We start from the raw sequence: 57,671 nt of genomic DNA, 5'->3' as shown, positions 1-57,671 counted from the left end.
GTTTTAATAGTTCAATCGCCTTGTCAATCAACGAAATAGGAGTAACACAAACCGGACAACCCGGGCCGTGAATCATTCTCACTTCTTTGGGAAGTAAATCTAACAGTCCATTTTTTACCAAAGAATGGGTTTGGCCGCCACAAATTTCCATTATATTCCAAGGCTTAGTAACTATTTTGCTAATCTCAGATAAATAGTGCTTTACGAGTTCTGGATTTCGGTATTCGGTTAGGTATTTCATATATAATCAATTTCTCAAAAGAATATTATTAACCCGTTGGGTGCAATTATTAAAAACGTCAGCGTGAGTGTTTTTTGTGCAGTAAAACGGAACAAAAAATGTATCGAGAACCGTTTTTAATAATAATTTTCTAGTTCTCGATACGATCCCGCCCAAAAGCGGGATCACTCGAACTGACGAAAATTATCATCAAAAACTAATTACACCCAACGGGTTATTATTAAACTATCTCCATCAATTCGATGATAAAAATCAATGTAGTATTGGGCTGAATCATTGGTTGTGCACCATATTCTCCATAAGCCAAATGATGCGGAATGTATAATTTCCAACGTGAACCAACTGGCATCAATAGCAAAGCTTCTTGCCAAGCCAAAATGGTTTGCGCTACATTCATTTCTATTGCACCGCTATCTTTGGTCGAATCAAAAACGTCTTTGTTTAATAAAGTGCCTTCGTAAATGACTTTTACGGTATCGTTAATAGTTGGAATTTCTCCAGTTCCTTGTTCCAAAATTTCGAATTGTAAACCACTTTCGAGTGTGATAACGCCTTCTTTTTTAGCGTTTTCCTCCAAGAATTTTTTGCCTAATTCAGCGTTTTTATCTTTCAAATCTTCCTGAAGTAGCACCACATAATTTTGAAATATATCGATGGCTCTTTTTTGGGTTATTTTTGGATAAGAATCATTAAAAACCGATTTCATACCTTCGATATAATCATCATATTTTATCTCGTCAAAACCAATGTCTTTCAGGCTTTGCGCCATAATCACTCCGGCAGAATAGGATATTTTATCAGATTCATCTGTTTTTCCTATAGTTCCCAACAATTCGTTTATGTTCATATTTTCTAAAATTAATTTTTAATATTAAGATAATAATTCAATTGCCCGAAAGAAATGTTTTCGTCGTTTGGAGATAAGTTTTCGTGTAAATGTACCTCAAAATCGTTCGATAGAAATTCGATAATCATATCTACAAGAAGCGAGTTTTGAAATACGCCACCGCTGAATGCTAATGTATGAATTTTATTGTTTGCGGCAATTTTTTCAATACTCTTAATTAGTGTGTAATGAAAATTCACGGCAATTTCTCCAACTGAAATTCCATTAATTTTATCCGAAATTATTGTGTCAAAAAGTAATTTAGTTGGAATGATATTATTGCTTATTTTTTCATTTTCGAGATAATCGATAAGTTCACTTTTTGATGCTGAATACTGTTTTTGGGCTATTTTTTCCAAGTAAATTGCCGCTTCGCCTTCAAAATAAATTTGTTGGTGAAATCCTAATACAAAACCCACCGCATCAAATAATCGTCCCATTGACGAGGTTTGAATCGTTGAGTTTTGAATTGCTTTCGAATAAATATTCCATTCATTAGCATCGAAATAGTCTTTAAAATATAAATTTGAATCGCTGATGGACAAAGCCGAAATTTTTGGATTTTTAGACATTTTGTCTCCAAGAATCCAAGGGAAATTAGCCAAGTGGCCAATTCTATTGATGGTGTTTTTATGATATTCGAAAAATTCTCCGCCCCATATTTCGTTTTTATTCCCATAACCGATTCCATCCCATACAATTCCCATAATTTTGTCTTTGGATTGCCACAAATTCTTCTCCCCAAGAATCGCCGCAAAATGGGCTTCGTGGTGCTGGATTTTTTGAAAATGAATATCATCTTCCTCACTAAAGAAGCTTTCTTCAATATTTGAACTTATATATTTTGGATGGGAGTCAGATAATAGGACTTCTGGTTCAAAACTGAATATTTTCCTGTAGTTTTCTATTGTTTTTTCAAATCGTAAATAAGTGTCATAATTTGCCAAATCGCCAATGTATTCACTTATATAACAATTATTGTTGGGCAAAATGGTAATCGTGTTTTTCAAGTCGCTGCCGAGACAGAGTATTTTTTGGTTGTATTTCGGTTTATCGAATTGCAAAAAATTGGGAGCAAAACCACGTGAACGTCTCAAGATTATTTTTTTGGAATGTTTTTCCGTGAATTTTATAACCGAATCATCCTGTGGATGGAGCACATTCAAGGAATTGTGGATAAAATAATCGGCGATTTCTTTTAATGTTTTCGTGGCTTCTTTTTCATTGGAACATATCGGAGAACCGTGAAAATTAGCACTTGTGGCAATAATTGGTTTTCCGAAATTTTCCATTACCAATTTCAATGTTCCTGAATTTGGAATCATTGCTCCGATAGTTTCAAGATTGGGCGAAATTTGATTGACGGCTAAATCCAACACGTTTTTTATTGGTAAAATTACTATTGGAGTTTCGGTAGAATTCAGCAAATCCTTTTCGATAGGATTCATTTTTAGATAGTTTTCTATTGACTCCGTGTTTTTGAATAAAACAGCAAATGGTTTCGTGGGTCTTTTTTTTCTAATCCTTAATTCTTTTACGGCTTCTTCATTGGTGGCATCACAAATTAATACATAACCTGCAGTATTTTTTAAGGCGATTATTTTCCCTAAGGCTAGTTTTTCGGCTATGATTTTGAATATTTCAGTGTTTGTTTCTGAAAGTATTTCTCCTGAATTGGTTGTTAATTTTAAAGTAATTCCACAATTGGGACAAGAGTTTGTTTGAGAATGAAATCGAATAGTATCGCTATTTTTATATTCCTGCAAACAATTTTCGCACATAATGAATTCATCAATGCTTGTGTTTGTTCTTTCAAATGGGAATTTTTTGGTTATAGTATATCTTGGTCCGCATTGCGTGCAAGTTATGAATGGATAATAATATCTTGGATTTTTAGGATCTAGCATTTCCGCTGAACAGCTTTCACAAATGGCAAAATCCGGAGTTAATGGAATGTCAATAAGTAGGTTAGGAGCTGTGGGTTTTATGCAAAAACCATCCAATTTTTCTATTGAAGGAATTTTTTTTATTTGAGAAGAAGTAATCTCGGAACTTACCGGTTTTTGAATAAATATTTGGTTGTAAAAAGCGTCAATATTGTTGTCATCCGACACGGCATTGATTAAAACGCCTTTTTCGTTATTGGTTACAAAACCTTTTATATTATATTTTGTTGCCAAATTATAAATAAAAGGTCTGAATCCGACTCCCTGAACTCTTCCGGAAATTACTATTTCAAAAGTATCAGGACTCAAGTAGAATGCTATTTTTTGTTTTTAATTCTTCTAGTAAATCCAGTATTTTACTTTTTACATTGGACAATGAAGCTTGTACTTTGGGAGATAACTCGGTAACCATAGGATCCATATTGTCTATTGAAACGGTGTAAAGGTAGATGTCTGGCATTCGACCGAACATAGTTAGTATTTCGACCATATCTTTTAATCCAAAATTATGTCCGCTCAATGATAGAGGGAAATCATTCGAAAATTTTGGTTTCAAAAGAGTGACAGTTCCAGCTTCTTTTCCGTCCATTGTTGCATCAATAATAATGGCAACAGAATGACTTTCAAGATAGGGGATAAGTAGGAATCCGCCTGTTCCACCATCCATAAAAGTGATGTTTTTAGGAAATTCAGATTCGTCAATAGTGTTGACAAAATGAACTCCAACTCCTTCATCTCCCATTAAATAATTGCCAATTCCCAATAGTAATATTTTATTGCCATTATTGTGAAATCCATCGGATACGTGTGGGAATAATTCTTCAGCCATTTGTATATTTTTTAAACTATTAAAAAAATTCCCTGTTATTTTTAGGGAATTTTTATAAATCAATTTATTCATTTATTTTTTTTCTGCCTCTTTCTTGATTCTTTCTGCTCTTACAAATTTATAACCACTTATCATCGCTGATGCTTCGCCCCGTCCTTCTAACCAATCATGATAAAGAACAAGGTACACATGAATTAACACAAACAAAATGAATCCCCACATTGTTAAATGGTGCAAAACTCTAGTATTCATATCACCACCTAGAAACTCGGGTACCCAAGCAAACATTTTTGGTAAAAACCAAGTTGAGTTAGCTGAATACAAACCAAAACCAGTAATAATCATAACAATTGCCAGAATAAACATAACTAAATAGGAAACAGCGGCTATATTATTATGTCCCACGTGTATGCTTTTTTTATAGTTATATCTTTTTTCATTTTGGAGGAAAATATCATATTTTAATGTATACCAACCATTTGAAAGTCCTTCTTTATTGAATGGAACAAATACTTTCCGGTTAGCATATTTATTGCCTTTAAAAGCCCAATACACTCTCATAATTAAAACCGCCACCATTAAATAAGCACTCATAAAATGAATTTCACGAATATACCCAAACCAAAACTGGGAGGAAGCTTCATTTCCGGAAATTATTCCTGGAGGATGGGATATCATTAATCCAGTGATGATTAAGACTGTTATTGCTAATGCATTAACCCAATGAAATATCCTGACCGGCAATTGCCAAACATAGGCTCTTTTAAAATCTTGTATTGACATAAAATATTTATTAAGGGGTTATTTAGACATTACAAATAGAAAGATCATTCATTTCTTTAATGATTTCGCCTTTCTCGTCATACAAATGCACTGCACAAGCAATACAAGGATCGTAAGAATGGATGGTTCTAATAATTTCTAATGGTAATTCTGAATTAGCAACCGGAGTGCCCATCAAAGCACTTTCGTAAGGAGATCTTTGTCCTTTTGGATCTCTCGGTGAAGCATTCCATGTAGACGGCACCACTTGTTGGTAGTTTTCGGTTTTGCCATCTTTGATAATAATCCAGTGGCTCAATGAGCCTCTAGGAGCTTCAACTAAACCAACACCTTTAGCTTCTGAAGGCCAAGATGAGATTTCCCATTTTTCCATATTGGACATTCTGGTATCACCATTTTTGATGTTGCTGATTAGGGTGTCAAAAAATTCAAGATTCCAGCCTGCAACTAATTGTGTTTCTAAAGCTCTTGCTGCTGTTCTTCCCAAAGTAGAGAAAAGTGCCCCGGCAGGAACCTGCAGTTTAGAAAGTGTTGCATCAACTATTTCTTTGTACTCGGGTCTTCCCGAAGCATAACCAATCAAGGTTCTTGCCAAAGGACCCACTTCCATCGCATGACCTTTCCATCTTGGAGTTTTGATAAAACTGTATTTTTTATCCACATCAAGATGGGTGTAAGGAGGTTTTGGCCCTGTATAATTGATGTTGGTTTCACCAACCCAAGGGTGTTTACCCGCGTTTCCGTCTCCTGAATAATCATACCAAGAATTATTTACATATTCTTCAACTGTTTTAAGATTTCTCAAGTCAAGATCGTGAACTTTTGATAAATCCTTGTCAAGTATTACTCCCGACGGGAATTTGAAAGTATTGATATTCGTATTATTGTAGCCTTGCATTGGAAAATCTCCAAAACTCATAAAATTATTAAAACTGCCTATTGCCGCCCAGTCTTTGTAGAAGCCTGCAATTGCCAATACGTCAGGCAAATATACCTGTTCTATGAACTCTTTACCCTGGATCAACAATTTTTGAACCATTGCCAATCTTTCGGCATTGAGTCCGCTGGCATCATCAAGATTGATGGCACAAGCCATACCGCCAACCAAGAAATTAGGATGTGGATTTTTTCCACCAAAGATGGCGTGTACTTTCACTATTTCTTTTTGCCATTCCAATGCTTCCAAATAATGTGCAGTGGCCATTAAATTGGCTTCTGGCGGCAATTTCATTGCTGGGTGACCCCAATAACCATTGGCAAAAATACCTAACTGGCCGCTTTCAACAAATTTTTTCAATCTTTTTTGTAAATCAGAGAAATAACCGGGCGAGCTTTTTGGCCATTTTGAAATGCTTTGTGCCAATTGTGAAGTTTTCACTGGATCAGCGCTTAACCCGCTTACAACATCAACCCAATCAAAGGCGTGAAGATGATAAAAGTGGATCACGTGATCATGAATATATAACGATCCGGTCATTATGTTTCTAACCATTTCGGCATTTGGCGGAACCACAATTCCCAAGGCATCTTCTACGGTTCTAACGGATGCCGTCGCGTGAACAGCGGTACAAACTCCGCAAGATCTTTGAACAAAGGCCCAAACATCCTTAGGATTTCTACCTTTAACAATATTTTCTAGACCTCTAACCATTGTAGCGGACAAAAAAGCTTCTTTTATCGTTCCGTCAGAAATTTCGACTTCGGCTCTTAAATGTCCTTCTATTCTTGTAATTGGGTCAACTACGATTCTTTCTGCCATTTTATTTTATTTATTGGTTTATTAATCTTTTATTTTTGATTCCACTTTTTCGCCTTCTGCAATTCTTCTGTCTAATTCTTTTCTTTTAGAAACATTAGATAAAATGGCATGAGCACCAATTCCGGCAGCAACTGCCCCAAGAGCCACTTTTCCTAAAGTATCTGAATCACTTTCGATTCCGCCTCCAGTTGCGAGGTCACGAGAATAGAAACTTCCTGCATCCCAGAAACCTTTGGCACTGCAACCTAAGCAACCATGTCCTGACTGAATTGGATAGCTAACGCCACCGTTCCATTTGATATTACCACAGGCATTGTAAGTGGTTGGTCCTTTACATCCTACTTTGTACAGACAATATCCTTTTTTGGCATTTTCGTCATCAAAGTGTTCTACAAAAAGACCCGCATCAAAATAGGCTCTTCTGTAGCAGCTGTCATGTACTCTTTTGGAGTAGAAAGCTTTGGGTCTTCCGGCTCCATCAAGTTCAGGAAGTCTTTCAAAAGCGACAACGTGAACAATAATTCCTGCCATAACTTCACCAATTGGTGGACAGCCGGGAACATTTATGATGGGTTTGTCGGTAATTATTTGGTCAATTGGCACAGCCCCAGTTGGATTTGGTTTTGCAGCTTGAACGCAACCTGATGTTGCGCAGCTTCCCCAAGCAATTATGGCTTTGGCGCCAGCAGCAGATTCTTTTAATATATCGATTGCGCTTCTACCCGCAATGCAACAATAATTTCCATCGTCGCCTAAAGGAACAGAGCCTTCAACACAAAGGATATATTCACCTTTATATTTATCCATTGTGGCTTTCTTGGCTGCCTCAGCTTGATGTCCGGAAGCGGCCATTAAAGTTAGTGTGTAATCAAGGGAAATTTTATCCAAAATAATGTCGGCAACAATAGGGTGATCAGAACGAATAAATGATTCGCTACAACACGTACATTCTTGGAAATGTTCCCAAATTACCGGTAATCGTGGTTTTGTTGATAATGATTTTGCGATTTGAGCTAATGTAGATGATTCTACACCCATGTAGGCTCCAATAAATGCAACAAACTTTAGAAAGTCTCTTCGATTGTATCCTTGTCTGATGATACTTTCATAATAAGTTTCATTTGTTTTGATTTCTTGTCCCATAATACATTTTTTTTAAATATCCTATAAATTTACATATTATTATTATAACTTTTACTACATAATAATATTTAGAATGAGACTCAATAAAAGGCAATTTATTTTGTGAATTTAATAATTATTTAACAATATAGATGTCGTAATAATTTTACTATATTTGTCTAGATAGAATTTTTTAGTATCGAAAAAATAGTTTTATTGTCTTTATGAATTGAAATGGTATGCATGAATTATCTATTGTAACTTCTATTATTAAAACTGCCGAAAAGGAGGTGGAAAATGGTGGTGGAGTAAAGGTTTTGGAGATATATTTAGAAATTGGCAAACTTTCGGGAGTAGAGATACAATCTTTAAATTTTGTTTGGGAACTTAGCGCCAATGGCACTGTTTTGCAAGATTCAAAAGTAATAATTACTGAACCTGAAGGAAGGGCAAAATGTGCCGAGTGTGATATGGAATATAGATTGGGAAAAATTTACGATTCCTGCCCAAAGTGCAATAGCCCGTTCAAAAACATTATTTCCGGTAAAGAATTAAAAATCAAGAAATTAATAATAAACTAATAATAATGCTATGTGTGTAACTTGTGGATGCAACTCAGATGGAAACGGAGCTAGAATCATAAAAGTGGATGGTAAAGCCATTCAACATTCTCATACGCACTACCATGGACAAGAACATCATGACCATAGCCACAGTCATGACCACGATCATGACCATAGTCATACCCATGAACATCATCATGACGATCATCAAAATGCCAGAGAAATCAATTTGGAAAAAGAGATTTTGCACAAAAATGATTTGTTGGCCGAAAGAAATAAAGGCTATTTTGAAGCCAAGAATATATTTGCCATCAATTTAGTCAGCTCCCCAGGTTCCGGAAAAACATCATTGCTGGAACGAACCATTGCCGACTTGAAAAACGAAATTTCGTTTAACGTCATCGAAGGCGACCAGCAAACAACAAATGATGCCGATAGGATTGCGGCTCTCAAAGTTCCCGTGATACAAATCAATACAGGCAAAGGTTGTCACCTTGATAGCGAAATGATTGCAAAAGCAGTCAAGGAACTTTCGCCAAAAGACGGTTCTTTGATGATGATAGAAAATGTTGGAAATTTAGTTTGTCCTGCCATGTTTGATTTGGGTGAAAACATAAGAGTTGTCATTATTTCAATCACCGAAGGAGAGGATAAACCCATAAAATATCCCGACATGTTTTACGGTTCACAAGTGTGCATCATCAATAAAATTGACTTATTGCCTTATCTCAAATTTGATATGGAAAAGTTGAAAGAGTATGCAAAAAAGGTGAATCCCAATCTTGAGTTTTTCGAAGTTTCTGCATACACCGGGGAAGGAATGGAAACTTGGTATAATTTTTTAAAAAAATCATTAAAATCATAACAATATGTGTTTAGCCATACCGGGAAAATTAGAAAAAGTCATATCAGAACTGGATGAAACATTTAGAATTGGCAGCGTATCATTCGAAGGAGTTATAAAGGAAGTGAATCTGGCTTTGGTTCCAGAAGCTAAAATTGGCGATTATTTATTAGTGCATGTTGGAGCCGCCATTGGAATAATAAATGAAGAAGAGGCCAGGGCCACAATGTCAGTATTAAAGCAAATGGGGGAAGGAATTTAACTGTTTTTTTAAAAATAATACTATTTAATGCAAAACCTTCAGGACAACAAAGAAAAAATAAATCTGCATCACGGGAGCGGCGGTGAACATACGACAAGGCTTTTGAATGAAGTAATTTTTAAACATTTGAATAATCCAATTCTGAATGTAAGGCATGATGGAGCCTTTCTTGATATACAAGGGAAATTAGCTTTTACCACCGATAGTTACGTGATTAGTCCAATTTTTTTTAAAGGTGGGAATATCGGCGAATTAGCCGTTAATGGAACCGTAAATGATTTATCAATGTGTGGTGCAATTCCCAAATATTTATCCTTGTCTTTTATTATTGAAGAAGGATTTGGAATCGAAGAATTTACCGAAATCATCAAATCTATCAGGAAAACTGCCGACAAGGCAAACGTATTTATTGTGACCGGAGATACTAAAGTGGTTGAGAAAGGGAAAGGAGACAAGATTTATATCAATACTTCAGGAATTGGTGTTTTGCACGAAAACGCCAATATTAGAATCGACAGGATACAATCCGGAGATTCAATAATAGTTAATATGCCAATAGCTTCTCACGGAATGGCGATAATGTCTGAAAGAGAAGGGTTACAGTTTGAAAGCGAAATTCTCAGTGATACGACCAATCTAAATAAAATTGTCGAGTCGTTGATGGACAAATGTGGAGAAGATATTCATTTTTTGAGAGATGCCACTCGCGGTGGATTAGCATCGGTATTGCACGAAATTACGACTGAAAGCAATCTCGGAATGCTTCTGGAAGACGAAAAAATTCTTGTCGAAAGTCAGGTGCGAAGTGCTTGCGAAATTCTTGGGCTTGATCCATTATATGTTGCAAACGAAGGGGTTTTTGCCTGCATAGTTTCGAAATCTGTCGAGAATGAAATAATGGAAATCTTGCAATCATTGGGTCAAAACCCATCCATAATCGGCAAAATAACCAATGATGTGAAAGCTAAAATTATTCTGGAAAGTGCCTTTGGGGGCAAAAGGGTAGTGAGTCCGTTAATTGGGGAACAGTTGCCAAGAATTTGTTAGAACATAAATATTTGAACAGCTTAAACACAAATTAAACACCTTGATTTATCACAATGAATTCCGGATAATCAAGGAACATTTATTTTCTATTTGCTCTTTCTTTCCATTCAATATCATTTTTGCCAATATTTTTCCCATTGCTTCAAAATCAGTAGAAATAGTGGTAATGCCATTTTCTACCACTTTTTTTAATGGTGTTTCGTTGTAAGAAATAATTCCAAAGTCTTGACCTAGTTTTAGATTTTGAAGTTTCGATTTTTCGATTACACTTACTAAATCCCTGTCATTTGGTATGATATATATTTCTCCTATTTTTATTTCTCTGTTGGTAAACTCTGTAATAATTTCATATTCTATTAAAAAATCAATGCAAAATTTTTCGAATCCTTCTTTCATCCCTAGGGGTTCCCTAAATCCAGGAAAGATCAAAATCAGTTTTTTATATTTAAATAATTTAGATTTTCCTTTTAATAAAGCGTCATAAATATCTTTCTTGTGATTTTGATAAACTGCGGGAAAGGTTTTAAGTTCCGAATTTGTTTGGTCTAATATATAAACTTCATTCACCGGTAGGGTTTTTATAATCGAAGCGGCTTCGGCTAAATTGGTTGGCATTATGATGTATTTTGTATAATTTCCATTGCTGTCATTTATCAATTTTTGAAAAACCTGAATATTAAAATGATGGAAGAAAATATCTACTTGGACATTTTTTCCAATGCTTTCCAAAAACGAATTGTAAAGGTCTTCCTTGAAAATATTCAACTCCTCAAAAAGTAAAAATATCCTTTGTTTTATGGTGACTTCAATGCTTTTTATATAGTAGCCTTTGCCGAGAATAGCATAAATAATACCTCTCTTTTTTAATTCTTCATAGGCCTGCAAAACGGTATCACGTGACAAAGAAAACTCCATGCAGACTTTGTTTATTGATGGCAATCTTTCGTCTTTTTTTAACTTTTCATCTTCAATTGCCTTTTCAATAGATAGGATAATTTGCTTGTATTTTGGTATGCCAAAATTGTTTTGAATTGAAATAATTTTCATAAAAAAATATTTTTTTGCAAGATACACAAAATAACTGGTAGGTACTGGTATGTAAAAATATAAAAACAGTATAATTTTGAATTTCGTTTTTGATAAAAAAGCAATGGAAATAAAACACATATCACATTTTACAACTGGTTCCACAGCGAAATTATTTGGTTTAATGCCTGATGGAGAAGCTATTCATTCTTATGAATTAACCAATAAAAACGGAATGCGATTAAAAATTATCAATTATGGGGCTACCATTACGGCATTGAAAATACCATTAAAGAATGGTGAAATTGTAGATGTTGTTTTGGGGTTTGACAATTTAGAATTGTACTTAAAATCATTCGATTTAGAAAGCGCACCTTATTTTGGAGCAACCGTTGGCAGATTTGCGGGTCGTATCAATAATGGTACTTTTAGTTTGAACAATGAAACCTTTCATTTGAATAAGAACAACAATAATCATTCGCTTCACGGTGGGAATGCCGGTTTTAGTCAAAAGGTCTGGAAAGTTAAAAATGTAAATTATGATAAAAATCCATCAATAACTTTAACCTATTTTAGTCCTGATAAGGAAGAAAATTATCCAGGAGATTTAACAGTGGAACTGACCTATACTTTGTCCGAAGAAAACGAATTAATTATTGACTACAAAGCAATGACAACTGAAGATACTGTCGTAAACTTAACCCATCATAGTTATTTCAACCTCAATGGTCATAATTCAACTGTTTCTGATCAAGAGCTATTTGTGAATTCAATAAAAATATTGGAAACTAGCAATGAAAATATTCCAACGGGAAAATTAGTTGATTTGTACAATCACTCGTTTGATTTTGGTTTGCCAAAAAAATGTCCTTCAAAAATTGACAATACCTATATTTTAAATAAAGAGAACAAACTAGCAGCATCGTTTTTCAGTAAAAATAACAATCTGAAAATGTCGGTTTATACGGATCGGCCGGCGGTTCATATATATGTGGGAGGTAATTGTTTTGATATTATAAAAGGCAAGGAAAATGCAAATTATCATTCTTTGAGTGGCATTTGTTTCGAAACTCAGAATTTTCCTGACGCACCCAATCACAGTCATTTCCCGAACGCTGTTTTGAAAAAAGGAGAAACCTATTCGCACAAAACAACTTTTAAATTTGAAATGTATTAATATCATGAAAAAAACAAGAACCTTATTGTCGTTGGTGCTTTTATTGTCATTGATTTTTTCTTCATGCAGTAAAGCTCAAACCCCTGAAACAACACCAATGGCGGTTGCATTTGCAAAAGGGGCTGATGTGGGATGGTTATCGCAAATGGAAGCCACGGGATATAAATTTTATGATACTGACGGCACACAAAAGGATTGTTTGCAATTGCTGAAAGATAGAGGGATTAATACGATTCGCCTTCGCGTTTGGGTAAATCCTTCAAACGATAAAGCAAGTGGACATTGCAGTAAAGCCGAAACGGTAGCCATGGCATTGCGAGCTAAAAACATGGGAATGCGCATCATGATTGATTTTCATTATAGTGATTCTTGGGCAGATCCGGGTAAACAAACAAAACCTGCCGCTTGGACAAATCATACTTTTTCAGAATTATTGAATGATGTTTACAATCATACTTTTGATGTGTTGAGTGCGCTAAAATCAGCGGGCGTAACTCCCGAGTGGGTGCAAATTGGCAATGAAATTCCGGGAGGAATGTTGTGGCCGGAAGGGAGCTCTTCTAATTTTAGCCAACTAGCTCAATTATTAAACAAAGGATATGAGGCTACAAAAGCTATAAATTCAGATATCAAAGTAATCGTTCATATCGACCAAGGTAACGACAATTCTAAATTCAGATGGTTTTTTGACAATGCCAAAGCCAACAATGTAAAATATGACGTAATTGGAATGTCCTATTATCCGTATTGGATAAAAAGCGATTACACGGCCACGATTGCCGACTTGGGAAATAATCTAAAAGATATGGCTTCAAGATACGGAAAAGAAGTGATGGTTGTAGAAGTTGGAGGCGATTACACTTTGGTACAAAACACCAAAGATATGTTGGTTGCAGTTATAAATGCTGTAAAAGCGGTTCCAAATAACAAAGGACTTGGCGTGATTTATTGGGAACCCGAAGGCGAAAAAAGTTGGAGCGGCTATCAATTGAATGCTTGGCAATCTGACGGAAAACCTTCACCAGCATTAGATGCTTTTAAAAATTAAATTACAAAAAAACAATGAAATTCATTTTAAGAAATATCCTTTTTTTAGTACTACTATTTTCTTTTGGAAAAGTCAATTCACAATCCAGAACGAAAGTCAATTTCGGTGGGGATTGGGAATTCAAAAGAGTAGAAGTAAATTCTAATTGGGAGAACATCACTATTCCACATACGGATAAAATCGAACCTTTGGTGGTTATCAAACAGTTTCAAGGGACTTCTTGGTATCAAAAAAAGTTCAAAGTTGCCAATTCTAAAAACAAGAAAGTCTTCCTTTATTTTGAAGGTGTGATGCAAGAAGCCGATGTTTGGATCAACAACCAAAAAGTAGCCAATCATAAAGGCGGATATTTGCCTTTTACGGTGGATGTTACCGCTTTTCTACATTCAAAAAAGGAAAATATCATTAAAGTCAAAGTTAATAATGAAGACAATCCGGAATTTCTTCCAGGAAAGCCTTTGAAGGATTTAGATTTTAATTATTACGGTGGAATTTATCGAAATGTTTATTTGGTTACAACCCAAAAATTTTACATTACCAATGCCGTAAATGCCAACAAAAAAGCAAGTGGCGGTATTTTTGTGAATTTTGACAATATCAATAAAGACAAGGCGGAAGGAACGGTTCAAGTTCATTTAAAAAACGAATTTGTTGTTGAAAAGAAAGCCTATTTGAAATTTATTTTAACTGATAGAGACGGCGAAAAACTAGAATACAAATCAGGTGATTTTACCATAAATCCTAATGACGAGAAAGAAATTACGCAGAATATTTCAGTGATAAATCCGAAATTATGGTCAATAAACAAGCCAAACTTATACAATTTAGAAGTTGAGGTAATTTCGAATAATCAAATTATTGACAGTTATTCTGAAAAAATCGGTATCAGAAAATCAGAAATAAAGAGCGATGGTTATTATCTCAACGATGAAAAATTATACATAACAGGAACGAACGAACATCAGGAATATCCGTATTTAGGGTACGCCATTTCCGATGAAGCACAATATCGCGATGCCGTGAAAATCAAAAATGCAGGTTTTGATTTCGTGAGATTATCCCATTATCCGCATGCCGAAGCTTTCCTAAATGCGTGTGACGAATTGGGGATTTTGGTCATGAATAGTTTGCCTGGTTGGCAGTTTTTTGGCAATGAAACGTTCCAAAAAAATGCGTTCGAAAACATTCGGGAAATGGCACGAAGAGACCGAAATCATCCGAGCATTATTTTTTGGGAAGCTTCTCTAAATGAAACGGGCATGAGTGACAGTTTTATGAAAGAAGCCACCAAAACTTTAAAAGAAGAGTTGCCTTTCAAGAATAATTACAGCGCAAGCTGGATTGATAACGAGGCTTACGATATTTTTATTCCAGCACGCCAGCACGCAAAGGCGCCGGATTATTGGACAAAATACAACAAAGGAGACAGAAAAATTCTCATCGCCGAATATGGTGATTGGGAATATTATGCCCAAAATGCAGGCTTCAATCAAAAAGAATTTTCGAATTTGAAAGAAGACGAAAGAACTTCGCGTCAGTTGCGAAGCAATGGCGAAAAACGATTGTTGCAACAGGCATTTAATTTTCAGGAAGCGGCAAATTCTAACAGAAAAGGAGCGCAAACCATTGGCGAGGCCAACTGGGTAATGTTTGATTACAATCGTGGTTACAGCCCTGATTTGGAAAGTTCAGGAATAAGCGATATTTTCAGGATTCCGAAATTTGCCTATTATTTTTACCAAAGCCAACGCGATGCGAATGTGGTTTTAGATAAAAAATTGGTTTCTGGGCCAATGGTGCATATTGCTAATTATTGGACCGAAAATTCGCCGTTGAATGTGACCGTTTACAGCAATTGCGATGAAGTTGCGTTGTATTTAAATGACGTTTTAGTTTCGAAAAAGAAACCTGATTTAAATAAAAGCAACGATTCTTTAAATCATCCGCCATTTGTTTTTAAATTAGCCCAATTTATTTCAGGAACTTTACGAGCCGAAGGTTTTATCAATGGAGAAAAGGCAGCCACAAACGTTGTTAAATCTCCGGAAAATGCTACCAAAATTGAGTTGAGTTATGATAGTTCTTCAAAAATCATCAATCCTGATTTTCCGGATATGGTTTTTGTTTATGCAAAAATTACGGACAACAACGGAACCATAATTCCAACCGCAAATAATGAAGTGACTTTTACTTTGAATGAAGGAAATGCGGAGTTAATTGGTGAAAATCCAGTGAAAGCGGAAGCCGGAATTGCAACTATTGTTCTTAAAACACGGGATTTAAAAAATCCAATAAAAATCACTGCCACATCAGAAAAATTACAAACTAATACCCTTTTAATTTTAAAATAATGAATGACATATTAATTAAAAAAACGACAACTTTTTTTCAAACAACTTTTGGTTCATCTCCAGAAAAAATAGTGCTTTCGCCGGGGAGAATTAACATCATTGGCGAACATATCGATTACAACGACGGATTTGTTTTGCCTGCGGCAATTGACAAAATTATTTGTTTTGCTTTCGAAAAAAACAATTCAAATCAATCTAAAATAATGGCAATAGACCTTGATGATGAATTTGAAATTGATTTGGCGGATACGATGCAGCTGAATGAAAAAGTTTGGACAAATTATTTACGTGGCGTTATCAATCAATTGAAAATTAACGGCTTTTCTTTTGAAGGTTTTAATTGTGTTTTTAGCAGTAATATTCCTGTTGGTTCCGGTTTGTCTTCATCGGCAGCTTTAGAATGTGGTTTTTTATTTGGGATTAATGAACTTTTTAATTTGAATATAAAACCATTGGATATTGCATTAATGGGACAAAAAGCAGAACATTGGGTTGGTATTAATTGTGGTATAATGGATCAGTTTTCGAGCGTTTTTGGTTTGGAAAATAAAGTGATAAAAATTGATTGCAGGACATTGGAATTTGAATACCATGACGCCAATTTCAGTGAATATTCCTTAATTTTATTCGATAGCAATGTGAAACATTCGCTGTTTACATCGGCCTATAATAAAAGACGGGAAGAATGCGAAGAAGGATTGGCAATAATCAGAAATAATTTTCCGGAAATCAATAGCTTTAGAGATTGTAATGAGAGTCAGGTTTTAAGTTTAAAAGACAAAATGAGCGAAGATGTCTTTAAAAGAAGTCATTTTGTAGTAAAAGAAATTGGAAGAGTAATTAAGGCTTGTGAGGCATTGGACAATGGGAATATTGAAGTTTTAGGACAACTAATGTTAGAAACTCACGAAGGTTTATCATCCGAATATGAAGTAAGTTGTGCCGAATTAGACATGCTGGTCAATACGGTAAAAATGGAGAAATCCGTAATTGGTTCCAGATTAATGGGTGGTGGTTTTGGAGGTTGCACGATCAATTTGGTAAAAAAAGGCCACGAAGAAGACCTCAAAAAAAGACTTTCCGCGCTTTATTTTGATGCATTTGGAATAGAATTAAAAAATTATGATGTTAAAATCGGAAACGGTACATCACTTTACACCGCTAATTAAATGAAAAATTTCGACATCAACGAAGACCCGCACAGACGCTACAATCCGTTAATCAACGAATGGGTTTTGGTTTCTCCGCACCGCTCCAAACGTCCTTGGCAAGGGCAAAATGAAACCGTGCATTCGGATGAATTGCCTGAATACGACCCAACTTGTTATCTGTGTCCGGGAAACGTTCGTACCAGCGGATTGAAGAATCCAGAGTATGAAAATTGTTTTGTTTTTGAAAATGATTTCGCCGCTTTGAAGCAAGAAGAAATCGTTTTTGAAGACAATAAAAAAGAGACTTTTTTCAAGGCACAACCTGAAAGAGGTATTTCAAGAGTGGTTTGCTTTTCGCCAAAACACAACCTTACACTGCCCGAAATGCCTGTTGAAGCCATAGAAAATATCATTCATTCCTGGCAAAAAGAATATATAAATTTGGGCAAAATAGATTATATCAATCATGTTCAGATTTTTGAAAATAAAGGAAGCGTTATGGGGTGCAGCAATCCACATCCACACGGACAAATTTGGGCACAATCTTCCTTGCCAACCGAAGTGGAGAAAACCCAAAACAACCTAAAAGCGTATTACGATAAACACCAAAGTAACCTTTTGCAGGATTATTTACAGGAAGAATTGAAGTTGAACGAAAGAATCGTAATCGAGAACAATCATTTTGTGGCGCTTGTTCCTTTTTGGGCGATTTGGCCTTATGAAACGATGATTATCAGCAAGCGTCATTTCGGAAAAATCACTGATTTAACCGAGGAAGAAACGACCGCTTTTGCAACAATTTTAAAACAATTGACAACTAAATACGACAATCTTTTTAAAACCTCATTCCCTTATTCGTCAGGAATTCATCAAACGCCAACTGATGGAAACCCGCATCCGGAATGGCAATTTCACATGCATTTTTATCCACCATTATTGCGTTCGGCTACCGTGAAAAAATTCATGGTGGGCTATGAAATGATGGGTGAATCGCAAAGAGATATCACTCCAGAAAAAAGTGCTTCTATTTTAAAAGAGCAATCAGATCAACATTATAAATTATCAATAAAAACAATTAATCAATCATAAATTGATAGCGTCCCAGTTTTGGGAACAGAGAATTGTAAAAGAATAAAGGCAGGTTTTAATTGTGAAAATGGTGGTCAAAAGGAAAATTTCCTGACGACTTGATTTAATGATGGGGAAGATAAACGCAATGGGGCTTGATTATGACATCGAGATAGAATCCAAAAGGATTAATCAGTTTGAAATACGTTCACAATCTACATTTACCGATGTAGTTGAGTTTAATTAATTATTTAATAATAATAGTGATACTTTCACTATAAAACAATCATTATCCATGAAGAAAAAAATAATTTTAACTTGCGTTCTTGCAAGTATTTTTTCCGTTGTTTTTGCACAAGATAAGCCTGTTGTCAACGATTGGGAAAACCCAGCAGTTTTTCAGATTAATCGTGAGCCGGCTCGTGCAGCCTTTCTTCCTTATGCCGATGCATCATCTGCCATTGCCGATGACTACACACGTTCTCCCTGGTTTCTGAACTTGGACGGAAACTGGAAATTTTCTTGGTCTCCAACTCCTGATCAACGCCCGAAAGACTTCTTTAAAACAGACTTTAATACAATCAATTGGAAAGAAATTTCCGTGCCTTCAAACTGGGAATTGAAAGGATACGGAATTCCAATTTATACCAATATTACCTATCCATTTGTTAAAAATCCGCCTTATATCGATCATGCCGATAATCCTGTTGGTTCATATCGCCGTACTTTCGAATTGCCGGCAAACTGGAACGAACGTCATGTTTTCCTTCATTTCGAAGCGGGAACTTCAGCCATGTATATCTGGGTAAATGGAGAAAAAGTGGGTTACACCGAAAACACTAAAAGTCCGGCTGAATTCGATATAACTAAATACGTAAAACCAGGTAAAAATTTGGTAGCCGTTGAAGTATATCGTTGGAGTGATGGTTCCTACCTCGAAGATCAAGATTTTTGGCGTTTATCAGGCATCGATCGCGACGTATATCTTTACAGTACAGGCAATGCCCGAATCGCTGACTTCTTTGCCCGTCCCGACCTTGACGGTTCCTATAAAAATGGAAGTTTGTCGGTTGATATTAAGCTGAAAAACTTGAACTCGGCTGTTAAAAAGAACCAGACAGTAGAGGCTAAATTAGTGGATGCATCCGGAAAGGAAGTTTTTACAAAAGCAATAAAAATAAATTTGGGAGCGAATGCCATTGAATCGACCACCTTCAAACAAAATGTTTCCGCACCTAAATTATGGAGCAACGAAACGCCAAATCTTTACACATTATTACTCACGCTAAAAGATGAAAACGGCAAGTTTATTGAAACGGTTTCTACTCAAGTCGGTTTCCGAAAGGTGGAGTTGAAAAATGGACAATTGTTAGTCAATGGTATTCGAATTATGGTGCATGGCGTAAACATGCATGAGCACAATCCCGTAAATGGACATTATCAGGACAAAGAAACCATGATGAAGGACATCCGCCTGATGAAACAATTAAATATTAATGCCGTACGATGCAGCCATTATCCAAACAACTTGATGTGGGTGAAACTTTGCAATCAGTACGGATTGTTTTTAGTCGATGAAGCCAATATTGAAAGTCACGGAATGGGTTATGGAAAAGAAAACATGGCATATAATCCTGCTTGGGATAATGCCCATTTGGACAGAACATACAGTTTGGTGGAACGAGATAAAAATTTCCCTGCAGTCATTATCTGGTCTTTAGGAAACGAGGCAAGTAATGGTGATGTGTTCAAGAAAACGTATAAATGGATAAAAGAAAGAGATAATACACGGTTGGTTCAATTTGAACAAGCTGGTGAACATGAAAATACAGATGTGGTTTGTCCTATGTACCCGAGTATAGCGTATATGAAAGAATATGGGAATCGCGAAAATGTGAAACGTCCGTTTATTATGTGTGAATACGCTCATGCCATGGGTAATAGCAGTGGGAACTTCCAGGAATACTGGGATATTATTCGCAGCAGCAAAAATATGCAGGGAGGATTTATTTGGGATTGGGTGGATCAAGGTATTCAGATGACAGATGAAGTAGGACGTAAATATTGGGCGTATGGCGGAGATATGGGAAGCCAAAATTACACCAATGACGAAAATTTCAATCACAACGGATTGGTTTGGCCTGACCGCATACCACACCCAGGTGCTTTTGAAGTAAAAAAAGTGTATCAAAATATTCTGTTCACAGGGATTGATCTGAAAAAAGGACTTATCCAGGTGGAAAATGGATTTGGCTATACAAACCTTGACAAGTACCTGTTCAAATACGAAGTTCTGGAAAATGGGTTGGTTATCAAGACAGGCACTGTTGATGTACGCCTTGCGCCACAATCGAAAAAACAAGTTCAACTTGAACTGCCAAAACTATCAGCAAAAGACGGCGTAGAATATCTTTTGAATATTTTCGCCTACACACGGGTTGGTAGCGAGGTTTTGCCTCAAAATTTTGAAGTAGCACGTGAACAGTTTAAAATCGGGGAGGACCGATACTTTGCTAAGGCAGCCGAAGCAGGTGAAACTCCAAACGTGAAAGAAGATAAAGATCGTATAACCCTTAGCGCAGCCGGTGTTGAAGTGGAAATAAGCAAGCACAGTGGTCTGATCCAACAATACAAATCTAAAGGTGAACATTTTTTCAATCAATTGCCGATTCCTAATTTCTGGCGTGCACCAACTGATAATGATTTTGGAAACAATATGCAGGTAAAAAGCAATGTATGGAGAACTGCCGGTAAAAACGTTTCTCTGAATAAAATAGAGATAAAAGAAGAATCCGGCAAAACAAGCGTTGTGGCAAACCTATACCTGAACGATGTAGCATCGGACTACACCATCACCTATACGATGAATGCCGATGGTAGTTTAACGGTATTAGCTTCATACAAGGCCGGAACCAATCAATTACCTGAAATGCCACGCTTCGGAATGATATTCTCCCTCAATAAAGAGTTGGATAATTTCGACTATTACGGACGAGGTCCCTGGGAAAACTATGTCGACAGAAACACAGCTTCCTTGACAGGAATATACAATAGCAAAGTAGCCGATCAATATGTTCCTTACACCCGTCCTCAAGAGAATGGTTACAAAACTGATGTTCGTTGGCTGACTCTCACCAATAATTCAGGGAATGGTATTCGAATAGAAGGTTTGCAGCCAATATGTGTAAGCGCTTTGAACAACTATCCCGAAGATTTTGATCCGGGATTGACAAAAAAATACCGTCATACCAATAATATTACCCCTCGTAAAGAAGTTATTGTTTGCGTCGATCTGGCACAACGTGGCGTGGGTGGTGACAATAGTTGGGGAGCATTGCCACACGAACAATATCAATTGAAAAACAAAGAATATAGCTATGGTTTTGTGATTAAACCTAATAAAAAATAATGATTATCCCTAAAATCGCCTAAAGATAAAAAACACATAGAAACATAGAAAAAATGAAATTGACAAAAAAAACATTTAATCCTCGATAGCTATCGGGACTGATGAAATCTATGTTTCTATGCGTTTAAAAAAGGTGCAAAATATCGTCTTGGTATTTAATGGGACAAGCATATAAATGATGAATATAAATCAAATACAAGAAATTATGGGGGATATGAAATGTGGGGTAAATCACAAGGAGATATCGCTCCCGATGTTCATCATGAAAATACACAGTTGTAAATCAAAATCAATAATTTAAAATAAACAGTATCAATCCGAGATTACATCATTTTTTTATTCTATTTCCTATATATTGTAAGTTTTTAATTTTGTATTTATCACAATAAAATTCAAAATTGAATAATGATAATGATGGTTTTTGGCAAAATGTTATTTGATTTCTGTTTTTTTACGGTATTCATTTAAATTATGAACTAAAAAAAAAAATAATTCAATAAAATAATTGTCAATTTAACAAATAATAATATATTTGAAAAATATATTGTATATATAATCATTAATAATTATAATGTAATAAGGGTTAGTTATACAATAATTTAGGTTCATCCCATAATAGTCAATATTCCAGGTGAGAATCAAATTGTGGAAGTTATTTGTAATACACGCAGGAAAGAGGTTTTGTATTGTGATGTTTCATCCGGCCGATTCCGTAAACTTTTCGATTTTTTAGAAGGATTAGATTATACAATAAAAAGTTTTTGCATTGCGCTGTATCTGTTATAGCAGCCAATGTAAAATATGAATAAAAAACCTATGAAATAGTATAACATTTTGAAATTTTATTAAAACACCAATTACCTATGAACAAGAATCTTGCTTTCGCTGATTACGCAGTATTTATTATCTATTTTATTGTGGTATCCACTTATGGCTATACCATTTATCGTAAACGCCAAAAAAATGAACATGATGCCAAAGCTTACTTTCTTGCTGAAGGAACACTTACATGGTGGGCAATTGGTGCCTCTTTGATTGCCTCTAATATATCTGCAGAGCAGTTTATCGGAATGAGTGGAGAAGGATTCTTCTTAGGAGTCGCAGTTGCAGCTTATGAGTGGATTGCTGCCATAGCATTGATAATTGTGGCCGTTTGGTTTATACCTGTTTATCTGAAAAACAAAATATACACGATGCCTCAGTTTTTGAAAACGAGGTATAATGAATCTACCGCTTTAATTATGGCCGTTTTTTGGTTGTTTTTATATGTATTTGTAAATTTAACTTCTATCTTATATTTAGGGGCTGTAGCCATAAATGGAATAGCTGGTGGGGAATACCTTCACGTTATAATGATAGGACTTGCCCTTTTTGCCTTACTGATATCTTTAGGAGGTATGAAGGTGGTTGCTTATACTGACGTAATTCAAGTAGCAGTTTTAATAATTGGTGGATTGGTTACCTCATACATCGCTTTGACTACCGTTGCTGAGCATTTTGGCGTGGGATCAGATGCCATAGCAGGGTTTAAAGTATTGATGAGGGAAGCTCCGGAGCATTTTAAAATGATCATACCTAAACCAACTGCTACCTCTTCTCAAAACGACATTAATAAGTATCTTACTTTTCCGGGTTTATTGTCCTATTTGGCTGGTATCTGGATTATTAACCTTAATTATTGGGGTTGTAACCAATACATTACCCAAAGAGCATTGGGAGCCGATTTACAAACAGCCCGTACAGGAATTTTGTTTGCAGGACTTTTAAAATTAGTGATGCCCGTAATTGTTATGTTACCTGGTATTGCTGCTTATGTTTTATATTCGAAAGGATACTTACCTCAATTAGTAGGGGGTAAAGACGGGGCTTATTCAGCGGTGCTTACTTTTCTGCCAACAGGTTTAAAGGGTCTATCTGTTGCTGCCTTGACAGCTGCAATTGTAGCTTCCCTAGCTGGTAAAGTAAATAGTATTTCTACCATTTATACGTTGGATATACATAAAAAATACATTCAAAAAGAGGCCGGAGAAAGACAGCAAGTGAACGTAGGAAGAATAGCCGTTTTTGCAGCAATGCTTCTTGCCGTTTTATTTACTTGGAATGATTTATTAGGAATTGGTGGCGTGGGTGGATTTACCTATATCCAGAAATATACAGGCTTTATTAGTCCAGGTGTTTTTGCTATGTTTTTCCTTGGGATGTTCTGGAAAAGAACTACTGGTACTGCTGCAATAGTAGGAGTTATTGCAGGATTTTTACTATCAGTTTTGTTTAATGAATTTGCGCCAATGTTATTTGGTAATGAAACTCTTTTATATACGGCTTATGCCAATGGAAAAGGTGCTTTTGAGATACCATTTCATATTTGTATGGGATTGTCATTTTTGTTTACAATGATTCTTATGATTGCCATTAGCTACGCTGGACCAAAAGTAAATCCAAAAGCGTTTGAGTTAGATACAGAAATGTTTAAATTAAAACCTCAAACGACGGTTTTGATTGTAATAACACTTTTGATTATTTTTGCTTTGTATGTTAAGTTCTGGTAAAAATTAATAATTTCGTTATCACGCAAAGTTTACAGTCTTACAAGTTTGTAATGCTGTAAACTTTGCGTGACAACAAATTTAGCACCATTGCTTTTTTGAAATATGGAAATTAGAGGTCCATCTCAATAGCATCTGGGTTTTGTTAATAGCAAGCTGTTCGAAAGTGACAGCAGATTTCTGATAAAAACATTTTAAATAAATATAACTAATTATTAATTATCATGGACAGAAAGAAAAAGACATTAAACCAAATTATTGAGCAAGGCATCCTGCCCCTTTATTTTCATCCTGATGCAGACGTAAGTATGCAAATACTGAAAGCCTTGTACAATGCAGGTATCCGAGTAGTAGAATACACAAACCGGGGAGAAACTGCAGTAGATGATTTTTTGCAACTACGAAAATTTGTAGGCAAAGAATTACCTGAATTACAGTTAGGCATTGGTACAATCAGGAATAAGATAGAGGCAACTGAATTTATTAATGTAGGGGCCGATTTTATTGTTAGCCCTGGCGTAGTAGAAGCTATTGCTGAATTGGCAGAAAAAAACGATATACTTTGGGTGCCGGGTTGTTTGACTGCAACAGAGATTATCCTTGCGGATGATTTGGGAGCCCAATTGGTAAAACTTTATCCCGGAAGTTTATTGGGACCTGCTTACCTAACGGCTATGAAGGAAATATTTCCACATTTGTTGTTCATGCCGACAGGAGGTATAGAAACAAGTGAAGAAAATTTAAGTAGTTGGTTTGAAAGCGGAGCAAGTGCGGTAGGGTTAGGAAGTAAACTTATCAGTAAAAATTTTGTGGAAAGAAAAGATTATATAGGGATAGAATCATTAACAAAACAAACTTTAAAAATTGTACAGGAAATAAAAAGTCGTTAATTGTTGTATTGCATTTTTTTTACAATAAACTGTTTAAATTAAAACCTCAAATAGCGGTTTTGATTATAATAATACTTTTGATTGCTTTTTAATAACTATTTTTTATAACACTAAAGTAATCTAAATCAAAAGCCGTATGGTTAAGAGCAGACAGTATTTCAACTGCTGAAAAACTTAACCATATGGCTTTTTAAAAATAAATATCAGTAAATATGCAGCGTTATTCTCAACAAAAACGAGTTTTATTTGCGGTCGATTGTATCATTTTTGGATATGATGGACAGGAGTTGAAATTGTTGGTTATAAAAAGGGGTTTTGAACCTGAAAAGGGAAAGTGGAGTTTGGTAGGAGGGTTTATAGGTGATAACGAAAGCGCAGAAGGAGCTGCAATGAGGGTTTTAAAAGACCTTACAGGCTTGGATGGATTATACATGGAGCAATTGCACGGCTTTACAGAACCGGATAGAGATACCGTTGAAAGAACCATTTCTATTGCCTATTTTGCTTTAATAGACATTCAAAAATACAATCAGCAAATCAATGAAGATTATCATCCTGCATGGTTTTCCATCAATCAGTTACCCGAATTGATTTTTGACCATACCGCCATTGTAGAACTGGCCAAAGAAAAATTACGGTACAAAGCGGCACTCCATCCACTCTTATTTGAATTGTTACCTGATAAATTTACCATGCCACAATTGCAGAGTCTTTACGAGGCTGTTTATAATACGGAATTTGACAAGGGAAATTTTAATCGTAAGTTGTTGTCCACTAAATTATTATTAAAACTAAAGGATAAAGACAAACTAAATTCTAAAAAAGGAGCCTTTTATTATATGGTAGATACCAATAAATATAGTGAGAGTTTTAATATATTTTTAAATTTTGTACCTAGCCAGAATGCTAATAAATAGGTTTTTAGTCCGATTATAATGAATTAAGTATATACATAAATAGTTATATAATATCTAATACCAATTGCTAATACATGTTAGTCTAATTTTTTTGTCAGTTCGAGCGCAATCGAGATGAAATAATAGTTCTCGACTGCGCTCGAACTGACAATTGGACTGATTTACAAATCGAATTGGTGTAAAAGGATAGAAAGCATTTCGGAACGGGACGACTCCATAAAAAAGGAAGCCTCATTTTATGATGCTTCCTTTTTTATATCTTGTATTATCAAACTTTGAATTTTAAACCTTAAATCAATTAAAAGGTAATATAGGCTAAGATTAAAAACTAAAAGTATTTATAAATTTAAAATAAAATTATTCAATAATTTTTCTTCGTATTTTTCTTTGTCGAAAGTATACAGATAAGACCCTTTTCTGGACGACATCATGTCTTTTTCATTTAATTTCACAAGTATATCTAAAGAATTTATTTTACTTATAAAATTTCTTTTATCCAGTTCTTTACTTAAAATAGCCTCATATAGTTTTTGAAGTTGACGCATAGTGAATTTTTCTGGTAAAAGTTCAAATCCAATGGGTTTTGTAGATGTCCTGTAACGTAGTCTACTAATGGCATGTTCTATCATGCTATCATGGTCAAAAATCAATTTGGGGGCTTTGGAAACATTAAACCATTTTACATTAGAATCCTGAATTAATTCTTTATTATGGTTATCTATATTTATTAAAGCATAATAGGCAACAGATATGGTTCTTTCAACAGGATCGCGGTCAATTTCGCTAAAAGTGTACAATTGTTCCATATATATATCGTGAAATCCTGTAAGACGATTAAGTATTCTGATGGCTGCATTATTTAATATTTCATCTTTTTTTAGAAATCCTCCTATTAAAGACCACTTGCCTTTTTCAGGTTCAAAATCTCTTTTGACTAAAAGTATTTTTAAATCTTCATTGTCAAATCCGAAAATTATACAATCCACAGCCAGTAAAACTTTGTCTGCCGTGCTATAACTATTTAGCATACTATTTATTTTTGCAGCCAAGATATAAACTTCCTTGATATTTTCATAATTTATTTAGTGTGGTTTTAACACTATTGCGCATTAAAACTTAAAACTGACATTCTAAATTGGGCCAAGCCCACGTTTTACGATGATTTATGCCGTTTGGTAATTTCAAAATAGTGCTATAATCATCTGAAATATGGGAGTACTTATATGATTTTTTTATCGGCACTAAATCAGTGCATTTCAGGACAAACAAGTCATCAAAATTGGAGTAATTTTCATCTTGTTTTATTCAACGATATTCATCCATCGTATTATGGTAATTGAGTTTAAACAAGTTTTGTGCCGGTGTATAAACCTAAATTCGGGCATTAAATCCCAACAGAGTCTAAATCTGATATTTCGTGTGTTTAACTCTATTTTTTGGTTTAAAACACATTCTAAAAAAGTGTCAAAAAAGAGCATTTTTTCTACAAATCTAATCGTCATATTCGTTAAGTGTAGTGATTTTATGTGCATTATAAAATCAGTGAAATAATCGATTTTTAAGTCTTTTTTTTAAATCATTATACAGGGGCTGCCGTGTAGACACAAATATTTAGATAAAATTTTAGATACGAATTTCATGAATTAATTAGTGCAAATTCGTGTTGTCTGCGTTCCATTTTTAAAATATATCCACATGGTAGTATATAGGTGGTTATTTATGATTTTTTTTATGATATATGTTTTTTTATTTTATTTTTTTTATCGCATATATTTATTTTTAGTTTTTTTATTGATAATATTTTGTTAATACAAAAAATAAGTTTTATTCTTGTAGTCAGATTAACCACAAGTAAATTACTATTAACCTAAATTAAATTAAAGTTGTATGAAGACAAACAAACAATTATTTTATTATTGCAATTTTTTATTACCTAGAAAAGAGTGGCTATTAGCAATAATAGTTATGCTATTTTCTTCTTATAATCTATCTGCTCAAGACAAGATTATTAAAGGAATTGTTACATCAGTAAAAGAGAAGACTCCTTTACCGGGTGTAAATGTTCAAATTAAAGGAGCCAAGACGGGGATTGTTACTGACGTTGATGGTCAATATTCGATAAAAGCTTCATCTGGCGATATTCTTGTTTTTTCTTATATTGGTTTCAATAACCAAGAAATTACTGTTGGGAATCGAACTCAAATCAACATTTTATTAGCGGAAAGTCTTAATTCTCTGGATGAGATAGTTGTTATTGGGTATGGTACACAGAAAAAAAAGACATTGTCAGGAGCTGTGGCAAGTGTTCAAGGAAAAGAGTTATTAAAGACTCCTGTTACCAATGTTAGCCAGTCCATTGCAGGTCGTATACCTGGAGTTGTAGCCATTTCAGGGACAGGGGAGCCTGGTTATGATGGAGCCACCCTTAGAATTCGGGGTGTCAATACATTTGGAAATGCAGCACCGCTAATCGTAGTTGATGGTGTGGCTGGGCGTTCGTTAGAACGAATAGACCCTAGTACAATTGAAAATATATCGGTCTTAAAAGATGCCTCTGCCGCGATATATGGAGCTCAAGCAGCAAACGGAGTTATATTGATTACCACAAAAAGAGGTGTCAGTGGAAAACCAAAGGTGAGTTTATCTGTTAACCAAGGTTATGCAAGTCCTACCACGATTCCAAAAATGGCCAGTTCTTCTGAATTCGCCACTCTTTTGAATGAAATCGACACCTATAGATCTCGACCTGCAAGATATACTCCTGAAGAAATTCAAAAGTTTAGAGATGGATCAGATCCATTGCGTTATCCTAATACAGATTGGTTTAAAGAAACATTAAAACCATCATCGCCTCAGAGTTATGCAAATTTATCCGTTAGTGGAGGATCTGATAATGTTAAATATTTTGTCAGCCTTTCACAGAAATCACAGGATGGATTTTATCGTAATAGTGGAACAAACTACAAACAGTTAGATTTAAGATCAAATCTTGATATTAAAGTTAATGATTATGTTGATCTTAATTTTGATTTAAGTGGCGGTATGCAAAATAGAAATTTCCCAACCCGATCTGCATATAATATTTTTAGAATGGTAATGAGAGGTAAACCAAATTATCTGGCTTATTGGCCAAATGGTTTGCCGGGACCAGATATTGAATATGGAGATAACCCTGTTGTAGCCGCAACAAATGCCACAGGATATGACAAAGATAAAAGGTATAATGTAAATACAGATTTCGGAATAAATATTAAGGTTCCGGGGATAGATGGACTTACAATAAAAGGTAAGGCTTCGGTTGATAAAGGCTACCAGTTTGATAAAAGATGGGAAACACCCTGGACATTATACTCTTGGGATGGTGTATCTCTTGATGCTCAAGGGGGACCTGTGCTTGTTGGAGGGCAAAAAGGATATGGTGATGCAAGGCTTACAGAAAGTTTTAACGATAACCAAAGCATTAACTTAAATGGATTGATAAATTACAGCAAAACTTTTAGTGAGAACCATGATATTAATTTTCTTGTTGGTGTTGAAAAAATAACAGGCAAAGGTGATTATTTTAATGCGTACAGAAGAAATTATGTTTCAACGGCAATTGACCAATTATTTGCTGGAGGACAGACAGATTTAAGCAATGGAGGGTCAAGTTCTTCAGAAGCGCGTCTTAGCTATTTAGGAAGGGTAAATTATAGTTTCAAGAATAAATATTTAGCAGAGTTTGTATGGAGATACCAAGGTTCATACATTTTTGATAAATCAAGCAGATACGGATTTTTTCCTGGGGTATCTTTAGGATATGTTGTCTCGCAAGAAAAATTCTGGAAAGAGCATGTTAATTTTATCAGTTTTGCAAAATTAAGGGGGTCTTATGGAGAAACGGGTAATGATTTAATTAATCCATACCAATACCTCACTACTTACTCATTAGATTATTTGTCATTTATCTCGGGAGGAGGAACTTCTATGGAACAAGGTCTTCAAGAAGGAGTTGTACCTAATGTAGGTGTAACCTGGGAAACAGCTATTCAGAAAAATATAGGGGTTGATCTTGAGTTTTTAAAAGGTAATTTATCTCTTACTGCAGATTATTTTATAAATTTAAGAAAGGACATATTGTGGAAAAGGAATGCATCTGTACCGACTTCCGCTGGACTAACGCTACCCGATGAAAATATTGGAAAAGTAGAAAACAAGGGGCTAGATTTTAACCTTGTTTATAAGAATAAGGATAATGACTTTAAATACAGTATTGGAGTTAATGGAGTTTTTACAAATAACAAAATCCTTTTTTGGGATGAAGCCCCAGGTGGTCTTGCATATCAACAAACTACAGGAAGACCAATTGGTGCCCAACTTTTATATCAGTCAATTGGTGTATTTAAAGATCAGGCCGCTGTAGATGCTTATCCACACTGGCAAGGAGCCAGACCTGGAGATATTATTTTTGAAGATTTTAATAAGGATGGGGTTATTGATTCAAAGGATCAGGTTCGATTTGACAAAAGTGGTACGCCAACTTTTACCGGCGGTCTTACTTTAGATTTTAGCTATAAGGGATTTGATATGGGTATATTGTTACAAGGTGCAACAGGTGGAGTATTTTATGAATCAACAGAATCTGGTGAATTAGGGAATTTCCTTCAAAGTTTTTACGATAACAGATGGACCGCAGCAAACCCTAACAGTCAAGGTCCTAGAACATTTAACCGAAGTGATGAATACTGGGTTGCCAATGGAAATACATCTTGGTTGCATAAAACAGATTATATAAGAGTTAAAAACATTGAATTGGGCTATACATTGCCTGAGTCTTTGACAAGCAAAATTAACTTTCAGAAAGTTAGATTTTATGTAAGCGCATTTAATTACTTGACATATAGTCCTGGTATGAAAGATTTTGACCCAGAAAATGTTTCTGGTAGCGGACAAAATTATCCTCTCAATAAAGTCGTAAATTTTGGGTTTAATATAAATTTTTAAAAATATAGTAATGAAAAATATAAGAATAATAATTTTACTGGTCTTTCTTGGAACTTTTGTTTCATGCAACGATAATTTTTTGGAAGTAGCTCCGTCAGACAGGTATTCCGATGCTGCAGTATGGAATGATCCTGTTTTAATAAGATCTTTCGTTAACGAAATCTATATTGGATTACCGCATGGTTTTAGTAATGTAGCGTTTGCCTCATTGAGTGATGATGCATTAGATACTTGGTCATTCGAGAGCGATCCGGTTCTAAATAGTCAACTTAATCCTGGTTATTTAGCTATTATGGGACCAAATCATTGGAATGCCAGTTTTAAAAACATAAGTTGGCCTAGTCTTTACAAGGAGGTAAGAGCATGTAATGTTTTTCTTGGTAATATGGCTAATTCAAAACTTGCAGGTTCAGACATTGACCAGTTAAAAGGGGAGGTATTGTATTTAAGGGCTCATTATTATACTATATTGGTTAGTTTATATGGAGGGGTTCCTCTTATTGATAAAGCTCTTACTTCCAATGATGATTTGCTAACCCCCCGAAGTACTTTTGACGATTGTATTAAATTTATAGTTAAAGATTTGGATGGTGCGGCTGCTTTATTGCCATTAAATGGTGACAAAGCTCGTGCAACTAAAGGGGCTGCACTTGGTTTAAAATCAAGAATATTGTTATATGCTGCCAGTGACTTGTTTAATTCTAATGGAGCTTGGACATCAGGATATTCAAAAAATGAATTAATTGGATATACTGGAGGAGATAGAACCGCAAGATGGCAGGCTGCAAAAGATGCCGCAAAAGCTGTAATCGACCTAGGAATTTATAATTTATATGGAGGGACAAACCCTGGTTCACCGGAAGCGGCCACAAATAATTATATAAACATATTTTTAAATAATGGTAATGTAGAGGATATATTTTTATCTTATCAAGATAACGTGCATAATACTAATTGGGACTCTCCGAGTGTAGGTTTGTTTGATGGTCCGAACGGCTATCACAATTGGGGTGGTAATTCACCTCTTGGTCAACTTGTTGATTCATACGAGATGATTGACGGGACAAAATTTGATTGGAATAATACAACTCACAACACAGCTCCCTATGTAAACAGGGATCCAAGATTTTATGCCAATATTTTATACGATGGTGCTAAATGGAGACAAAGACCTGCTGACGTGAGAGCAGCCGATCCACTGGGGATTATCCAGACTGGAAAATATCAACAAGCTAATGGTACATTTGTAGCGGGTCTTGATACCAGACAAAGCCCAATTGAAGATTGGAATGGATCTTACACCGGGTACTATACAAGGAAGTTTATTGACCCATCAATAGACCACCAATATGTAAAACAAAAATTACCTTGGAGACAAATAAGATATGCTGAAATTCTTTTGAACTATGCTGAAGCATGTCTAGGACTTGGACAAGAAGTTGAGGCCAAGCAATATATGAATCTGATCAGATCAAGAGCAGGTATGCCTAATGTCCCAGTTGGTGAAACAGGACAAACACTTGTAAACCGATATAGAAACGAAAGACGAATAGAATTGTCTTACGAACTGCAACGATATTTTGATATTCGTCGCTGGATGATTGCACCTACCGCAATCGCTAATGCTCAAGGTGTTAGTATTGTTCATCCATTTGGTTCTGCAAATACAACATATTCTGTGATAGAAGTACGAAACAGAGCATGGATTAATAAATCATACCTTCTTCCTATTATGCAAGAGGAAATGAATAGAAATAAAAATTTGATTCAGAACCCAGGCTATTAATAAATAAATTCATCAAATAATTGAAATAAAGAGTCATTCATTTAGGTGAAAGGCTCTTTGTTTTTTAAATTTTACATTTATGAGAACTATTCAATACTTGTTGTTATTTGCATTATTGCCTTTTTACGTCAATGCTCAATCATTTGTTCCTGATAATATATTATATGGTGTAGCATATTATCACGAGTATATGCCTTATGAGCGGCTGGACAAGGATGTACAGATGATGAAAGAAGCTGGTATTTCGGTTGTCCGCATTGGAGAATCCACATGGAGCTTATATGAACCCCGTGAAGGAGAATTTGAATTCGCTTGGCTAGACCGTGTTATCGATAAATTTCATGAAGCTGGCATTAAAGTAATTTTAGGAACGCCGACATACTCAATTCCTGCTTGGTTGTGGCACAAGCATCCGGAAGTCTTACTTGATTATCAAAATGGAGGAAAGGCAAAATATGGGATTAGGCAAAATATGGATATTACAAATCCTACTTATCTGTTTTATTCGGAACGGATTATCCGTAAAATGATGGAACATTATGCTTCACATCCAGGAATTATTGGTTATCAAGTAGATAACGAAACAACTTCCAGAGGAGTTAATAACTATGATTTCCAGGTAAGTTTTGTCAATTACCTGAAAAAAAAATACAAAACACCACAAAACCTTAATAAATTATGGGGACTTAATTATTGGGGTATGACTATAGATAGCTGGGAAGAAGTGCCACCCCGCGATGGTGTAACAAATACGGCCTATAAATTAGAATGGGCACGGTTTAACCGAATGGCAGTTGCCGATTTTCTAAAATGGCAATCAGCAATAGTCCAAGAATACAAACGTAAGGATCAGTTTATTACACATTGTTTTATGCCGTCAGTCCAAGACGTTGACCAGATAGAAAGTGCTGCAAAAATGGATGTAATGGGGGTTAATATTTATCATGATGTGCAAGACAAATTAACAGGTAACGAAATAGCCTTTTCTGGAGATTATTTTAGATCTGTCAAAAACACAAATTACCTTGTTACAGAAACTAATGCACAAACAATGGGCTGGAACTCAAGAGCCCAACATCCTCCTTATGATGGACAATTAAGGCAAAATGTATTTGCTCATATTGGGTCTGGGGCAAACATGGTTGAATATTGGCATTGGTCATCCATCCATTATGGACAGGAGACCTACTGGAAAGGGGTGTTATCACATGATTTGCAACCCAATAGAGCTTATGGTGAAGTCTCCAAAACAGCCAAAGAAATAAAAAGATTTGGAAAAAGATTAGTAAACCTTAAAAAGGAAAATGAAGTAGCCATTCTTTTTAGTCATGATTCTAATGATGCGTTAAATTTTATGCCATTTAATGGGGACGGTTCGCCTTGGAGCGATTCAGAAAGCAGTGTTTACCGTAATCAGTTGGTGGCCCAGTTTCACAGAGTACTGTATCAAAACAATGTTGGCGTCGATTTCGTTTTTTCTGAAAGGCCAAATTTTGATAAATATAAACTTATGATTATCCCATCCTTATATATCGCTTCGGATGAACTTCTTAACAAAATTAATAATTACATTAAGAATGGAGGACATGTGATAATGCAGTTTAAAAGTGGTTTTTGCGACGAAAATTCAATGGTACGCCCTATGTTGGCACCAGGTCCATTGCGTGAAGCATGTGGGTTTTATTATCAGGAATTCTCTAATTTTAAAGAACTTCCACTTAAAGGCAATCCTTATGGGGTGGCTGATAATGTGGCTAAAGATTGGATGGAGTTCATTATTCCCGAAACAGCAAAACCACTTGCTTATTATGATAATCCTTTCTTCTCTAAATATCCGGCCATTACAATAAATAACTATGGTAAAGGAACTCTGCTTTATGAAGGTTCTATATTTTCAGATCAGATTCAAACCAAGATTATTAAACAAGAGCTCACAAGAGCTGGAATTGATAGTCCGGATTTTAATCTGAGTTGGCCACTAATTGTTAAATCGGGTAAAAATGATTATGGCAATAAGGTTCATTTTTACTACAACTATTCATCGGAAGAAAAGGAGTTTAGTTATCCCCATCCTTCTGGTAAAGAATTGGTTTCGGATAAATTGGTTACCAAAGGAGAATCACTTAAAATAGATCCATGGGGTGTATTGATTATCGAAGAAAAGTAATGTTTGTTTATATTGAAGGTTTCTTTGAAAATCAATTAAAACTAAAAAAGGTCAAACCTATTTAAGGAAAAACATAAAAGAACAACATAAAGCAAAGTCTTTATACTTTCAAAAAAGTTATTCATTAGAATACAAGTCTTTAAAAATAATTAATTTTAAATCCTAAAAATAAAATGAGTAAAATAATCTTTTGTTTCCTCTCTATTTTTTGCGTGCATACAGTTATTTCTGGACAAAATCCCCAAATGGACAAGCTTCTTTATGGAGTTGCTTATTATGATGAATACATGCCTTACGACCGATTGGACAAGGACGTTAAAATGATGAAAGAAGCCGGCATAAATGTGGTTCGTATTGCCGAATCAACATGGAGCACGGTTGAACCGCAAGATGGCGTATTTGATTTCACCCATATTGACAGGGTACTAAATGCCATGCACAAGGCCGGCATAAGCGTAATCGTTGGTACGCCAACCTATGCAATTCCTACCTGGTTAGCGAGAAAATATCCTGACATATTAGCCATAACTCCCGAAGGCTCCAATAAATATGGTGCTCGGCAGAATATGGATATTTCCAATCCGAATTTTCGTAAACATGCTGAAACTGTGATCCGAAAAATTATGGAGCACGTAAAAACCCATCCAGCCATAATAGGCTACCAAGTTGATAATGAAACCAAATCTTACAATAGCGCAGGTCCTGAAGTACAAAAACTTTTTGTGAAATATATGCAGGAAAAGTTTAAATCTCTTGATACGATTAACAAAGCATTTGGTTTAGATTATTGGAGCAATCGCATCAATAATTGGGATGATTTCCCTTCAACAATTGGAACAATAAATGCAAGTCTTGGATCTGAATTTTCAAAATTTCAACGCAAACTTGTAACGGATTACCTTGCCTGGCAGGTTTCTATAGTAAAAGAATACAAACGCCCTGAACAGTTTGTAACCCAAAACTTTGATTTAGAATGGCGTGGCTATTCCAACGGAATCCAGCCTGATGTGGATCATTTTGCTGCGGCAAAAGCGATGGATATTGCAGGAATAGATATTTACCATCCTACGCAGGACAAACTCACCGGCATCGAGATATCTTTTGGAGGAGATTTAACCCGTTCTATGAAGGGAGGAAAAAACTATCTAGTGATTGAAACCGAAGCGCAGGGCTTTGCCCAGTGGGTTCCTTATGCTGGGCAATTACGATTACAGGCATTTAGCCATCTTGCATCAGGTGCAAATATGGTGGAGTATTGGCATTGGCATTCCATTCATAATTCTGCCGAAACGTATTGGAAGGGTCTACTTAGCCACGATTTTGAACCCAATCCAACTTACGACGAAGCCAAAACTATTGGTAAAGATTTCGAAAGACTAAGTTCCCACTTAGTTAATCTTAAAAAGAAAAATAAAGTAGCCGTTCTTTTTAGCAATGAAGCGCTAACAGCATTCAAATGGTTTGGATTAGGTTCGGAAGCGAAAGAAAATTATAATGACATTCTTCGTCCAATGTATGATGCCTTATATCACATGAATGTTGGAGTAGATTTTGTTGACCCGTCCAGTGCCAATATAGAAGATTATAAATTGCTTATTGTTCCCGCCTTATATGCTGCTCCCGATAGTTTATTGCAGCGCTTGAATCTCTTTGTAAAAAATGGAGGTCATATTGTCTATACTTTTAAAAGTGGGTTTTCTGATCAAAATGTTAAAGTTAGGACTTCTAAGCAACCCGGCATTATTTCTGAAGCTTGCGGCATTAATTATAGCCAATTTACCATTCCTGAAAATGTTTCCTTAAAAGGTGATCCTTATAATGTTGGTATCGAAAATAATAAAGTAAGTAAATGGATGGAATTAATTATTCCTACTACAGCAAAAGTTTTGGCTTACTATGACCATCCTGCTTGGGGCAAATATGCAGCAATAACTGAAAACAGCTATGGCAAAGGCTTAGCAACTTATATTGGATGCGTAACGAGTCCTGTCGTTACTGAAAAAATAATACAAGACGCTTTAAAAAAGGCAGATTTGTGGGGATTAGACCAACAACTCTCTTTCCCTTTGATTACAAAGTCAGGGACAAATGAAAAGGGCAAAATAATTCATTATTATTTTAATTACTCATCAGTTGCAAGCTCATTTAATTACCCACACAAAGAGGGTAAAGAATTGCTCTTTTCTGAAAATATAATGAAAAATAAAGAAATTCAAATAGATCCATGGGGTGTGTTGATTATTGAAGAAAAGTGATGTTTTAATTGGCGTTGTGGTCTGTGAAAAAGAAGAAATTTCATCCCATTAGTTAGTAAGAGATGAGTTTTGGGGGCTTCCATGTTTACAAAAAATTAGGATGACTTATATTCAACCTACAATATCATTATTTAATAATTTTCTTGAATGCTAAACAACAAAATATATAAAATAAGCAAAACAGACTTCAAATCCCTTGTGTTCGCAAGGGATTTGTCGTTTCATAAAAACCCTGCCTCCGCTGAAAATCAGAATAGCTCGTCCTTTGAGTTGCGTTCAACCCCTTTTATTGTATCCAAAATCAGCATAATGGGCGGTAGGACCGAAGAGGTAAAACTGTTCAAAATAAACTTTTTTAATCAGCTGGAAGGCAAATATGTTTTAAAATGCTTTAATAAATCAAAATTTTCCCCTTTGCTTTTGAAAGGGATTGTACCATTGTATTCCTAAATAATAGAACTCCTAATCAGTAAAGAAAAATAGATTTTTAAATGGATTTTTTTGAATTTCAATCGATTTAGGGGATTATCAGCGATTTATTGTTGCTAAATTTGGTCTTTTTACAACAAATATAGAACTGTAAACAAGATTTTTTTTACAAAACAGCGTTGGTTTATATGTTAAAATTAATCTAAAAGGTAAATATTTTTTTTTTTTTAAATAATTGACACAAGCCGTTTTTTGTAGAAATATTTGTTTTTTTTGAATATAAGTGTAAACTTTACATTAATTAATTGTAAAATCGTGATTTTTTTTATAAAACAGCACTCTTTAAATGTTTTTTTTACACTTAATTTATGGGATATATTTATTTTCACTCTTTTTTTTATCATATATAGTTGTTTTTGTTGTTTTATTTTAATTATATTTACAAATGTAAAATTAACACTTATTAATTAATCAAAAAAAAACAGAATGATGACAAACAAACGATTATTTTATTATTGCAATTTTTTATTGCCAAGAAAAGAGTTGCTGTTAGCGATAATAGTAATGCTATTTTCTTCTTTTAATCTTTCGGCTCAAGACAAGATTATTAAAGGAATTGTAACGTCGGTAAGTGACGCGATGCCTCTACCAGGTGTAAATGTCCTAATTAAAGGATCTGCAACTGGAATTACTACCGACATTGATGGTAGTTATTCTGTGTCAGCATCTTCAAGTGATGTTCTTGTTTTTTCCTATATTGGATATGTAAATCAAGAAGTAACAATTGGAAATCGAACTCAAGTTAACGTTTCTTTAAAAGAAGACGTTAATAAACTAGATGAAGTAGTAGTTATTGGATACGGAACACAGAAGAAATCAGATCTTTCTGGATCTGTTGGTGTTGTAAATATTGAATCTGCTAAAAAAACGGTAGCCTATGATGCAGCAAAAATGCTTCAAGGACAAGTAGCTGGTGTAACGGTACAATCCTCTGGAGAACCAGGAGGATTTGTAAACATCAAAATTAGAGGACTTTCTTCTTTTACTAATAATAACCCTCTTTTTGTAATTGATGGAATGATTGTAGATAATCCTTTTGATTTTGCCCCAGGTGATATTGAATCGATGCAGGTTCTTAAAGATGCTTCATCTGCAGCTATTTACGGAGTTCGTGGTGCTAATGGTGTTGTAATTATTACAACCAAAAAAGGAAAAACAGGAAAACTCAGTATTAAATATAAATCGCTTGTAGGTTTTCAAAATGTAGCTAACAAATGGTCTGTAACTGATAGAGTAGGATATCAAACTATTACTAGTGAAGCAGAGAGAAATAGAGATATAGCTGCAGGGGTTCCAATTAGTATTGCTCCTGGAAATGACCCTACAAATCTCACAGATTCAGACCCTAATAATAACTTTTTCATCAATAATGTTAATACCAATTGGCAAAAAGAAGCTTATAAAACTGGAGTGATAGAAAACCACTCGTTAGCGTTTAATGGTGGTGCTGAAGAATTAGCCTATAATATGAATATGGATTATTTCAAAAACAGCAGTTATATCAAATCACCTCAAGACTATGAAAGATTGTCTATGAATATGAATTTGAATGGTAAAAAAGGTAACTTCAAATACGGTACTAAAATAGGATTTACCCAATCTGGTAAAGAAAATTTTAACAGTTATGTTGGAGAAACTGCAATTGCTGCTTTAGTAGGCGCTATTCCTACAATGCCGGTTTATGACGCAAATAGATTAGGGGGTTACGGTGGTACAGACAATTTAACTCAAAGAGCCATATCGCTTAACGTTATTGGATTTAATAACTTAATAACAAACACCGGAAAAAGAGACCGTTTTATTGGAGATATTTGGGGAGAATATGAAATCATAAAAGGATTGAAATATAAAATTGACGCCAGTTTTGACCGATTTGATTATAAAAACAGAAAATTTGTGCCTCAAAGTGATTTAGGATGGTATTACTTTACTACAAAAGAAGAAGCTTCTTTAGACGTTTCAACTGGTAGCGTAGCCAAAACTTTTTTCAATAATATACTAACCTATTCACTAGACATTAATAAGCATAAATTTGATGTTTTGGGAGGTTTAGTACAAGAGCGCAATGATTCTTACAATCACTGGTCAAGAGGCGTAGGATATAATTACGGAGAAATAAGTATGCTACAATATGCTGATAACACTAGTACTGGAGAACGAAGTGAGACTGTTACAAGTAAATCATACATAAGCCGTATCAATTACTCTTATGATGATCGTTATTTGTTGCAAGCCAACTTTAGACAAGACAAAACATCTCTTTTTAGCGAAAAAAACAATACCGCTAATAACTACTCTTTCTCAGGAGCTTGGAAATTAAGCAACGAAAAATTTATTCACTTGCCTGAATGGGTAAACTCTATTAAACTAAGAGGTAGTTACGGTAAATTAGGAAACAACACCATTCCTCCATATTTCTTCGCTACAACAATCAATAGTTTTGCAGGCTATGATTTCAATAACGCATTGGCTTCAGGAACAACGGTTGTTGCTTCTTTAGATCCAAATGTAAGATGGGAAGATGTAAAAACAACAGATGTTGCATTAGAATTTGGATTGTTTAACAATGATTTACAATTTACTGCAGAGTATTTTGTGAAAAACTCTTCTAATCTATTAGTTGATGTTCCGTTACCTTATTCAACAGGTGCTTTTCCAGCAAGTATTAGAACAAATGCTGGTGCAATGAGAAACAAAGGTTTTGAATTTTCCACAAGCTATAACAACAATAAAAATGCGTTCAAATACAGCATATCTGCCAATTTAGGTACGTTGAAAAATGAAGTATTACAAATTGGTCTAAATGGAAATCCAATCTATGGGGCTGCATCAAAAACAGTCGTAGGAAGATCTATAGGTGAAATTTATGCTTATGAAACTGCTGGTATTTTTCAAAATGCTGCAGAAATAGCTGCGTCTCCAACACAAACCAATGCTGGTGTGGGTGATATTAAATTCAAAGACATTAATGGAGATGGTAAGATAAGTGATCTTGACAGGACGTTTCAAGGAGTTACGATTCCTAAATACAGTTATGGTATGAACTTTAGCGGTTCTTATAAAAACTGGGATTTCTCTATGTTTTGGCAAGGAAGTGGTGGAAACAAAGTTTTCAACAGTATTTACCGTAATTTAATGGCTGGACAATATGGCAATCATAGTACCGATATGCTTAATTACTGGACGCCTACAAACACCAATACAAATGTTCCTCGTCCAATTATTGGTGATCCTAATGCAAACGGAAGAGATTCTAATCGATTTATTCAAAATGGAGACTATTTAAAACTTCAGACTATGGAAATTGGATATCAAATTCCAGTTCCTGATAAAGGTTTTATTCAAAAAGCAAAAGTATATGTAAATGGGCAAAACCTATTGACTATCAGTAAATATGATACAGGTGATCCTGATTTTAACAGTAACGATGGGTCTTTTTCTAGAGGATATGATGGAGGTTCTTTCCCTAATCCTAGAACCATTTCCTTGGGAGTAGAAGTAAATTTTTAAAATTAGCAAACCATTAAAAACGAATCAAAATGAAATATAAAATATTTAATTATTTAGCTGGTTTCTTTTCACTAGCTATTATAACAACAAGTTGTGTTAAAGATGAAGACTTAATTCAGCTTGACCCAAATAATAATGCAGTAGATTCATTCTGGAAAACAGATCAAGACGCCCTTGAAGGTATTAATGCAGCCTATGGAAGTTTGTTAACAGATGGAACTTATATGCGAAGCACTCCTTTATTATTAGACTTAAAGGGAGATGATACACGTAGCAACAGCCCATGGGGCTCAATGTACAATGTAGGTCGCTTTAACTCAAATGTATCAGATGCTGCCATTTATGGCTGGGCTTATGAAACGTACTATCAAGGTATTTATCGTGCGAATCAAGTACTTGAAAATGTGTCTAAAATTGACATGACTGATGCTGCACTTAAAAGCAGAATCTTGGGACAAGCCTATTTTTTAAGAGGATTGTATTTATTTCATGCAGTAAACATGTTCAAAAACGTACCACTGCCAACAGAAATTGCCGCTTTCTATCCACAAAAAACAAACGAAGAAGGTTGGGCACAAGTTATTGCTGATTTCAAAGCTGCTGCAGATTTACTTCCTACATCCTATACTGATATTAATGATAAAGGGCGTGCTACAAAAGGTGCAGCTCTAGGATATTTAGGTAAAGCCTATTTGTTTACCAAAGATTTTACAAATGCAAGAGATACCTTCAAAAAAGTGATTGATTTGGGTGTATATTCATTGGTATCTAATTATCGTGATAACTTTACTGACACTAACGAAAATAACTCAGAATCATTATTCGAAGTACAATTCAGCAGAAGTGCTGGTGGTGTTGACTTAGGTTGGGGTGGATCTCCAGCTGTAGGCTGGGGAAAAACATCTGCAAGAGCGATTACTTATGGAGCAAGAGATTTTGGATTTACAGACGTACAACCAACATGGGCTTTGTTTAATGAATTTCACGACGAAAAAACTACTGCAAATACAGTAGATCCTCGTTTAGATGCAACTATGTTTTATAACAAGCCAGGAGGAATGCAATTGTACGGACAAGATTTCGCCACCAAATATGCTCCAAATCCAGGTGATTTAAATGATTTATTCTGTAGAAAATATGAAAATTCAGATGGGAATTATACAAACGAAAAAGACTGGCGTTCAGGCATAAACGAGCGTTTATTGCGTTATGCAGATGTATTGTTAATGTATGCTGAATGTTTAAATGAAACTGGCGATACTCCGGGAGCTTATACTTATATTCAAATGGTTAGAGATAGAGTAGGTTTGCCTAATTTAGCTACAGCAAAACCAGGGCTAACACAAGCCACAATGAGAGAGCAAATTGGACATGAAAGATTCTTGGAATTTCCACTAGAAGGACACCGTTTTGATGATATCCGTCGTTGGGGATGGTTACAAGATCCAGCAAAATTGGCATGGTTAAAATCAAGAGACGTTGAGTTTAATTCTTATGCAACTGGTAGAGAATATTTCCCTATCCCACAATTAGACATAGACAATAACCCTGGAACTGTTCAAAATCCAAGTTATTAAAAATTAGTTAGATTAATTAAAATTTTAATATCATGTGATAAGCCTTACAAGGCTTATCATGTGATATTATAACTTAAAAACAACATGAAAAAAACGTTAATACTATTATTAGTTTTTACTTTTTGTAATCAAAGTATTTTTTCACAAAAAGAAACTACAGTACTTACTATAAAAAATAGTGAAAGTGCACCAACAATCAATAAAAATATCTACGGTCATTTTGCCGAGCATTTAGGGAGATCTATTTATGGTGGTTTTTTTGTTGGGGACACATCTAAAATACCCAACACAAATGGTGTACGGAATGATATTATTGAAGCACTTAAAAAATTAAAGATTCCAAACCTTCGCTGGCCTGGTGGTTGTTTTGCTGACACTTATCATTGGAAAGATGGTATTGGTCCAAAAGAAAACAGACCTACAATGGTTAACAAATGGTGGGGTGGCGTTACGGAAGACAATAGTTTTGGCACGCATGATTTTTTAAATATGTGCGAATTGCTTGGTGCAGAACCTTACCTTTCCGGTAATGTGGGAAGTGGAACGGTACAAGAACTTGCGGATTGGGTACAATACGCCAACTTTGGAGGTAAAAGTCCGATGAGTGATTTGCGTAAAGAAAATGGAAGAACCGAACCTTGGAAAGTAAAAATTTGGGGAATTGGGAATGAAGCTTGGGGTTGTGGTGGTAATATGAAACCAGAATATTATGCTGGTGAATACCGAAAATATGCCACATTTATGTCTGATTGGGAAAATACGGGAGGTTTGATGCGTATTGCTTCGGGCGCCAGTGATGCCGATTATAATTGGACAGAAACTTTGATGAAAAATATTCCGCTCAATATGTTGGGTGGGCTCGCCATACATCACTATTCGGTGATAGAATGGAAGAAAAAAGGGGATGCCGTTGATTTTACAGAAGCGCAATATTTCACTACCATGAAAGAGGCCTTGAAAATGGATGAATTGATTACCAATCATGGAGCTATTATGGATAAATATGATCCAAATAAAAAAGTTGCTTTGGTAGTAGATGAATGGGGAGGATGGTACGATGTAGAGGCAGGAAGTAATCCAGGTTTTTTATACCAACAAAATACAATGAGAGATGCTGTTTTGGCAGGGGCAACACTCAATATTTTTAATAACCATGCTGACAGGGTGCGTATGGCTAATTTAGCACAATGCGTCAATGTTTTACAGGCCGTTATCCTTACCGATAAAGCCAAAATGATTTTAACGCCTACGTATCACGTGATGCAAATGTACAGCGTGCATCAAGATGCAAAATTATTACCGATTACAATAAACTCTCCGTTATATACCTATAATGGTGAAACACTTCCGGCTTTATCAGCTTCGGCATCAAAAGATAAAAACGGATTAGTTCATATTTCATTAGTGAATGTTGACACCAAAAAAGAAAATAAGATCGAAATAGACATAAAAGAACTTGGAATTAAAAATGTTTCAGGAACCCTATTAGCCTCACCAAAATTGCAAGATCACAATACATTTGATAACCCAACAAAAATTCAGCCTGCTGTTTTTAAAGCCTTTAAAATTAAAAATGGTAAGTTGGAAATAATAATTCCTCCCTTTTCTGTTGTAATGTTAGAGGGAAAATAAAATAGAATAAAATGAAAAAACCAATTTTCTTTTTAAAAGTAGTACAATACCTAGTAATTTTTTTATTGGTTTTTTCTGTTGCCAGTTGTTCAAGTAACGACAGTCCGACGCCAACGCCAGATCCAGTGGTTCCACCAGTGGTAGTTGTACCAGGTTTTCCTGGGCCTACCTATCTGGATAATTACACCTCTATTGCCTCTTGGGGTTCAAATTCCCAATGGAATTTAGCCAACGTGCATGACCCAACTGTCGAGAAGTGTGGTGATTATTATTATATGTACCAAACCGACGCTTCCTACGGAAATGCGACGGATGGACATGGACATTTCTTTTACAGACGTTCCAAAGATCTTGTTACTTGGGAATTTATGGGATCTTCAATGACCACAGCTCCTGCTTGGGTAAAAGATTCCTTGAATAATAAAAGAGGTCGTATGGTTCCAGCTTTACCTGCCATTCAAAATCCAAATTACGGCTATTGGGCACCCTGTGTTCGAAAAGTGGGTAACAAATACAGAATGTATTATAGTATTGTGGTCGATAACCCTATAATAGGAACTGATTTTACTTACTCTTGGTCAGAAAGAGCTTTTATTGGTTTGGCCGAAACAGATGATTTAGCTTCTAATGTATGGACTGACAAAGGAATGGTGGTGTGTTCAGAACCTGACGGATTAAAACCATATTCTTTTACAGGTACCAGAAATTGGGAAAATGCTTATTTCAAGTTTAACGCTATTGATCCTAGTTTTATAGAAACTCCTCAAGGGGAACAATACTTAATATACGGATCTTGGCACTCAGGTATTGCGGCTCTTAAATTAAATCCAACAACAGGTAAACCAGACCAACTAAAAACGCTGAGTGATTATGGTACTCGTATTGCAACCCGAAACGCTACCAGTCGTTGGCAAGCCTCAGAAGGTCCAGAGATTATATACAATCCAGACACACAATATTATTATCTTTTTATGGCTTATGATGAACTTTCTGTAGCCTATAATACCCGTGTGGCCCGTTCCAAAACGATAACCGGACCTTATCTGGGAATTAACGGTGCCAATGTTACTGCTGGAGCCGATTGTTGGCCAATGGTAACACATCCATATTCCTTTAACAATCACACAGGTTGGGTTGGAATCTCACATTGTGCTATTTTCCAAAATCCAGACACAAAAGAATGGTTTTATTCTTCACAAGCCCGTTTACCAGAAAATGTACCGGGAATTGCAGTTTCTAATGCAATAATGATGGGACACGTTCGAGCCATACAATGGACCGAGGATGGATGGCCGGTAATTGCACCAGAGCGTTATGCCGCCGTACCTAAAACTACCATTAAAGAATCTTCATTTATAGGTTCTTGGGAGCAAATCACGATGAATTACCAGTACAAAACCATTCAAAAATCGGTTACGATATACTTAACAGCCGATAAAAAAGTGAGTGGTGGCGTTACAGGAACTTGGTCGTATGACAGTACCAATCAAACATTAACTGTGAATGGTATAAAATGCAAAGTAAGCGATGCCTGGGATTGGGAGGCTTCTCCTAGAAAAGTAACTTTGACCTATTCAGGACTTACCCCAGCAGGACTTCCGGTTTGGGGCAAGAAAATAAATTAATTTATCCTTTTTTAATATTTGATTAGTTAGTGAAAAATGCTCTTTCTATTTTAGGAAGGGCATTTGGATAAAAAAATTGACAACCAAATGAAAGGGCAAAATAGTATAACTAAAAACTAAAAATGAAAAATATATTTACAATTCTATTTTCTCTTGTTTTAATTTCATCCTGTAAAACAATAAAACCGGACGAAGCTAAGACTTCCGCCAATGCGGAAAATAATACCAAATCAATACAAATCAATAACCCAATAATTAAAGACAAGTTTACTGCCGATCCAGCCGCATTGGTTTATAAGGATAAAGTTTATTTGTATACTGGCCATGATGAAGCAGAAAACGATTTTCATTTTTATAAAATGAAGGAATGGTTGGTCTATTCATCATCTGATATGGTGAATTGGGAAGAACATCCCGTACCACTTAAAGTTTCGGATTTTGCTTGGGCAAAAAATGATGCCTGGGCTGGACAAGTGATAGAAAGAAACGGTAAATTTTATTGGTATGTTGCTATTTCCCATGCTACCATTGAAGGTAAATCCATAGGTGTTGCCGTTTCAGACAGTCCAACAGGACCTTTTAAAGATGCTTTGGGAAAAGCTCTTATTACGAATGACATGACAAAATACACGAATATTAGTTGGGATGACATTGATCCATCTGTAATAATAGATGATGATGGACAAGCCTATCTTTTCTGGGGGAATACCATTTGTCATTACGCAAAATTGAAGGAGAACATGATTGAGTTTGACGGTCCGATACAAACCATAACTTTACCCAATTATACAGAAGCCCCTTGGATTCATAAGCACAAAGATTTATACTATTTATCATACGCCTCCGGATTTCCTGAAAAAATTGCCTACGCAATGAGTAAATCCGTCAATGGACCCTGGGAATATAAAGGAATTTTGAATGAAATTGCAGGAAATTCGAACACAAACCATCAAGCCATAATTGATTTTAAGGGCGTTCCTTACTTCATTTATCATACTGGTGGAATCCAACCCAACGGTGGTAGTTTTCGAAGATCTGTTTGCATTGACAGATTGTATTACAATGAAGATGGTACGATAAAACGTGTAATAATGACTTCGGAAGGAATTCAAAAATAAAAAACACATTAGTTATGAAATTTTATAAATGCACACAAACAGTTCCAAAAAAGCTATTCTTTTTTTTTACGTTATTAATCACATCATTTTCTTGGGCACAAGATATTACTGTCCACGATCCGGTAGTCATTAAACAAAATGACACCTACTATTTGTACTGTACCGGTGAAGGAATCACTTGTTATAGCTCTAAAGATTTAAAAGATTGGAAACGGGAACCTTCTGTGTTTAGTGAAAAACCCGTTTGGACTGATACGGTGGTTCCAGAATTCAAAAATCATATCTGGGCACCAGATGTTTCATTTCATAACAACACTTATTATTTGTATTATTCGGTTTCTGCTTTTGCCAAAAACACTTCTGCAATTGGCGTTGCCACAAATACAACTTTAAATCCTAATGATGCTGCATATAAATGGGTAGATCACGGAATTGTAATCCAATCTGTACCGAATAGAGATAAGTGGAATGCAATAGATCCCAATTTGGTTTTTGACGAAAACAATACTCCTTGGTTGGCTTTTGGCTCTTTTTGGGATGGACTAAAAATGGTGAAATTAAATTCAGATTTACTGTCGAAAGCGCAACCAGAAGAATGGTATACCATAGCAAAACGTAAAAGAAGTTTTGAATTAGCGGATTCCAATCCTGGGGATGCCGCCTTAGAAGCTCCTTTTGTGTTTAAAAAATTCGGGTATTATTACTTGTTTCTTTCTTGGGATTTCTGTTGCAGAGGCAAAGACAGCACCTATAAAGTGGTGATTGGAAGATCAAAAAGTGTCTCTGGACCTTACGTAGATAAAGAAGGAAAACCTTTGAACGAAGGTGGTGGAACTTTATTAATTCAGGGAAATGAGAAATGGTACGGAGCAGGACATAATAGCACCTATACTTTTGACGGGAAAGATTATATTATATTCCATGCCTATGATATAAAACAAAAGGGAAGACCTGTTTTAGAGATAGAACAGTTGAAATGGGATGCTGATTTATGGCCAGTTTTGGCGCCACAGAATTAAAATAACTAATTTTAAGTAAAATGACTTTTTTAAAAACAACAACGATAGCAGCTTCATTATTAATGAGCGTATACGGCCAATGCCAACAGCGTTCAAAAAAATTGGATGCGCCAAAAAAGTTAGCCTATACCATTACTCCTGTAAACATTAAAAATGTAAAACTAACCGATGCGTTTTGGTTACCAATAATAAAAAAGGTTCAGGAAAAAACCATAGAATATGCCATCCATAAATGTGAAGAGGAAGGACGTTTGGATAATTTTCTAATTGCAGGGAAACAAAAAGAAGGAACGGTAAAAGGTCAAATGCCTTTTGATGACACCGACGTATACAAAATAATCGAAGGCGCTTCGAATACTTTAATAAGCGAACCCAATCCAAAACTGGATAAATTGTTGGATTCCCTCATAAGTATTGTGAAAATCGGACAGGAAAAAGATGGGTACTTAACCACCTGGCGTACCATAAATCCTGCCAAACCACCCGCTCCTTGGGTACCAGTAATTGAAGGAAAACGTTGGGAGTCCTTGCAAATCAGCCATGAATTGTACAATTCAGGTCACATGATTGAAGCCGCCGTTGTTCATTTTAAAGCCACGGGAAAGAGAAATTTTCTGGACATTGCCATAAAAAATGCCGATTTATTGGTTAAAACCTTTGGAGACGGAAAAGACCAAGTTCACGGAGTTCCGGGACATCAAATTGTGGAAACCGGCTTGGTGAAACTTTATCAAATCACTAACAACAAAGCCTATTTAAATTTGGCCAAATACTTTCTAGACAACAGGGGAAATCCCAAAAATCATAAATTATATGGAGCCTATTCCCAAGATGATATTCCTGTTGTGCAACAAGAAGAAGCTGTGGGGCACGCCGTAAGAGCCGTTTATATGTATGCTGGAATGACCGATATTGCTGCGATAGAAAATGATGAGGCTTACTATAATGCAGTCAAAAAAATATGGAAAAATGTGGTCACCAAAAAAATGTACATCACGGGAGGAATCGGTTCAAGACCGGAAGGAGAAGCCTTTGGCGAGAATTATGAATTGCCAAATCTCACCGGTTATAATGAAACTTGTGCGGCTATTGGCGATGTGTATTGGAATCATAGACTGCATAACATATCCGGAAATTCAGATTATTTTGATGTGATTGAACGCACCTTATACAACGGACTTATCTCTGGATTATCATTAGATGGAAAGAAATTCTTTTACCCAAATGCCTTGGAATCGGATGGGGTTTATAAATTCAATCGTGGCGAATGTACCCGCCAATCTTGGTTTGATTGCTCTTGTTGTCCAACGAATTTGATCCGATTTATTCCTTCAATTCCGGGATTGATTTATTCAAAAACTGAAGATACACTTTACGTGAATTTATACGCTTCGAATACGGCGAATATCGCTTTGGAAAATAATAATCTTGAGATTTCCCAAAAAACAAATTATCCTTGGGATGGAAAAGTTACACTTACTGTTTCTCCTAAAAAAGAAACTCCATTTACCATAAAGTTGCGTGTTCCAAGCTGGGCGCGAAACCAAGTTTTACCGGGAGATTTATATAGTTACAAAAACACTTCGACTGCGAAAACTACCGTATCCATAAATGGAAAACATGTCGCTTATAAAGAAGATAATGGATACATTACGATTACAAGAAAATGGAAAAAAGGGGAAACAATCCTTCTTAATTTTCCAATGGAAGTTAAAGAAGTGGTGACCAATGCAAAAGTGGAAGGCAACATCGGAAAGGTGTCATTGGAATATGGTCCGATAGTATATGCCATTGAGGAAATTGACAACCCAACCGCTTTCGACAAAATTGCCATCGATGCTAACGACACATTTAAAGTTGTAAAAGAGCCTGCTCTTTTGGAAGGTGTGAACACCATTCAAACTAAAAATTTTAAAGCCATTCCTTATTATTCTTGGTCGAATAGAGGAGTTGGAAAAATGAAAGTTTGGATAAATTATGAAGACAAAAAACAATCAAAATAGTATACTAAAATGAAAAATAATTTAATTACAAAAATTTCCCTTTGCAGTTTATTGCTCGTTGGTGTTCTTGCCAATGCCCAAAAGACAACATTAGAAGTTGATGTCGCAAAGACGATTGCTAAAATCCAACCCACTATGTACGGTGTCTTTTTTGAAGATATCAATTTTGCTGCCGATGGAGGATTGTACGCAGAAATGATCAAAAACAGGTCTTTTGAATTTGAAGCCCCACTTATGGGTTGGGAACAACCGAATAGTGACAGACATTCTTTTAATAAAGAATCAGGAATTGCCACAACAATCAAAGTTTTGGAAAATAAAACCAATCCTAATTTTTGCAGGGTTACTGTAAATGACGATAATGGATATGAACTTATAAATGAAGGATTTAGAGGGATGGGTATTAAAAAAGAGGCGAAGTACAATCTTTCTTTAAAAGCGGCAAACCATGACGGTACCATCAAAAAAATAATTGTACAATTTATTGATAAAGACAAAAAGGTTTTAGGCGAAACCAGCATTGTGCCAACATCATCAGACTGGCAAAATTACACGGCGCAATTTACGGCTACGGAAACAGAAGCAAAAGCACAACTGAAAATAACATTTAAAGGAACAGGAACGATAGATTTAGACATGATTTCTTTATTTCCGGAAGACACTTGGAAAAATAGAAAAAATGGTTTACGTAAAGATATTGTACAACTACTTTATGATATGAAACCGGGGTTTGTAAGATTTCCTGGAGGATGTATTGTAGAAGGAAGAACTTTGGCACAACGTTACCAATGGAAAAAAACTGTTGGAGATGTGGAAAACAGAGAAACATTAATAAACCGATGGAACAACGAATTTAGCCATAAACCGACTCCTGATTATTTTCAAAGTTTTGGATTAGGATTTTTTGAATATTTTCAACTTTCAGAAGACCTTGGAGCGCAGCCACTTCCTATCTTAAGTTGTGGAATGGCTTGCCAATTTAATACAGGCGAACTGGTTCCAATGGCAGAATTGGATCCTTATGTGCAGGATGCTTTAGACTTAATTGAATTTGCGAATGGATCCGTTGATACTCCTTGGGGTAGAATCAGATCTGAAATGGGACATCCAAAACCTTTTAATCTGAAATATATTGGTGTTGGAAATGAGCAGTGGGGACCACAATATATCGAAAGATTTAAAGTATTTGAAAAAGCAATCAAATCAAAATATCCAGCCATGACCATCGTTTCAGGAGCCGGACCATTTCCGGAAGGAGACTATTTTGATTACGGTAATCAAGAACTAAAAAAACTAAATGCTGAAATTGTTGACGAACATTATTATAAAAATCCAAAATGGTTTAGAGATAATGCAACCCGATATGATAGTTACGATAGAAAAGGACCTAAAGTGTTTGCAGGAGAATATGCAGCACAAAGCGTTGCAATAGCGAGCCCTGACAACAAAAACAATTGGGAATGCGCTTTTTCTGAAGCTGCCTTCATGACTGGATTGGAACGTAACGCCGAAGTGGTCAATTTGACTTCCTACGCCCCATTAATGGCGCATGCCGAAGCCTGGCAATGGACACCTGACATGATTTGGTTTAACAATTTAGAAGCGTATGGTTCTGCAAATTATTATGTACAAAAATTATTTTCAACCAATAAAGGGACCGATTTAATTGCGATAACTAAAGACGGAAAACCGGTAACAGGACAAAATGATTTATATGCATCAGCAGTAAAAGATGTAAATACAAAAGAAGTAATGCTGAAATTGGTAAATACATCCGCAAGTGCGCAAGATCTTAGTGTCAACTTAAAAGGAAAGAAATTGGTTTCTAAAGGAACCGTTATAACACTTAAGAGTGACAATTTAGAAGAGGTGAATTCATTTGCTTCTCCTAAAAAAATAAGCCCAACGGAAAGCGAATTTAAATTAAAAGGCGAAAAAGCGAATATTACTTTACCAGCTTATTCAGTAACGGTTTTGAAGCTGAAAATGAGGTAGTTCCGATGTGTTAAGTTTAAAAAAAGTAATGTCCTAACAAGGGATAAAGAGTTGAGTTGCTAAAGAATTAATAAAAATATAATATAAAATTATTTTACAAGTGTTTTGTGTACACTTATAAAATAATTTTATATTATATTTGTAATTATTTTTAAAAGATTTTTTGATGAAAAATTATGTTATAGGATTAGATTATGGAACAGATTCCGTTCGCGCTGTATTAATAGACACCGAAAACGGACAAGAATTGTCTTCAGATGTTTGTATGTATAAGCGATGGAAAAATAAGGAATATTGTAATGCATCAATAAATCAGTTCCGTCAACATCCCTTAGATCATATTGAAGGGTTAGAAATTACAATAAAAACCGTTGTTGCGGATAGCAATATAAATCCTTCTCAAATAAAAGGTATTTGCATAGATACAACAGGATCTTCACCTGTGCCGGTTACTGAAGATGGAACGCCTTTGGCTTTAACAAAGGGTTTTGAGAACAATCCAAATGCCATGATGGTGTTATGGAAAGATCACACGGCAATAAATGAAGCTAATGAAATCAATGAGCTTGCCGCTAAATGGGGAGGAGAAGATTTTACAAAATATGAGGGAGGGATTTATTCATCGGAATGGTTTTGGGCAAAAATTTTGCATATCGCCAGAGAAGATGAGGCAGTTAAAAATGCCGCTTACACTTGGATGGAACATTGCGATTTGATGACCTATTTACTTATTGATAACAAAGATTTAAAATCTTTCAAAAGAAGTCGTTGCGCGGCAGGACACAAAGCTATGTGGCATGAAGACTGGAACGGATTACCTCCAGAAGAATTTTTGGGTCAATTGCATCCTTATCTTGCAGCACTTCGAGGCAGATTATACGATGAAACCTATACTTCTGATGTAGTTGCCGGAAATTTAAACCAAGAATGGGCTACAAAATTAGGACTTTCAACAGATACCGTAATTGCGGTTGGAACTTTTGATGCACATTCTGGTGCAGTGGGTGCCAAAATAGATGAACATTCTTTGGTACGAGTTATGGGAACCTCAACTTGTGATATTATTGTATCGGCAAAAGAAGTAGTAGGGACAAAAACCGTTAAAGGAATTTGTGGACAAGTAGATGGTTCAGTTATTCCGGGCTACATAGGTTTAGAGGCCGGACAATCTGCTTTTGGAGACGTATTGGCTTGGTTTAAAGAAACGCTTTCATGGCCATTAGACAATTTAGTGTACACTTCTACCTTATTATCTGCAGAGCAAAAAGCACAACTAAAAGAAGAAGTTGAGTCTAATTTTATCAAAATATTAACCCAACAAGCAGAAGCAATTCCATTGTCAGAAAGCATTCCTACTGCCTTGGACTGGGTAAACGGACGAAGAACACCAGACGCTAATCAAGGGCTGAAAAGCGCTATTTCAAACATTTCTTTAGGCACGAAAGCACCTCATCTTTTCAAAGCTTTAATCAATTCTATCTGTTTTGGATCCAAAAAAATCGTTGACAGATTTGAAGAGGAAGGAGTTCGTATTGATAGCGTAATTGGTATTGGAGGAGTTGCCAGAAAATCACCATTTATTATGCAAACTTTGGCTAATGTCTTGAACAAACCTATCAAAGTAGCAGCATCAGATCAAGCGCCAGCATTGGGAGCAGCGGTTTATGCAGCAGTAGCGGCCGGAATTTATCCAAACGTAATTGAAGCCAGCAAGAAAATGGGAAGTGATTTTGAAAGCGAATATTTCCCGGAATCTGATAAAATAGAAATTTATCAAGAATTGATGGATTCATATTCCGAATTAAGTCAATTTATCGAAAGTATAACAAAATAAATACATCTAGAATGAGTTCAAAATATGCAGCTTTAAAACAAGAATGCTACGAAGCTAATATGCAATTGAATGCATTGAATTTAGTAGTTTACACTTTTGGAAATGTAAGTGCTGTTGACAGAGAAAATGGTGTTTTTGCCATTAAGCCCAGTGGTGTTCCTTACGAAGATTTAAAACCGGAAGATATTGTTATTGTAGATTTTGACAATAACATCATCGAAGGAAGTAAGCGCCCTTCATCAGACACAAAGACACACGCTTATTTATACAAAAACTGGCCTAATATTGGTGGAGTGGCTCATACTCACGCTACTTATTCTGTAGCTTGGGCACAATCTCAACTTGATATTCCGATTTTTGGAACTACCCACGCCGACCACTTAACAGCCGATATTCCTTGTGCTGCTCCAATGAGTGACGCACTTATCGAAGGAAATTATGAACACAATACTGGAATCCAAATTTTGGATTGTTTCAAAGAGAAAAATCTTTCTTACGAAGAAGTCGAAATGGTTCTCATTGGAAATCACGGGCCATTTACTTGGGGAAAAAACGCTGCAAAAGCAGTTTACAACAGTAAAGTTTTAGAAGTAGTGGCCGAAATGGCGCATCTAACTTTATTGATAAATCCAAATGCTCCACGATTGAAGGATTCTTTAATCAAAAAGCATTACGAACGCAAACACGGAAAAGATTCGTATTACGGACAAAAATAAATAGTTAACAAAAATAATTAACAAAAACATTTAATATAAAATGATAGATATATCTCAAAAAGAAATTTGGTTTGTAGTAGGAAGCCAAGAATTATACGGTGAAGAAACACTAAGAAAAGTAGCAGAACATTCCCAACAAATAGCAAAAGGGATTGATGCTTCATCACAGATACCTGTGAAAATAGTGTATAAAGATGTGGTAAAATCGCCTAATCAAATTACCAATGTTTGCTTGGAAGCTAATTCCAACAAAAACTGTATTGGTATTGTAGCTTGGATGCATACTTTTTCGCCAGCTAAAATGTGGATTGGCGGTTTAAGCATTCTTAAAAAACCGTTATGTCACTTGCACACACAATTCAATGCCGAAATTCCATGGGCTTCTATGGATATGGATTTTATGAACTTAAACCAATCGGCTCACGGAGACAGAGAATTTGGATTCATAATGTCAAGAATGCGCAAAAAACGCAAAGTTATTGTAGGACATTGGGAAGACGAAAGAGTTCAGAAAAAATTAGGAAATTGGACTAGAGTAGCTTTAGGTTGGGATGAATTGCAAAATTTGAAAGTCGCTAGAATTGGTGACAACATGCGCGAAGTTGCCGTTACCGAAGGAGATAAAGTTGAAGCACAAATTCGTTTTGGAGTTTCAGTAAATGGTTACGACTCTTCGGATGTGACCAAACATATCGAAAAAGTTACAGACAAACAATTAAACGATTTATTGGCCGTTTACGAAGCAGAATACAATTTAACTCCATCTATAAAAGAAGGCGGAGCGCAAAGACAATCTTTAGTAGATGCTGCAAAAATTGAATTGGGATTGAGAGCTTTCTTAGAAGAAGGTGGTTTCGGAGCTTTCACAGATACTTTTGAAAACTTAGGCGTTTGGAAACAACTACCTGGAATTGCAACTCAACGTTTAATGGCTGATGGTTATGGTTTTGGAGGAGAAGGAGATTGGAAAACGGCTGCAATGGTAAGAGCATTAAAAGTAATGAATGTAGGACTTGAAGGCGGTACCTCTTTCATGGAAGATTACACCTATCATTTCACACCTGAGAAATCTTACGTTTTAGGATCACACATGCTTGAAATTTGTCCTTCAATCGCTGATGGAAAACCATCTTGTGAAGTACACCCTTTAGGAATTGGAGGAAAAGAAGATCCAGCTCGTTTGGTATTTAATTCTCCTGCAGGAGAAGCTATCAACGTATCTTTAGTAGACATGGGAACTCGTTTTAGACTAATTGTAAACGAAGTGATAGCAGTAAAACCAATGGCCGAATTGCCAAAACTTCCAGTAGCGCGTGTATTATGGGATTGCAAACCTAACCTTGATATAGCTGCAACTGCTTGGATTCTTGCCGGAGGTGCTCATCATACGGTATACAGTCAAGCGGTAACTACAGAGTTTATGGAAGATTTCGCTGATATTGCAGGTATCGAATTAGTAGTTATTGACAACAATACCACCATTCGTAACTTTAAAGATACTTTGAATGCCAATGAAGCTTACTTTCATTTGTTTCAACACGGTCTATAAATAAAAAAGTCTGAAAGTCGAAAGTCAAAAATCCGAAAGTAAAGCTACTTTAAGATTTTAAAAACTTTTGACTTTCGACTTAATATTAACTAAAAAAAAACCAATTAATTATGAATGTATTAAAACGTTGCATTTATGGAATTTCCATAATGAGTTTAGCCTTTCTTAACATACAATGTAAAGGCAATCAAAAAGAAGAAAAACAAGTAAATAACCCTCAAAAAACAGATAGCGTGTCTATAGAAAAAAAGGAATACGGAACGACTCCCGCGGGTCAAAAAGTGGATATTTACACCCTTAAAAACCAAAAAGGGATGGAAGTGAACATCATGACTTATGGTGGGATTATTACTTCTTTGAAAGTTCCTAACAAAGCAGGCGTTTCTGAGGAGGTTGTAATCGGTTTTAACAATCTAGAACAATACACAAAAGCAAATCCGTATTTTGGAGCAATCATTGGTAGATATGGTAACCGAATTGCAAAAGGTAAATTTACTTTAGACGGAAAAGAATATTCATTGGCCATCAACAATGCGCCCAATGCTTTACACGGTGGGCCAGAAGGTTTCAATAGAGTGATTTGGACTGCCGAAGAAGCAAAAGGTGGAGATGTAGCAACATTGAAATTGAAGTATTTGAGCAAAGATATGGAAGAAGGATATCCTGGAAACTTGACTGTTTTTGTGACCTATACTTTAAAAAATGACAATTCATTAGACGTGCTTTATGAGGCTACAACAGATAAGAAAACGGTTGTAAACTTGACACAACACTCCTACTTCAACCTGTCAGGTGATTTCTCAAAACCGATTTTGGATGAGCAAATAACTATTGATGCAGACAAATTAGTTCCAATAGCTGCAACATTGATACCAACAGGTAAATTAACGGATGTAACCAATACGCCTTTCGATTTCAGAAAACCAAAAGCTATCGGGGCAGCCATCGAAGCCAAAGACGAACAGTTGAAAAATGGATTGGGTTATGACCATTGCTGGGTTTTAAATAATCAAGACAAAGGATACCGATTTGCCGCATCTGGATATGACGCAGGAAGCGGAAGATTACTTGAAGTTTATACGGATCAACCGGGAATACAATTTTATTCAGGTAACTTCTTAGACGGAACTTTGCCGATGAGAAACGGTGGAACCTATGCGCACCGAACTGGTTTTTGTTTAGAAACACAGCATTATCCAGATTCACCAAATCAAAAAGATTTTCCAACCACGGTTTTAAATCCTGGAGAAAATTATAAAACAAAAACGACATTTAAATTTTCAGTAAAATAATTTGTAAAAAAACGGATACTGGACGCTTTAAATGGATTATCTATTAAAGTCCAGTAAAAGGATTAACAATAATTAGTTAGTAAATTGGGTTAGTTAGTTCCCTCGGAAGTTTTCTTTCGAGGGTTTTTTTATTCTATTTTTCATTTCGTTATAATGCGTTTGGGCTGGTGCTTAATTCATATCATTATATGTTTTGTATTCCTTTTTCATTGTAACCCAACGCCAACTCCAAATTATACCATTGGTTAGTATATTT

The 57,671-nt window shown here is 35.5% G+C and carries 38 protein-coding genes (1 of these 38 cut by a window edge); 29 read left to right on the top strand and 9 right to left on the bottom strand.

Annotated elements, in window-relative coordinates:
• The 7 genes from hypD to B2145_RS09050 form a co-directional block, all read right to left on the bottom strand.
• On the bottom strand, positions 1 to 241 hold the 5' end (the start) of the coding sequence (gene hypD, locus B2145_RS09080; protein ID WP_291101266.1) for a hydrogenase formation protein HypD. Its footprint begins 839 nt before the window's first position; 241 of the gene's 1,080 nt are visible here — the first part of the coding sequence; it begins with the start codon at positions 239 to 241; the stop codon falls past the left edge of the window.
• Between the two features lie 220 nt (positions 242 to 461).
• Positions 462 to 1,088 carry an FKBP-type peptidyl-prolyl cis-trans isomerase gene (locus B2145_RS09075; protein ID WP_291101264.1) on the bottom strand — a complete coding sequence of 209 codons (627 nt, stop codon included), beginning with the start codon at positions 1,086 to 1,088 and terminating at the stop codon, positions 462 to 464.
• A gap of 11 nt (positions 1,089 to 1,099) precedes the next feature.
• Positions 1,100 to 3,382 carry a carbamoyltransferase HypF gene (gene hypF, locus B2145_RS09070; protein WP_291101262.1) on the bottom strand — a complete coding sequence of 761 codons (2,283 nt, stop codon included), beginning with the start codon at positions 3,380 to 3,382 and terminating at the stop codon, positions 1,100 to 1,102.
• A complete protein-coding gene (locus tag B2145_RS09065; RefSeq protein WP_291101259.1) occupies positions 3,372 to 3,902 on the bottom strand; it encodes a hydrogenase maturation protease in 531 nt (176 codons plus the stop codon). Before B2145_RS09065 ends, hypF begins: the two co-directional genes overlap by 11 nt.
• A gap of 72 nt (positions 3,903 to 3,974) precedes the next feature.
• Positions 3,975 to 4,685, bottom strand: a complete 711-nt coding sequence (gene cybH / locus B2145_RS09060; protein ID WP_291101257.1) for a Ni/Fe-hydrogenase, b-type cytochrome subunit — start codon at positions 4,683 to 4,685, stop codon at positions 3,975 to 3,977.
• Positions 4,686 to 4,707: 22 nt separating this feature from the next.
• Entirely contained in the window at positions 4,708 to 6,444 is a 1,737-nt protein-coding gene (locus B2145_RS09055; RefSeq protein ID WP_291101254.1) for a nickel-dependent hydrogenase large subunit, read from the bottom strand.
• A 21-nt stretch (positions 6,445 to 6,465) separates the two neighbouring features.
• A complete protein-coding gene (locus B2145_RS09050) occupies positions 6,466 to 7,587 on the bottom strand; it encodes a hydrogenase small subunit (protein ID WP_291101251.1) in 1,122 nt (373 codons plus the stop codon).
• Positions 7,588 to 7,805: 218 nt separating this feature from the next.
• On the opposite strand from B2145_RS09050, the gene hypA reads away from it, so the two are divergent.
• Genes hypA through hypE form a run of 4 tightly spaced genes read left to right on the top strand, consistent with a single transcriptional unit; the run spans position 7,806 to position 10,282 of the window.
• The gene (gene hypA, locus B2145_RS09045; protein WP_291101248.1) at positions 7,806 to 8,147 is read left to right on the top strand and encodes a hydrogenase maturation nickel metallochaperone HypA; all 342 of its coding nucleotides are present in this window, start codon (positions 7,806 to 7,808) and stop codon (positions 8,145 to 8,147) included.
• A gap of 10 nt (positions 8,148 to 8,157) precedes the next feature.
• A complete protein-coding gene (gene hypB, locus B2145_RS09040; protein WP_291101245.1) occupies positions 8,158 to 8,994 on the top strand; it encodes a hydrogenase nickel incorporation protein HypB in 837 nt (278 codons plus the stop codon).
• 4 nt (positions 8,995 to 8,998) lie between these two features.
• Positions 8,999 to 9,235: a HypC/HybG/HupF family hydrogenase formation chaperone gene (locus B2145_RS09035; RefSeq protein ID WP_291101242.1), complete on the top strand. Its 237-nt coding sequence runs from the start codon at positions 8,999 to 9,001 to the stop codon at positions 9,233 to 9,235.
• A gap of 27 nt (positions 9,236 to 9,262) precedes the next feature.
• Positions 9,263 to 10,282, top strand: coding sequence for a hydrogenase expression/formation protein HypE (gene hypE / locus B2145_RS09030; protein WP_291101239.1), 1,020 nt, complete (start codon positions 9,263 to 9,265; stop codon positions 10,280 to 10,282).
• A gap of 48 nt (positions 10,283 to 10,330) precedes the next feature.
• Here hypE and B2145_RS09025 read toward each other — a convergent pair whose 3' ends face one another.
• Entirely contained in the window at positions 10,331 to 11,329 is a 999-nt protein-coding gene (locus B2145_RS09025; RefSeq protein WP_291101236.1) for a GntR family transcriptional regulator, read from the bottom strand.
• A gap of 103 nt (positions 11,330 to 11,432) precedes the next feature.
• On the opposite strand from B2145_RS09025, the gene B2145_RS09020 reads away from it, so the two are divergent.
• From B2145_RS09020 to B2145_RS08980, 9 genes are all read left to right on the top strand, one after another.
• Positions 11,433 to 12,485 carry an aldose epimerase family protein gene (locus B2145_RS09020; protein ID WP_291101233.1) on the top strand — a complete coding sequence of 351 codons (1,053 nt, stop codon included), beginning with the start codon at positions 11,433 to 11,435 and terminating at the stop codon, positions 12,483 to 12,485.
• Between the two features lie 4 nt (positions 12,486 to 12,489).
• On the top strand, positions 12,490 to 13,533 hold the full coding sequence (locus B2145_RS09015; protein ID WP_291101232.1) for a glycoside hydrolase family 53 protein: 1,044 nt from the start codon (positions 12,490 to 12,492) through the stop codon (positions 13,531 to 13,533).
• A gap of 14 nt (positions 13,534 to 13,547) precedes the next feature.
• Positions 13,548 to 15,884, top strand: coding sequence for a glycoside hydrolase family 2 protein (locus B2145_RS09010; protein ID WP_291101229.1), 2,337 nt, complete (start codon positions 13,548 to 13,550; stop codon positions 15,882 to 15,884).
• On the top strand, positions 15,884 to 17,053 hold the full coding sequence (gene galK / locus B2145_RS09005) for a galactokinase (RefSeq protein WP_291101226.1): 1,170 nt from the start codon (positions 15,884 to 15,886) through the stop codon (positions 17,051 to 17,053). The genes B2145_RS09010 and galK overlap by 1 nt, the downstream gene beginning before the upstream one ends.
• Complete coding sequence (locus B2145_RS09000) at positions 17,054 to 18,124, top strand: UDP-glucose--hexose-1-phosphate uridylyltransferase (protein ID WP_291101223.1); 1,071 nt, start codon at positions 17,054 to 17,056, stop codon at positions 18,122 to 18,124.
• Positions 18,125 to 18,398: 274 nt separating this feature from the next.
• On the top strand, positions 18,399 to 21,512 hold the full coding sequence (locus B2145_RS08995; protein WP_291101220.1) for a glycoside hydrolase family 2 TIM barrel-domain containing protein: 3,114 nt from the start codon (positions 18,399 to 18,401) through the stop codon (positions 21,510 to 21,512).
• An 863-nt stretch (positions 21,513 to 22,375) separates the two neighbouring features.
• Positions 22,376 to 24,061, top strand: coding sequence for a sodium/sugar symporter (locus B2145_RS08990; protein ID WP_291101217.1), 1,686 nt, complete (start codon positions 22,376 to 22,378; stop codon positions 24,059 to 24,061).
• 221 nt (positions 24,062 to 24,282) lie between these two features.
• Positions 24,283 to 24,948 carry a bifunctional 4-hydroxy-2-oxoglutarate aldolase/2-dehydro-3-deoxy-phosphogluconate aldolase gene (locus tag B2145_RS08985; protein ID WP_291101215.1) on the top strand — a complete coding sequence of 222 codons (666 nt, stop codon included), beginning with the start codon at positions 24,283 to 24,285 and terminating at the stop codon, positions 24,946 to 24,948.
• A 212-nt stretch (positions 24,949 to 25,160) separates the two neighbouring features.
• Positions 25,161 to 25,865, top strand: a complete 705-nt coding sequence (locus B2145_RS08980; protein ID WP_291101212.1) for an NUDIX hydrolase — start codon at positions 25,161 to 25,163, stop codon at positions 25,863 to 25,865.
• 338 nt (positions 25,866 to 26,203) lie between these two features.
• On the opposite strand, the gene B2145_RS08975 is transcribed toward B2145_RS08980, so the two are convergent.
• On the bottom strand, positions 26,204 to 26,893 hold the full coding sequence (locus B2145_RS08975) for an NUDIX hydrolase (RefSeq protein ID WP_291101209.1): 690 nt from the start codon (positions 26,891 to 26,893) through the stop codon (positions 26,204 to 26,206).
• Positions 26,894 to 27,752: 859 nt separating this feature from the next.
• Here B2145_RS08975 and B2145_RS08970 point away from each other — a divergent pair.
• From B2145_RS08970 to B2145_RS08895, 16 genes are all read left to right on the top strand, one after another.
• A complete protein-coding gene (locus B2145_RS08970) occupies positions 27,753 to 30,848 on the top strand; it encodes a SusC/RagA family TonB-linked outer membrane protein (RefSeq protein WP_291101206.1) in 3,096 nt (1,031 codons plus the stop codon).
• A 10-nt stretch (positions 30,849 to 30,858) separates the two neighbouring features.
• Positions 30,859 to 32,634 carry a RagB/SusD family nutrient uptake outer membrane protein gene (locus tag B2145_RS08965; protein WP_291101204.1) on the top strand — a complete coding sequence of 592 codons (1,776 nt, stop codon included), beginning with the start codon at positions 30,859 to 30,861 and terminating at the stop codon, positions 32,632 to 32,634.
• A gap of 79 nt (positions 32,635 to 32,713) precedes the next feature.
• The gene (locus tag B2145_RS08960; protein WP_291101201.1) at positions 32,714 to 34,801 is read left to right on the top strand and encodes a beta-galactosidase; all 2,088 of its coding nucleotides are present in this window, start codon (positions 32,714 to 32,716) and stop codon (positions 34,799 to 34,801) included.
• A gap of 245 nt (positions 34,802 to 35,046) precedes the next feature.
• A complete protein-coding gene (locus tag B2145_RS08955) occupies positions 35,047 to 37,056 on the top strand; it encodes a beta-galactosidase (RefSeq protein WP_291101199.1) in 2,010 nt (669 codons plus the stop codon).
• 915 nt (positions 37,057 to 37,971) lie between these two features.
• The gene (locus B2145_RS08950; protein ID WP_291101196.1) at positions 37,972 to 41,055 is read left to right on the top strand and encodes a SusC/RagA family TonB-linked outer membrane protein; all 3,084 of its coding nucleotides are present in this window, start codon (positions 37,972 to 37,974) and stop codon (positions 41,053 to 41,055) included.
• 29 nt (positions 41,056 to 41,084) lie between these two features.
• On the top strand, positions 41,085 to 42,632 hold the full coding sequence (locus tag B2145_RS08945; protein WP_291101193.1) for a RagB/SusD family nutrient uptake outer membrane protein: 1,548 nt from the start codon (positions 41,085 to 41,087) through the stop codon (positions 42,630 to 42,632).
• An 84-nt stretch (positions 42,633 to 42,716) separates the two neighbouring features.
• Positions 42,717 to 44,264, top strand: coding sequence for an alpha-N-arabinofuranosidase (locus tag B2145_RS08940; RefSeq protein WP_291101190.1), 1,548 nt, complete (start codon positions 42,717 to 42,719; stop codon positions 44,262 to 44,264).
• Positions 44,265 to 44,275: 11 nt separating this feature from the next.
• Positions 44,276 to 45,889 (top strand): arabinan endo-1,5-alpha-L-arabinosidase, encoded by a 1,614-nt coding sequence (locus tag B2145_RS08935; protein ID WP_291101187.1) that lies wholly within the window; start codon positions 44,276 to 44,278, stop codon positions 45,887 to 45,889.
• A gap of 122 nt (positions 45,890 to 46,011) precedes the next feature.
• The gene (locus B2145_RS08930) at positions 46,012 to 47,007 is read left to right on the top strand and encodes a glycoside hydrolase family 43 protein (protein WP_291101185.1); all 996 of its coding nucleotides are present in this window, start codon (positions 46,012 to 46,014) and stop codon (positions 47,005 to 47,007) included.
• 14 nt (positions 47,008 to 47,021) lie between these two features.
• The gene (locus tag B2145_RS08925; RefSeq protein ID WP_291101182.1) at positions 47,022 to 48,026 is read left to right on the top strand and encodes an arabinan endo-1,5-alpha-L-arabinosidase; all 1,005 of its coding nucleotides are present in this window, start codon (positions 47,022 to 47,024) and stop codon (positions 48,024 to 48,026) included.
• 20 nt (positions 48,027 to 48,046) lie between these two features.
• Complete coding sequence (locus B2145_RS08920) at positions 48,047 to 50,029, top strand: glycoside hydrolase family 127 protein (protein WP_291101179.1); 1,983 nt, start codon at positions 48,047 to 48,049, stop codon at positions 50,027 to 50,029.
• Between the two features lie 9 nt (positions 50,030 to 50,038).
• The gene (locus tag B2145_RS08915; RefSeq protein WP_291101176.1) at positions 50,039 to 52,024 is read left to right on the top strand and encodes an alpha-L-arabinofuranosidase C-terminal domain-containing protein; all 1,986 of its coding nucleotides are present in this window, start codon (positions 50,039 to 50,041) and stop codon (positions 52,022 to 52,024) included.
• A gap of 166 nt (positions 52,025 to 52,190) precedes the next feature.
• Entirely contained in the window at positions 52,191 to 53,858 is a 1,668-nt protein-coding gene (locus B2145_RS08910) for a ribulokinase (RefSeq protein WP_291101173.1), read from the top strand.
• 11 nt (positions 53,859 to 53,869) lie between these two features.
• The gene (locus tag B2145_RS08905; protein ID WP_291101171.1) at positions 53,870 to 54,574 is read left to right on the top strand and encodes an L-ribulose-5-phosphate 4-epimerase; all 705 of its coding nucleotides are present in this window, start codon (positions 53,870 to 53,872) and stop codon (positions 54,572 to 54,574) included.
• A 40-nt stretch (positions 54,575 to 54,614) separates the two neighbouring features.
• Positions 54,615 to 56,123 carry an L-arabinose isomerase gene (gene araA / locus B2145_RS08900; protein ID WP_291101168.1) on the top strand — a complete coding sequence of 503 codons (1,509 nt, stop codon included), beginning with the start codon at positions 54,615 to 54,617 and terminating at the stop codon, positions 56,121 to 56,123.
• A gap of 110 nt (positions 56,124 to 56,233) precedes the next feature.
• A complete protein-coding gene (locus B2145_RS08895) occupies positions 56,234 to 57,415 on the top strand; it encodes an aldose epimerase family protein (protein ID WP_291101166.1) in 1,182 nt (393 codons plus the stop codon).
• Positions 57,416 to 57,671 lie beyond the last annotated feature (256 nt).

Source organism: Flavobacterium sp. UBA5153 (assembly GCA_002413745.1).
Taxonomy (GTDB): domain Bacteria; phylum Bacteroidota; class Bacteroidia; order Flavobacteriales; family Flavobacteriaceae; genus Flavobacterium.
This window is presented reverse-complemented; position numbering and strand designations above follow the sequence as displayed.

Bases quoted from the DNA above. Each gene is read 5' to 3' on its own strand.
- B2145_RS08980 (WP_291101212.1), top strand. From the start codon at position 25,161: ATGCAGCGTTATTCTCAACAAAAACGAGTTTTATTTGCGGTCGATTGT.
- B2145_RS08975 (WP_291101209.1), bottom strand. From the start codon at position 26,893: ATGCTAAATAGTTATAGCACGGCAGACAAAGTTTTACTGGCTGTGGAT.
- B2145_RS08950 (WP_291101196.1), top strand. From the start codon at position 37,972: ATGATGACAAACAAACGATTATTTTATTATTGCAATTTTTTATTGCCA.
- B2145_RS08925 (WP_291101182.1), top strand. From the start codon at position 47,022: ATGAAATTTTATAAATGCACACAAACAGTTCCAAAAAAGCTATTCTTT.
- hypA (WP_291101248.1), top strand. From the start codon at position 7,806: ATGCATGAATTATCTATTGTAACTTCTATTATTAAAACTGCCGAAAAG.
- B2145_RS08895 (WP_291101166.1), top strand. From the start codon at position 56,234: ATGAATGTATTAAAACGTTGCATTTATGGAATTTCCATAATGAGTTTA.
- B2145_RS09000 (WP_291101223.1), top strand. From the start codon at position 17,054: ATGAAAAATTTCGACATCAACGAAGACCCGCACAGACGCTACAATCCG.
- hypB (WP_291101245.1), top strand. From the start codon at position 8,158: ATGTGTGTAACTTGTGGATGCAACTCAGATGGAAACGGAGCTAGAATC.
- B2145_RS08915 (WP_291101176.1), top strand. From the start codon at position 50,039: ATGAAAAATAATTTAATTACAAAAATTTCCCTTTGCAGTTTATTGCTC.
- B2145_RS08935 (WP_291101187.1), top strand. From the start codon at position 44,276: ATGAAAAAACCAATTTTCTTTTTAAAAGTAGTACAATACCTAGTAATT.
- B2145_RS09055 (WP_291101254.1), bottom strand. From the start codon at position 6,444: ATGGCAGAAAGAATCGTAGTTGACCCAATTACAAGAATAGAAGGACAT.
- B2145_RS08970 (WP_291101206.1), top strand. From the start codon at position 27,753: ATGAAGACAAACAAACAATTATTTTATTATTGCAATTTTTTATTACCT.
- B2145_RS08965 (WP_291101204.1), top strand. From the start codon at position 30,859: ATGAAAAATATAAGAATAATAATTTTACTGGTCTTTCTTGGAACTTTT.
- araA (WP_291101168.1), top strand. From the start codon at position 54,615: ATGATAGATATATCTCAAAAAGAAATTTGGTTTGTAGTAGGAAGCCAA.
- B2145_RS08990 (WP_291101217.1), top strand. From the start codon at position 22,376: ATGAACAAGAATCTTGCTTTCGCTGATTACGCAGTATTTATTATCTAT.
- B2145_RS09010 (WP_291101229.1), top strand. From the start codon at position 13,548: ATGAAATTCATTTTAAGAAATATCCTTTTTTTAGTACTACTATTTTCT.
- B2145_RS08985 (WP_291101215.1), top strand. From the start codon at position 24,283: ATGGACAGAAAGAAAAAGACATTAAACCAAATTATTGAGCAAGGCATC.
- B2145_RS09020 (WP_291101233.1), top strand. From the start codon at position 11,433: ATGGAAATAAAACACATATCACATTTTACAACTGGTTCCACAGCGAAA.
- B2145_RS08955 (WP_291101199.1), top strand. From the start codon at position 35,047: ATGGACAAGCTTCTTTATGGAGTTGCTTATTATGATGAATACATGCCT.
- B2145_RS08930 (WP_291101185.1), top strand. From the start codon at position 46,012: ATGAAAAATATATTTACAATTCTATTTTCTCTTGTTTTAATTTCATCC.
- B2145_RS08940 (WP_291101190.1), top strand. From the start codon at position 42,717: ATGAAAAAAACGTTAATACTATTATTAGTTTTTACTTTTTGTAATCAA.
- galK (WP_291101226.1), top strand. From the start codon at position 15,884: ATGAATGACATATTAATTAAAAAAACGACAACTTTTTTTCAAACAACT.
- B2145_RS09075 (WP_291101264.1), bottom strand. From the start codon at position 1,088: ATGAACATAAACGAATTGTTGGGAACTATAGGAAAAACAGATGAATCT.
- B2145_RS09025 (WP_291101236.1), bottom strand. From the start codon at position 11,329: ATGAAAATTATTTCAATTCAAAACAATTTTGGCATACCAAAATACAAG.
- B2145_RS08905 (WP_291101171.1), top strand. From the start codon at position 53,870: ATGAGTTCAAAATATGCAGCTTTAAAACAAGAATGCTACGAAGCTAAT.
- B2145_RS08945 (WP_291101193.1), top strand. From the start codon at position 41,085: ATGAAATATAAAATATTTAATTATTTAGCTGGTTTCTTTTCACTAGCT.
- B2145_RS08910 (WP_291101173.1), top strand. From the start codon at position 52,191: ATGAAAAATTATGTTATAGGATTAGATTATGGAACAGATTCCGTTCGC.
- B2145_RS09035 (WP_291101242.1), top strand. From the start codon at position 8,999: ATGTGTTTAGCCATACCGGGAAAATTAGAAAAAGTCATATCAGAACTG.
- B2145_RS09050 (WP_291101251.1), bottom strand. From the start codon at position 7,587: ATGGGACAAGAAATCAAAACAAATGAAACTTATTATGAAAGTATCATC.
- cybH (WP_291101257.1), bottom strand. From the start codon at position 4,685: ATGTCAATACAAGATTTTAAAAGAGCCTATGTTTGGCAATTGCCGGTC.
- B2145_RS08920 (WP_291101179.1), top strand. From the start codon at position 48,047: ATGACTTTTTTAAAAACAACAACGATAGCAGCTTCATTATTAATGAGC.
- B2145_RS09015 (WP_291101232.1), top strand. From the start codon at position 12,490: ATGAAAAAAACAAGAACCTTATTGTCGTTGGTGCTTTTATTGTCATTG.
- hypE (WP_291101239.1), top strand. From the start codon at position 9,263: ATGCAAAACCTTCAGGACAACAAAGAAAAAATAAATCTGCATCACGGG.
- B2145_RS09065 (WP_291101259.1), bottom strand. From the start codon at position 3,902: ATGGCTGAAGAATTATTCCCACACGTATCCGATGGATTTCACAATAAT.
- B2145_RS08995 (WP_291101220.1), top strand. From the start codon at position 18,399: ATGAAGAAAAAAATAATTTTAACTTGCGTTCTTGCAAGTATTTTTTCC.
- B2145_RS08960 (WP_291101201.1), top strand. From the start codon at position 32,714: ATGAGAACTATTCAATACTTGTTGTTATTTGCATTATTGCCTTTTTAC.